The sequence below is a fragment of the Methanothermobacter thermautotrophicus genome, assembly GCF_014889545.1.
GTDB lineage: Archaea > Methanobacteriota > Methanobacteria > Methanobacteriales > Methanothermobacteraceae > Methanothermobacter > Methanothermobacter thermautotrophicus_A.
On sequence record NZ_QKOF01000007.1, the window covers coordinates 230,687 to 286,597 of the forward strand.

Below are 55,911 nucleotides of genomic sequence, written 5' to 3' on the forward strand. Positions count from 1 at the left end.
AGTCGGTGAAAGGATAATGTGACTGGAAGGCCCTGTACCTTGTGTCTGGAGAATGGTAAATGAATGAATCAGGTCTCATTGCAAGGTCAGAGAGGTTCCTTGAGAGTATAAGGGACAGGAAGGTTTCACTGGATGATTTAAAGTCCAGGGAAGGATTCATTGGCCTGTACACCTACCTGAGGGGGAACCTCGAGGAACTTCAGGATCTCAAGGAGGCCATGGAGCTGAGGGGGTTCAAGTACCCCTTCAGATCGATATCAGGGTACAGTAGCCAGTACTCCTCTGAAATCGCCGAGGACGTCCATGACATAAAAAGGCACGCCCAGTACTTCCGGATGAAGGCATCTGCAAAGAAGAACCTCCTTGACAGGGTGAACTCAGCCATCTCATCCCACAGGATAGCCCTTGGAAACCTTGAGGAGTACGCCCTTCTGCGGTGCCCTGACTGCTCAAGGTCCCTACGGCTCTATGAGGTTGAATACCGGGACGTGATGGATGGTGTGATGTGCCCATGCGGTTCGGGGATGATGGAGGTTGAATTCAGTGGATCCACCATCTGCCGGCCCGAAATAATACCCCACCTTCCCCTCTCAGGTGACTACATGGTCAAGATGTCAGAGCTGAGCCTCTGGGCCAGGAAGGCCTTCAAGAAGATAATGAGGCTACTGAAGAATGAGAAGAAGGGGGCTGTGAGATCAGCCACCCTCGTGATAAAGGTCCTTGAGGATGGGCGGTGGATAAGAAGGCGCATAACCATTGACAGTGACGATGACGACTATGAGAGGATGCTGAGGCAGAGGTACGGTCCAAACGTGAGGATAGAACTTATACAGTTCCACAGGAAGAAGTCCAGCATAATAAACGACCGCTACACCAGGACGGCCCTGGCCCTTGGATACGCAGGCCTATCACATGACATAATAATGGATATAAGGGATAGGGTCTACACTGAGAAGCTGCGGGACTATGATGCCGTTAAGAGGTACAGGAGGATACAGTTCGAGGCAAGGACCTATTCGCCTGACCTGAGGCTCTCGGAGGATGAACTGCGTGATGTGAGGATCCAGAGGATGCACACCCTCCTCCATGAGGCCGGCCTCGGGGACGCCAGCGGGAGGCTGAACCGGGAACTCAGGGAGGACCTTGAGGTGATGGAGGAGGTTAAGAGGGAACTCTTCGGGGATGTTCCTGTTAACCTCGTCCTCTGGGACGTTGCACTCTACTACCTTGGCACATCCCTGGACAGGAGGTCGAAGCACTCAGGGCCCTTCCCAAACCTTCGGCCGGTACTTGACAGGAGCCAGGTGAGGACCTTCGATGAGATCAGCAGGGAAGCCGTGGAACTCCTCAACACCTGCTGGGATGGGGGGATGGTCTACATCGATAACCTTGGGGATGTTCTCCTTAAGAAGTTTGAGATAGAGGAGAAGATGAAGGGACTCCACATGAAACCGAACCCCCTCGCCTTCGGTGCCGCTGTGCTCCACATGGAGGGTGGGGTTGACATTGAAACCTGCGCTGAGATCTTCCAGGTAAGGGTGGAGGAGGTTCTTGAGGAGAAAAGGAACATAGAAAACCTTGGTAAACCCTCAACTGACCGTGCGAAGATGTTCCTGAATCTCATAAAAGGTGATTGATCCCATGGCAGAGAAAATTCATGTGAATCAGCCGCTGACTTCAAGGAGGATAATAGAGCTCCTTGAGAAGAACCCTGACCTCAAGGAGATCACCTGCCCAATAAGCCTCTATCACCGGACCTCAGGGAAGTACCTTGATGCCCTTGAGGAACTTGGAGTTAAGGTGAAGCCTGTTAAGAGAATGGGGAGACCGCGGAAGTACACGGATAAGGATGTTAAGCTCGTTCAGAGCCTCCTAATGGAGGGAAAAACTCCCAAACAGATCTCAGGGATTACCAACATACCCCTCAAAACGGTGTACTACCTCAAGGGTGACATTAAACTCAAACGTGGTAAGAAGAGGAAGTATGATAAGAACACCCGCCTCAGGGTCCGTGAGATGGCCAGGAGCGGTGTGCCTGCAAGGAAAATCTCAAAGGACCTCGGGATACCCCTCAGGACCGTATACTATATCCTTAAGAATGGCTGATTAAGGCTGAGGGATGTTCCAACCTGGACGGTAAGTAAAGAGTTTGTGATACTGGAGAACGACTGGTGGAACCAAAAATGTATAAAGCAGATGCGGCTAATGAAAAATAGATTATATTCTGGTCAGATTAATCATGGTGATTTCTATGATTCCAAAACTTACCCTTGAATATTCATCTGTACTGCTCGTGTCACTGATATGCTGCATAATAGCCTTCACATCCACCTACACGGTGATGCCACGCCTCATAAATAAGCTTAAGGAGGCAAACGTTGTCGGTAATGATATACATAAGATCTCGAAGCCCATAGTGGCTGAGATGGGTGGTATCGGGATACTCTTCGGCTTCACCATAGGTATGTTCATTGGCATGTACTGCTTCCCTGAACTCCAGTACGAACTCATGGTCACCCTCCTGGTCATACTGCTCGTCGGTATTGTTGGGATGGTGGACGACCTTGTGAGGCTCTCGTCACGTGAAAAACTCTTCCTCCTCTTCCTTGCAGGTCTTCCAATAATATGGGTCGCCCCTCCAAAGGTGGGTATACTCTACATGATCATGATGCCGGTGGCCGTTTCAATAGCATCAAATCTGACCAACATGCTGGCGGGGCTGAATGGTATCGAATCAGGTCTCGGTTCAATCGCAATGACTGCCCTCACAGCCTCATGTATAATAATGGGCAAATATGATGTCTCAATAATAACCATGGCCATGCTGGGGGCCCTCCTGGCATTCCTCATATACAACAGGTACCCATCAAGGGTCTTCCCGGGTGATGTTGGAACATTGATAATAGGTGCCTGCATAGCATCAGTTGCATTCATAGGGAGGGTTAAGATAATAGCCCTCATAGTCCTTCTGCCGAACATCATGGATGGGATTCTGAAGTTCTACAGTGCAGGTGTTGTTGAGAGGCACAGGCACAGGCCCACAGAAATTTCAGAGGACGGTAAACTCATAGCACCATCAGAGGGTTTCAACTCACTCATAAGGTGGATACTGAGAAGGCCCATGACCGAGAAGAAGGTAGTAATGATAGTGTGGTCCATAGGGATATTCTTCGGCTTCCTGGGGGTCATGCTGGCATTTATACTCCCACTTGACCCCTTCTAATCACGACCTAAAAACTGTATAATGTGTTAAGAAGCTCAAGGGTAACTGACTCCAGGTCCCTCTCATCCAGTTTCTGAAGTATCTCAACTGCAGCCCTGAAACTGGATGCAACACCATCAGCATCATTCCTTATGAAGTCAAGGGTTCCCAGGAGGACCAGTGCTACTGCAAGGCCAAGCTCATTGTTTGTTTTCCTGAAGAGCCCTTCAGCCTTTTTAAGGTATCTCCTTGATTCATCAAAGTCCTCATTCTTAAGGGAATAGAGGCCAAGGAGTAAGAGGAGTGAGGCCTCGGTGGATGTGTCACCTATATCCCTGGCTATCTGGTGGGCCTCCCTTATCTGTGAGATTGAATCCTCATAGGAACCTGAATCATAGAGTTTGAGGGACTGGACACTCTCAACCAGCCTGTCAAGGAGGGGCTCGATTACCTTAACATCAACCTCCGGGGCCCCTGATTCGGACTCCTCCTGGAGCCTGTTGATGCTGGCTATGTCCATGGCTTCCTTGATCTTCTCAACCTCCTTGATCTTCTCCCTGAGATCCGCCCTTAGAGGGGAGTTCACTGATGTGTAGATCCTGAGGGCCTCCTTGAAGTATTCCATGGCAGTCTTAACCTTTCTCTGGCTCAGGTAGACGTCGCCCATTGAGTCAAGTGCGAAGGCCATGAGTTCCTCGTCATTCATCTCGGAGGCCACCTTGTAGGCCCTTTCAAGATAATCAAGGGCCTCCCTTGCATCACCTTCCTCAGCGTAGAATCCGGCTATCCTTATGAGGGTGTCGAATTCCTCCTCGAGAAGATCCTCAAGCTTACGCAGATACTTCTCGAGTGATTCATCCTCATCCTCCCCCTTGAGAAAATCAAAGATTCCAAGAACAGCCAGTATCATCATCATAGCCCCTGAGATTTATAATTAATACTATTTCCATCAAGATTTAAATAACTATCCCGGACGTTAAGGTCCCCGGTTAAATCAGGATATTCCAGGAGAATACCCACTATTTTATAAAATTGATAATCTCAGCCCACGTTAACCCCCTGGTCTGTTATCCTAGGGTGCCTCCATCCCTTCACCGCCCCTGACAGCGGACATCACTGATCCATCCATATGGATGTGCACATCAAAGAGGCCCGGTATTTCATCCTCAATATCCTTCTCAGCAACACCCTCAGTATAGACCACCAGTGCAATGCCCCCAGCCTCCCTCACACGATCATTGTAGGCCTTCAGAACCCTCATGACAAGTTTCGGGGGGTTGAAAGCAAGCAGAATGGATGCTGAGTCAAAGACGGATACCATGGTGCCCTCCTCCAGGTAGAGGCTCCTCGTTGATATTCCAACCTTCACCATGAGGTCAGTTGTGTTCTGGAGGGCCGAGTACCTCACATTTCCTGAGTCCTGGGGTCTACCCCCTGCAAGACCAGTTGGGAGGTCTATAACATGGAGCTTATCTGCGAATGACTGGATGAACCAGTTAAAGGCCATGGTGTTCCTCTGAAGATCCCTGTAACCGTATTCAGCAGCTATGAAGAGGCATGGGTTACCAGCCTGGAGGGCCCTGTAGGTGAACTCGGTTGCAAGTACCGTCTTCCCCGCCTTTGGGGGTCCCGTTAAGAGCATGATGGAGCCTGGCTCAAGTTCTCCGAGAATAGCATCAAGACCAGCTATACCTGTGCTGTAGTTTTCGCTCATGTTATCCCTCATGGAGCACCCTGATGCCTGAATCGTCTATTGTGTAGGGGGCGCTGAACCTGCCTGTTCCCACCATCGCCTCAACTGTAAGTTCGGATCCATCCAGGTGTATTATGTTATCAACAACTGCCTTGAGCATGGTTTCAACCTTCGGATCAGCCGAACCCTCGGTGTAGGTTACCATGGCTGTTCCACCGGCTTCCTTGATCCTCATTATGTAGGCCGTTAGAACACGGACTATCAGCATCTCATCATTGAAGGCCATGAGGGTTGTGAGGGAGTCAAGCACTGACCTGAACATGTTGTAGCGGTTCGTGATGTTCCTGATGGCAACCCCCAGCTTCACCATAATATCTGTGGGGTTGTGGACCGATGATGAGAAGTATGTGCTGCCCTCATCCCTTGAAGGCCCCGATATGCTGGATATGGCGTCTATAACATAGAGCAGTTCCTTCTCCATGTAGGATTCAGGGTCCATACCCAGTACCATCATATTCCTTTTCAGGTCGGATATCCCGTAATCTGCAGATATGTAGAGGCATGGTTCATCCATCTCAGCCCCACCAGCTGTAAATCCATAGGCAAATATGGATTTACCGACCTTTGGTGGCCCGTAAACCAGGGTGACCGTGTTTTCAGGTATGGAGACGCCGCCCATGAGTTCATCGAGGCCCCTTATTCCAGAGGGGATTCTGACAATCATTCAACCACCGTATAGAAGTCCCAGGAGCGTGTCGAGGGCCTCCATTATACCCCACCCCTCAGTCACCGAGGCAGGTACTATGGGGACCTCGGCTCCGAGTTTCATCTTCTCCCTGATCTCCTCAGGTGAGAGGGCTCCCGGGAGGTCCTGCTTGTTCGCAACAACGACCTTGGGTATAGCTTCGGCCCTTGTCTTCCTTATCATCTCCTTGGCCCTTGCGAAGGTCTCGGGTGCGGTTGAATCAACGAGTATGAATGCGCCAACAGCCTCCCTTGAGAGTACGTCAAGTATCATGTCAAATCTCTCCTGGCCCGGGGTGCCGAAGATGTCTGCCATGAAGCCCTTATATTCAAGATGCCCTATATCCATTGCAATTGTGGTGGGGAAAGCTGAGAGGGCCTTCCTGTCGACCGAGACAGACTTCGTGGCTATTGCCCTGACGAAGCTTGATTTACCGGAGTTGTAGGGGCCTGTTACGAGTATCTTGGGCACATAAACCTTCACTCCCCCGGGCTGTACAACAAAGAAGAGAACCATGGTTGATGGGGGCTCTGACCAGGCTGAATTGGCCACCATGAAACCCTGCCCTATTATGACCCTCTCCTCGATTGTTCTGAGATCCACAACACAGTCCATGGTCTCCCTGATTCTATCAATCAGTTCCTGTTCATAGTCCCATTCCGTGAAGAGGTAGACAAGGTTCACTTCAAGTTCGGAGGCCCTCCTGTTCCAGGCTTCAACTATTTCAAGGGTTTCACCGTTGCCAAGGTAGTCTATAATCACCGAGAGGTTGTTTATTACCCCAACACCGCCGGGTATATCATCTATGGCCCTGAGAACAACGTCCTTTATCTCTGAGTAGTCATTAACAGTGTAACGCTGATCTGAGGGCATTCCAAGGAATGGTGAGCTGCCATCTACAAAGAAAACATTGCCATTTTCAATCCGGGACTCTATATCCCAGCCGTATGACCTGAATTCGTATATTATGCTTTCAGGTTCCCCAACATTTGTGAATATGAAACCTGCACTCCCTTCCTCAAGGCGGCCGTTGAGCATCTGGTAACCGAAGGCCTCATAGTCAACACCGGGGGATGCTGAGAACATGATGGATGCGCCCTCCTTTACTCCGCCGCCCAGCAGGTCATCAAGTTTCGGGATGTAGGTCTTCTTCATGTTCACATCTCCCTGAGAATCTCATCCACCTGTGCTGCGCGTGAATCCATCTCAAATAGGAGAAGCCCGAGCTGGGCCTCAGGTTCTGCAAGGGCCGTGAATATGGCCTTCTCACCTGCAGGTTTGAGTATGATTATCCCCTTCTCGGTCCTGACGGTTATCTCAGAAACAGTTCCAGTGTTCATCTGACCTGAAGCGGCCTCTGCAGCGCCCATTATAGTAGAACAGAGGGCTGAGAATATCCTTGCATCAACGTCAGGGGGTGTCCTTGCATTTATGAGGAGCCCCTCCTTTGAAACAATACCCGCAGCCCTTATCTGACCCACCTGCATAAAAGCAGATAGCACATCATCCAGTTTTTCCTTCTTAGTCTTGGTCATCAATACACCCCAGTAAGCCTGTGCCCGGCTATAAGCCGCATGTCCCGGTGAAGATTATTAAAGACTAATTATGTTACTGGCCATTTATATCCCTTTAGATTTTTGTCGCCTCACACCACAACCCGCACCACCTCCAGAGAACACAGACCACCAACATTTACAGAAAACACCCACTACACCCACACCGCCTCTGATGTTGTGAATACATAGTGATCTGAAAAGGCAGGGTTATGGTATGTGTTTGTGAGTTTCTCTGTACCGAATGTCCTTGAGATGGATCTTCTCATGCAGAAGTTAACACGGTCGGAGATGGACTCCTTCAGGGATGGTTTCATGGGTGGACCAGATAGCCATGCCCTTAAACGGAATTTTCTCATCCTGTAGGTGCTGCTGTAGCCATCGTCAATCATTTCGACCCTCACAACCCTCACACTGGATGGCTCAAGTAATTCCGGCTTAGCGGACTGGTACTCCTCAAAGGTGACCCCCGGGTAGACAGCCAGGGTGTCAGCTGTGGCACCCTCAGATGCCCCTGTCCTTGCAGCTGAGTGGGCCTCCATCAGTTCAAGGTGGAACTGTATCTGCCCTGCAAAGATGATCGCCAGTAGCACTGAGATGCCAGCCAGCATCATGTACTCTGCTGCCGCCTGACCCCTGAGGGACCCTGATGCACTCCATCTGAAATCCTGCACCTCAAACCTGATGATGGTGCAGAAGTCCCTGATCCATGAGAGAGCACTCCATCTGAAATCCTGCACCTGAGACCCTCCTCAGCTCACCCCTGATACCATGATAACAGTCCTGTTATTCCTGATGGTGTTCCTGATGGAGTACCTCCTCCCGGGTTCAAGGTGGACCCCTGAGGTCCTTCCATAAGCATCAGCGACAATCACAGGGTAAATGCTGGAGAAACCCCTCTGGCCGTCTGCCCAGCCATAGACACCGCTTGAGTTGATGAACACTCTGTATCCTGCAGTGTGGTTGAGGCGCTCTGGGAGTTCCACAACCACCTCATGACCGGCTCCGCCTGCAGTGGCAAGGTTGACTGCCTCCGCCACATTATCTAGGAGTATCCTCATCTCAAGGAGCTTCTCATCAGAGTATACACCTTCAAGCCTTGCACCGGCAATCGACACCATCACCGATGCAATGAGCACTGTGAAGAAGAGCCATGTTATGGCATCTGCTGTCACAACACCCTCTGAATCCATGAGAATTAATTAATAAATTTTATTATATAAATATTACTAACGCTGGTGTATTATATGTTGATGTGCATAGAGTGTAACATGTACTCACTTGTGGTCTTCACTGGAGGCCCCCACAACCTCCATGAACTTGAGGAGTTCATCGAGGACGCCGGCGGCGTCATAATCCGGAAGGATACATTCAGTGTCCATCGAGGCCAGTACTTCCTTAGAAACGAGGTCAGGGTCCTCTGCATAATCCCCAGCTGCGATGAGGATGCCCTCACTGAAACAGCCCGCAGAATAAAGGGGGAAGTGGAGGGCCTTGATGCTGATGATGAAACCAGGGAGCGGATTGAGTCCCTCCTGAGTGTATACGACCAGCTTGCAGTGGAACCATCATGGACAGCTGAGGACGAAATCGGAGTGGATGAGGGGCTACTCCATGATATGGTGGAGATGAAGCTCCTGGAGGTAAGACGAAGGGATGGTGTAAATCAGTACCGTCTGTCATTGAGCGGCAGAAAATGACATGGAACATACCAGAGCCATGAAGCCCATCAATGACACCATATGATTCACCATACTTTATAGTGGAGGACTTGAAAATGGTAGATGAAATAAAGCAGCTCGTGATAGGTATAAGCAGGGAAGGAGAAATAATTGTGAAGAGCAACCGGGGCCGTATATACCCGGTTAAGTTGTCGGATGACCTTGATTTCAGCTGTGAAGACCTCTTCAAGCACACTGATATGGAACTCTACGCCACCATCAACACCAAAACCCAGCCATGGGAATGCGTATCAATAGAATACTCTATACCATTGAAGCCATGAGCCACTGATCCCTGAATTTTACACACATCATCAATAAATACACCCTACCACAGATAATGCTGTGGAGGATAGCATGAGAGGAGAAGCCTTCATAACAGCAGGAATAATTCTGATAGTGGCAGGTATACTTCTGACCTTCATAGGAGGGGCCATAAACGCTGGCTCCCAGTCAAAGGAGAAGGGTGAGGTGAGGACCGCCGGGGTAGTCATGATAGGCCCCATACCCATAATCTTTGGGAGCGACAGGGAAATGGCAATAACCGGCGTGGTCCTGGCACTGATCCTCATGATTGTGGCATATCTCCTCTTCTACAGATAGGGGTGTAAAATTTGAGGATCATAATGGTGACAGCAGGTAATTACGGTGCAAGGATAGTCAACACAATGGCACTCCACGGCCTCGCCCCACAGATCATGACTGTCTTCGACTACACAGGGGAGAGCAGCGATTTCCTCGATGACCCATCATCCCTTCTCCCGGCCAGGACCCCGGCGGCGGACCTCACAGTTGCAGCTGGACTCATGGGTGACATGAACCTTGTTGCAGCTGAGATAGCGTCTGAATCAGGGTCAGAGGGTATCATTGTGGAATCACATGCCCCTGGCCAGCTCCCTGATGGCCTGAGATCTGAGATCGATTCCATGGTGGAATGTGCCGTCTTCCCGGCACCCTTCTGCTCCCTTGAACCCGTGGGGAACCCCTCCATAGATACCTTCGCATCCAGGTTCGGGAAACCCGAGGTTGAGATGGATGGGAATGAGAGGGTGCTGTCTGTGAGGGTTAAAAGGAGCGCACCCTGCGGTTCAACATTCTATGTTGCAGAGAACATAAGGGGGGTCCCCCTGGAGGATGTTGACGTGGTGGCGGGTGAAAAATTCCACAACTACCCCTGTCTTGCATCCATGGAGGTTGATCCATGTTTCGGGGATACCCATCTCCATGTGGCAGGTTACCTCACCAGGGAGGCCTTCAAGAGGGCCGCGGGGGTGCCGGGTGTCCATGCAGAGGTTGATCCTGAATTCTGCCAGGGAGCCGAATGCGGATTCCTATGCATGGAGGTCTGCCCCCTTGTGAGGTTATCCCGGGGGACAATAGTGGGGGGTGTGACTGCAGAGGTTGATCCCTTCTCCTGTGGTGCCTGTGAGAAGTGCATGAGGGAATGTCCATCAGGGGCCATAAAAATGAGGGGCCCCGTACAGATAAGCAGGGGATGATAATCTGAGTGAAAAGGAAAATTCAGAGACATTTAAGGATGAAAAAACCGGGACCGTCATATTCATGGGCGCAGGGCCAGGAGACCCTGAACTCATAACACTGAAGGCTGTGCGCGCCCTCGAAAGGGCTGATGTTGTAATATATGCAGGGTCACTTGTAAACAGGGATATACTGGAATATGCGCCTGAAGATGCAGAGGTCCACAACAGTGCACACATGGACCTCAGGGAGATAACAGATATAATGGTGGATGCCTGCAGGGCAGGGAAGACCGTTGCAAGGGTTCACACCGGCGACCCATCAATCTATGGGGCCATAAAGGAGCAGATGAGGGTCCTTGAGAGGGAAGGCATACCCTACACCATCATACCCGGTGTGAGTTCTGTCTTTGCAGCCGCCGCCGCACTTAACACTGAGCTGACCCTCCCTGAAATTTCACAGACCGTCATAATAACAAGGCCCGCTGGAAGGACACCTGTACCCCCCGGTGAGGATCTTGAGGAGCTTGCAGTCCATGGCTCAACCATGTGCATATTTCTGGGTGTCCATATGATAGGGGAGGTTGCAGAAAAACTCATGACCCACTATCCCCCTGAAACCCCGGTGGCCGTTGTTAAGAGGGCTTCCTGGCCGGATGAGGAGATTGTGAGGGGCACCCTCTCTGATATAGCTGAAAGGGTGAGGGCTGCGGGTATAGGTAAGACTGCCATGATCATTGTGGGGAGAGTGCTTGAACCAGGGGACTTCAAACCATCCAAACTCTATGATGCCGGTTTCAGCCATGAATACCGGCCCTGACACCTTTTGATGATATCAGAAGGTAACAAGCTTTATGTGTTTCATTTTGCCGCAGGCAAGGAACCTCTCTGCAAGTTCTCTGACCCTCGCAGATTCACCCTCAATTATGAAGAGCTCGAGACAGTTCCCGTCCTTGAGGTGGCTGTGGAGCTGGGTGCCTATTATATCCTCATAGTCATGTTTTATCTGTGTGACCAGGTCCTCAACCCTCCTCGGGTGTATGAGGAATAACACAGCATTTATTTCACCATTGAATTCGCTCAGATTCTTTTTCTCATCGATAAGCATCCTTGCAGCTACCCTTATTACGTCGGAACGCCCTGAAAATCCCAGCTCATCCCGCAGGGCATCTATCTCCTCAAGGAGCTTTTCACTGAGTGAAACACTGACAACAACCATGTAAGACCCTATATTAATAAATATTTATATACTTTATGTTAAAATTTATTAAATTGTATCGGGAATATTAACAATTATTATATTGTACTGTGGACATAGATTAATAAGGTGGTTGGATGGAGAGGTGGAAGATAGGTCTCATCGCATTGATAACCATATTATCAGTGGCCGCCATGTACATCATAACATCAGCCACACCCCCCAGCAGCGGGGGAGATAAACTCACAGTGGCTGTAACCATAATGCCCCAGAAGGAATTCGTTGAGGCCATAGCCGGTGACCGTGCAGAGGTTGTTGTCCTCGTACCGCCAGGTGCAGACCCACACACCTATGAACCAGAACCAGAAACCCTCAGGAAGGTCTCAGAGGCCAGGGCCTACTTCATAGTGGGGTCAGGGGTCGAGTTCGAAAACCACTACCTCAATAAGATAAGGAGCATGAACCCGGGTATGAGGATAATAAACACCTCAAGGGGTATAGAACTAATCCCAAACCAGGAAGAATACCACCATGCAGCTGAAAGCCCCTATGACCCCCATGTATGGACTTCACCACGGAACGCGATGATAATGGTCAACAACACCATGAAGGGCCTCCAGGAAATCGACCCCCATGGAAGCAGATACTACCAGGAAAACGCAGGCCTCTACATTGAAAAGCTGAGGGGCCTTGACTCCAGGATCAGGAAAAGCCTTGAAAACCGGAAAGGAGAGAGCGTCCTGGTTTACCATCCAGCATGGGGTTACTTCTGCAGGGATTACGGGTTAAAGCAGGTGGCGATTGAGAAGGAGGGGAAGGAACCGGGCCCAGGGACACTCTCCATGATAATCAGGGAAGCCCGGAGGGATGGTGTGAGGGTTATACTGGTATCACCCCAGTTCAGCAGGAAGAACGCCGACCTGATTGCCAGGGAGATAGGTGCAGAGGTCGTGGTGGTGGACCCCCTCGGGGGAAACTACACCGCCAACATTGAGGCAATAGCAGAGGCCCTCACAAGATGAAGATTCCCTGAAAGGGAAGCACCCCAAGGGAGGAGATGAAAGATGTTCGCCATTGAAATGGAGGATGTCAGCTACAGCATAAATGGTAGGGAGATACTCAGAGACATAAACTTAAGGGTACCCGTGGGTGAGCTCCTTGCAGTTATCGGACCCAACGGTGGCGGTAAAACAACCCTCCTTAAACTGATAACAGGGCAGATTAAACCGGTCAGAGGAACCGTCAGGGTCCTTGGAATGAGGCCAGAGGATGCAAGGCCAAGGCTCGGATACCTCCCCCAGAGGAGCCACTTTAAAACCGACTTCCCCATTGACGTCCTCCAGACAGTCCTGATTGGAGCCTACAGGAAGTTCGAGGCGCCCACAGATGATGACAGGGAAAAGGCCCTCAGGGCCCTTGAGATGGTCGGGATGCTTGAATACATGGACCGGAAGATAGGTGAACTCTCAGGCGGCGAACTCCAGAGGGTACTCCTTGCACGGGCCCTTGTAAGAGAACCAGACCTCCTTCTACTCGATGAACCAACAGCAAGCGTCGACCCTGCCTTCAGGGGTTCATTCTACAGGATAATCGATGAACTGAGGGGTGAAATGACCATAGTCATAGTATCCCATGACATAGGGACCGTGGCACGGCATGTGGACAGTGTTGCCTGCCTCAACCACAGGCTATTCGTCCATGGAACCATTGAAGAGGCCATCAAATGCATTGATGAGGCCTATGGATGCCCTGTGGATCTAATTGCACACGGGATACCCCACAGAGTCCTTGAGGAACATGGGGATGAATGATCCAGATAAAAGAATCCGGAAGCATGATAATGACCCGGGGGAGTGATTGGCTTGCTTGAATTGCTGCAGTACCAGTTCATGAGGAACGCGGCCGTCGCGGCAGTACTGGTAAGCATAGCCTGCGGTACAGTTGGAAGCTACGTTGTAACAAAGAGGATAGTGTCAATAAGTGGCGGAATATCCCATGCAGCCTTCGGTGGGGTGGGCCTCGGCTACCTGCTCGGCGTGAACCCTGTCACATCAGCCATACCCTTCACAGTGGCTGCAGCCCTCACCATGGGTGCAGTGACACGCAGGACCAGTATAAGTGAGGACACCGCCATAGGGGTGCTCTGGTCCGCCGGGATGGCCCTGGGTATACTCTTCATAAACCTCAGCCCCGGCTATGCACCCGACCTCTTCAGCTACCTCTTCGGTAACATACTCATGGTAAGCACCGGTGACCTCTGGACCATGCTGGTGCTTGACCTGATCATAATATCAAGTGCCCTCCTCTTCAACAGGGAGTTCGTTGCCATCTGCTTTGATGAGGAGTACGCGGAGGTTGTCGGTGTCCCTGTTGACGCCTTCTACCTGTATCTCCTCGTACTTGTTGCCATAAGCGTTGTGGTCCTCATAAAGGCCGCCGGCATAATACTTGTGATGGCCCTGCTCACAGTCCCCGCAGCAGTTGCAAAGGATTTCAGTACAGATATGGCCGATATAATGATGAAGGCATCGGCCATAGGGATAATAACGGCCCTCACAGGCCTCTGGGTCTCCTATGTATTCAACGTCTCATCAGGTGCAGTTATAGTGCTGGTCCTCACACTCCTCTTTGGCGCTGTTCAGTTCCTCAAGAGAAGTTCCTGATTCCCTTTTCGCCTGATTGACCATCGCTGTTTTTTATAGGCCCCTACGTGCCGATTATATCAGCAGACAGAAAGCTACAGATGATTATCCCCCAGAAATGGTGCCAGCCAAAAATACATTAAAGATGTTGCAGAACACTAGAACATGAAGTGCGGATCTGACCTCAGGGATACACTGAAATCAGCAATCGGTGACTACCTCAGCATAACCCTGATAACAGGTAAAACCTACTATGGTGAGGTTAAAAGGGTGGAGACAGACTACCTCAGCCTTGAACTAAAATTAAGGGGTGGTAAAACCACCACAACCGTAATAATACCACTTGCCCATATCGTGACAGTAACCCTCTGATCAAACCATGTGGGCCTCAGAATCACCTGAGAATCCTGACACCATCAGAGGTACCTGCAATGACCATATCTGCAATTCCAGCGAATATACCGTTCTCAACAACACCGGGTATGTTGTTCAGCAGGGACTCCATGGCAGCGGGGTCATCAATAACACCAAAGGACGCGTCAAGGACAAAGTTACCATTATCAGTAACAACCGGGCCATCCTTACCCTCAGAGGACCTTATAGTCACAGATGCCCCCATTGACTCAATTCTGAGCTTAACAGGCCTGCATGCTGCAGGTATGACCTCAACAGGTAGTGGGAAGGCACCCAGCCTCTCAACAAGTTTTGATTCATCCACAATAACTATGAACCTTTCGGCTGAGGAGTCAACTATCTTCTCAAGGGTGTGGGCGGCCCCACCACCCTTTACAAGGTTAAGTTCAGGGTCAACCTCATCTGCACCATCAACGGCCACATCAACGTCATGCTCAGCAAGACTGGTGATGGCTATCCCTGACTCCACTGCAAGGAACATTGACTGGTAGGATGTGGGTACACCCATAACCTCCAGTCCCTCCTCCCTGACACGTCTTCCTAACTCCTCTATGAAGTAATGGGTCGTTGAACCTGTGCCAAGTCCTACAACATCCCCATCACCTATTTCATCAACCGCCCTCAAAGCAGCCATCTTCTTGAGATTCATAGATACCTCCATCTCATTTTTTATCCAGGGGTCTTAAAAGGACCCTTCTCAGTTCATTCCCGGCAGGGCACTCTTTTCCAGGTTTTCCAAGATTTTTTACAATCCTGCACCTGTCACCCTCCCTGACACCCTCAGGAAAGCAGAGGTCCCTCATGTTGCACTCGACGCTGCATTCAGGAAACTCAAAGGAGATCACTGAGCCCTCAAATGCCCTCTTAGAATCTATAAGGGCCTCTAAATCTGCCTTATCAACATCAACCACGCGTACCCTCTCACCGAGGTGTATGGGGCACCTCTGGTACCTGTCCTTGACATCATTTATCCTGTAGACTCGCCCCTCCTCAAGGGGTGCTATGCATGTCGGCTGGAACCTGCAATCCCTGCACTCCTCAGCCGGTCCACAGAAGAGGAACCTTGACCCCTTCCTGGCAAGTTTTTCACCGATAAGAGTTATCAATCATATCACTTCCGTTATCTTTGCAAGCCTTTCGGCGGCTTCACGGGTTAAACCCCGGTCTCCAAGGATGGTGTAGCGTTCCCTCCGGATGGTGTGGGCCATCGTGAGGGCCTCAATTATGTAGTCAGGATCCATACCAAGTTCAGCTGCATTTGTGGGGGCGTTTATACGGGCAAGGGCGTCCCTTATGAACTGCCAGTCCCCACCGTGGAGGTGCATCATCATTATGGTCCCCACACCGCACTGTTCACCGTGTAGGGCAGGTTCAGGTGCTATCATGTCAAGGGCGTGGCTGAACTTGTGCTCAGAGCCACTTGCAGGTCGACTGCTACCTGCTATGCTTATTGCTATGCCGCTGCTTATGAGGGATTTAACCGCCAGCCTTGCGCTCTCCTCAAGACCCTCCTTTATTGCATCAGCAGACTTTATTATCATCTTGGCTGTCATAAGGGAAAGGGCGGCTGCAGATTCACTGTACCTCTCATTCAGGAGTCTGTGGGCTAGTTTCCAGTCCATTATGGCAGTGTAATTTGATATTATATCGGCGCAGCCAGATGCAAGGAGCCTGAATGGTGCCCTGCTTATTATCTCGGTATCAGCTATTACACCTATGGGTGATGACGCCTCAAGGGACGCTGTGCCCTCACCATTCCTTATGGATGCCCTTGGAGATGCTATGCCATCATGGGATGCTGCAGTCGGGACACTTATGAAGTGGAGGCCCTCAAGGGTGGCGGCCATCTTGGCAACATCGATGACCTTTCCTCCGCCAACCCCAAGGACAACGGAGACACCATCAAGGCCGTCCTGCACATCCCTCACAGATGCCATGGTTGCATCCCTGACGGTCACCTGGTCAACCTCAAATCCCTCGGCCTGGAGGCTCTCAATGGCGGCCTCCCCTCCAATTTTGAGGGTCCTTGGTCCGGTCACAACCATGGCCCTGCCCGCAAACCTAAGGTCCCTGCATATCCTCCCTGTCTCCCCGATAACACCCGGACCGGTGTATATCTCCCTTGGTAGCTGAATTTTCCTTGGATCCATGTTAACCCTCTGATGGAGTATATTTTAAGTAGGAGTAATAAAATAATTTTTGATTAGTGTTTATCTCCAGGGAAAAATATACTTTTGCAGAAGCCTATCAAGAAAGACCCTAACTGTTATCATGGTGAAAAAATGACAGAGTTCAGTGAATGGTTCCATAACATTTTAGAGGAAGCCGAGATTATTGATCAGAGGTACCCCGTTAAGGGCATGCATGTCTGGATGCCCCACGGATTCATGATAAGGAAGAACACCCTGAAAATCCTCAGGAGGATACTTGACAGGGACCATGAAGAGGTGCTCTTCCCGCTTCTCGTACCCGAGGACGAACTGGCCAAGGAGGCCATACACGTAAAGGGATTCGAGGATGAGGTCTACTGGGTGACCCACGGCGGCCTCAGTAAACTACAGAGGAAACTGGCCCTCAGGCCCACGAGTGAAACCGTAATGTACCCCATGTTCGCCCTCTGGGTCAGGTCACACACGGACCTCCCCATGAGGTTCTACCAGATAGTCAACACCTTCAGGTATGAAACCAAACATACGAGGCCCCTCATAAGGGTCCGTGAGATAACAACCTTCAAGGAGGCCCATACAATACATGCAACCGCCTCTGAAGCAGAGGAACAGGTTGAGAGGGCCAAGGAGATCTACAGGGAATTCTTTGACTCCCTCGGGATCCCATACCTGATAACAAAGAGGCCGCCCTGGGACAAGTTCCCTGGATCAGACTACACTGTGGCCTTCGACACCCTCATGCCTGATGGTAAGACCCTCCAGATAGGGACCGTCCACAACCTGGGCCAGACCTTCGCAAGGACCTTCGATATAAAATTTGAAACCCCTGAGGGTGACCATGAATACGTCCACCAGACCTGCTATGGACTATCAGACAGGGTCATAGCCTCAGTGATAGCCATCCACGGTGACGAATCAGGCCTATGCCTCCCCCCTGAGGTCGCGGCACACCAGGTGGTCGTGGTGCCCATAATATTCAAGAAGGCAGCCGAGGAGGTTATGGATGCCTGCAGGGAACTAGTATCAAGGCTCCAGGAGGCAGGGTTCAGGGCGCACCTGGATGACCGTGACATAAGGGCCGGTCGAAAGTACTATGAGTGGGAAATGCGCGGAGTGCCCCTAAGGGTTGAGATAGGGCCAAGGGACCTTGAAAATTCCTCTGCAGTGATATCACGCAGGGATACCGGTGAGAAGATGACTGCAGACCTTGAAGGCATTGAGGAAACCCTCAGGGAACTTATGGATGACATCCTGGAGAACCTCAGAAGGAGGGCCTGGGAGAGGATGGAGTCAGAGATCCGGGAGGCTGAGACCCTGGAGGAGGCCTCAGGGATAATGGATGAAAAGAGGGGTATCATATCCTTCATGTGGTGCGGTGATGAGGAATGCGGCATGGAGATTGAGGAGAAGGTCCGCGTGGACATCCTGGGAATACAGGAGGGAGGAAGCGGTACCTGCATAAACTGTGGCAGGGAGGCCCCCTACAGGGCTTACCTGGCAAGAACCTATTAGGGAATCATCCTTCACTGCATATCAGAAGAGATGGGAGATTGAATGAAGGGAAGAATAATCCTGGTCATCGGAACAATATTCATGTTCGCACTCCTCAGCGGAATTATCGGGTACATTACCATTGGCGGCCCAGACCTTGAAAGTGCCTACCATGAGGGTGGCGTGAAGATAACGCAGACGAGCATCGCCGGTGATGTGCCCCACACCGTTGAGGTAAGGAACATGGGTCAGAGACCTGTGAGGGTTAAAACAGGTACCATCCTCCTATCTGAAGCATCAGGGGACCTTGTAACCGCAAGCAGCACTGAGGTAGCCCCAGAGTCATCCTCAGAGGTCTTCGCATACTCCCTTGAACCCGAGAGGAGGACCATGAAAGGCGCCAGCCTTGAACCGGCAGGAACGGTACCATCACTCATGGAGGATGTGCTGTCATCATCAAACCCTGAAGACCCCCAGGACGCCTTCAGGACACAGCTAATGATCTGGGTCCTTTCAAGGGGGGATAAACTCAACATATACCGTGGAGAGGTCTACGCCACGGTGAAGGCAAGGGATATGAGGTTCTACCAGCTCAGGGACAACATAACAACTGTGAAATCAGAACTTGCATCAGAATACGGCCTTACAGAGGAACAGCTAGGTGAGGTGAACATCAACAGTCCACTTCTCAACAGGACCCAGAGTCCCTTCAAGCTTTTCTCCATGCTTGAGGGCCTCAGAAACCGGTTTGGAGCGATACCATGAAGACCTGCGCCATAATACCAGTCTCAAGGTTCACACATGCAAAGACACGGCTCTCCCCAACCCTTTCACCATCAGAGAGGGAGGGACTCCTGAAGGCCATGCTCATGGATGTTTCAGGGGCCCTGGCCAGACACGTGGACAGGGTCCTGGTTATAAGTGCAGATGAGGATGTCCTGGAGTACGCCTACAGCCTTGGACTTAAGATACTTGAGGAGGAGGGTGAGAGGGACCTCAACGGGGCCCTTGAACAGGCCATGGAGTTCTGCTTCCCGGAATTTGACAGGGTGATCATAACACCCTCAGATATACCCCTGATAGGTAAAGCAGATGTCGGCAACCTCCTGGATCAAGCGTCCCGCGCAGATGTTGTTATAGCACCTGCGAAGGGTGGCGGGACGAACACACTGATATTGAGGCCCTCTGCCATGAACCTGAGGTTCGGTGACTGCAGCTTCTTTGAGCACATACGTGAGGCGAGGGATAAGGGACTCAGTATCTCAGTCTATGACTCCTTCTACCTCTCCCTTGACGTCAACACCGCGGAGGACCTGGGTGAGATAATACTACACGGTGAGGGGACCCACACCAGGGAGTACCTCAGGAGGCTCAGCTTCACTGTTAAACCCTCCAGGGGCTCTGACAGGCTGGAGGTTTCAAGGTCGCCCTGAAGGAGGTGAAACCATGATGGCACTCTCAATCGCAGGCTTCGACCCTTCAGGGGGGGCGGGTATGCTTGCAGATATAAAGACCTTCTCTGCCCTGGGAGTCTACGGTGCAGGCGTCATAACCGCCCTGACAGCCCAGAACGTGGGGAGGGTCTCGGGTATAATGCCAGTAGCCCCCGAATTTGTGGAGGAACAGCTTGACCTTGTGATGGAGGACCTCCATGTTGTGCATGCAAAGACAGGAATGCTCTACAGTGCAGAGATAGTCGAGGCCGTTGCAGGTAAGGTGCGTGAATACGGCCTACAGGTTATTGTTGACCCTGTAATGGTGGCTGCATCAGGGGGTGAACTCTCAGAGGGGGACTTTGTGAGGGCCCTGAAGAGGCAGCTCCTCCCTGAGGCCCTCATCGTGACGCCAAATGTTGCTGAGGCAGAGAGACTCTCAGGTGTCTCCATAGGGACCCTCGATGATGCCATAAGGGCTGCCAGGGTCATAGGTGAACTCTGTGACGTCATAATCACCGGGGGCCACCTGGGTGGGAGGAGTGTGATACAGATTGATGGTGATGTGGAGGTACTTGAAGGGGAGCTCCTTGATAGCCGGAACACCCATGGAAGTGGATGCTCATTCTCAGCTGCAACGGCAGCATACCTTGAGAGGGGACTTGAACTGGTGGATGCCCTCAGGATGGCCGACGGCTTTGTGAGGGAAGCCATAAGGCACGGACACCATGGCACCCTCAATCAGTTCTGGATGTGTAACCTTCAGAATAATTTAGCCGCGAGATAAAATCTCCACTCTACTCCTTTAAATACTAAGAGTTAAGCAACTCTATCTCATTACAACAGAGATGCCACTCATTTAACTACTTGAAAGTTAAATGCTGAGGGTATAACAGGAAAAAGAATCTAATTATACCTTTCAGTAGCTGATAGTTAATCCTGGCTGATCCTTACTCTCTACCAAACCCACAGGAGTGGATTAATGGAATATAAAAAATTAAGGCATGTTAGAGGAGTTCATCCCGGAGGTCTATGGTATCCTCAAGTGATGGACCCGTGGATATTATGGTAACCGGGACACCAGTAGCGGATTCTATATCCTCAATGAAGCGCTTAACCTCTGCTGAAAGGTCTGAGTACTCCCTGACACGTTCACATTCAGGGTAAAGCCTGTCAACACAGGTTACAGCTATCTGTGTGGCGCCGTTGATCATGCAGGATTCGCGGGCCATCTCCATGTCAAAGAGACCTATCCTTCTCTTTCTACCTGTGACGGTACCATACTCCTCAAGGCCCATCTCCTCGGCCTCCTCCTGGCTGATCTCTGTTGGGAATGGACCCTCACCCACCCTTGTAATGTAGGATTTGAATACTGCTATGACCTCATCAACCCTTGTGGGTCCGATACCGACATCTGCAGCCGCGGTGCTTGCAGTTGTGTCCTTGCTTGTAACGTAGGGGTAGGTCCCGTAGTAGAGGGAGAGGCCGAAGCCCTGTGATCCCTCAACAAATACGTCCTCGCCCTCATCGAGGGCCTCATTGACCTCGAGGGGGACATCAGTGAGGAAGTCCCCAAGCTCCTCAACTTCCCGGGCGAGTTTCGCGGTCCTCATCACGCGGTCGGCGTTGGCTGGACCGCACCCGGTGCCTGTGCTCCCTATCTTCTTTGAGAGGTAACTGGATGACTGGTCCTGCTCCTTGTGCTTCCCCTCTATTATGGCGCACCTGTAGTCAACCCCTGTCCTGTCAGACACATTGTACTTTGAGAGGTACTCCATCTCATGGAGGAAGACCTCGGGGTCGACCAGGACCCCGGCCCCTATGAGGAGCCTTGCATCCTCATGGAAGAAGCCTGATGGGGTTAACCTGAGCCCGTACTTGTCTCCCCTGAACTCAACGGAGTGGCCCGCATTTGGCCCCACACCGGCCCTTGCGATTATTGATGGTTTGTCATTGTAACAGAGATATGTGATACATTTGCCTTTACCTTCGTCACCCCATCCTCCTCCAACTAAAACGGTGCATGTCATGGTGATTCTCCCTAAAATTTCTGCCTCTCATATATTAAGGGGTATCCAATAAAAGTTTTTCCCAACTTGATGTTCTAAGTTTTAATTCATGCCCTCCATGATTCACCTAAACAACCACCTAAGACTCTTCCAACCATTCTAAGTTTTAATCCATACACTATCCATGAGTCTTTAGCATGGAATGGAGAGTTCATGTAGGGGTTCTGTGATTTGGGAGGTCATGTCTTCTTCCTTATTATACGCTCAAAGAGCATTGGGGTTAGTTTCCTCTGGAGTGCTATCAGTACGTGCTGCTGCAGTGCCTCCTCCATGGTCTGGACGGTTATCCTGTCCTCACCCTTCCTTATTCTCACTGCCTGAGCTATCTGGGCGAGGTCCCTTGCATGGGCGAAGGTTGGCTGCATACCCTCTCCCCCCTCACCTATGGGCCTGTAGACATTTGCAAACCTCTCAAGCACCTCAGGGTCGTATTCCTCCCCCATTGATTCGAGGTTGCGCCTGAAGACCTCGACGATTTCCTCAACAGTCGGTTTTTCCAGCTGCACGTGGAGGGGTGCCCTCCTCAGGTGGGCCTCATCCATTATGGTTATTTCAAGGTTGGTTGAGAAGGCAGGTATGAAGTGGGTGTGGACGACTATGGGTGACCCCTTCACATAGATCATGTCCTTCTTGTTCTCAAGGGGGACTATCAGACGGTTCAGGAGGGCGTTATGGTCCTCCTTCTGTCTCCCGAGGTCGTCGATGAGGAGCACTCCCCCGTTGGCCTTTATGATGGGTGATGTTTCGTAGACGCCCTTGTTGGGGTCGTATCTGCTCTCAAGTTTATCGCTTGTGAGTTCGGAACCTGTGAATACGAATGGTGCGTATATCTTAACCCATCGTGGGTCCTCTGGCTGTTCAGGGCACATCCTGTGGAAGTCAGGGTCATAGAACTGTATGACCTGTTCACTGAACTCAACGTATCTTGGGATGACTATGGGTGGTAGAAGATCCGACATCCTGCTTGTTATGAAGGTCTTACCTGTACCGGGGGGTCCGTAGATGAAGAGCCCCTTACCGCCTATCGCCCCCTCTATCAGGGTCCTCTTTGCGCTTTCATTGCCAACCACATCCTTGAAGGCCTTATCTATAACCTCCTGGGGAATCTTTATGGGGAACCTGCCCTCAAGCTGTCTTCCCATGATCTCAAAGTAGGAGTTATAGCTCACAGGGGCCATGCCGATGTAGGGGTTCTCCTTCATGAGTTTATCGGCCTGTTTCTGGCCCTGTTTCTTGATTGTGTATGTCACGCTCGGGAAGAGGAATCCTCCGCCTGTTGGGGCGCAGAGTTCATCCTTCTCCATGTCCTTGAGGCATGCCTCCAGTATGTCGACATGGAGCCCGGTTATCTCATGGATCCTGTTGACCTGTATGCTTCCGTAGGTTGCTATGATCTTCAGAAGCAGATTTTTTATGAAGTTTGGTGATAGGTCTATCTCATCGAGTGTCTTTGGCTGTTTGAGCAGCTCAAAGAGTTCCTGCATCTTTTCATCATGGTAGTAATCCATTCAACCACTCCTCAAATAAGAATCTGTCTCTTGGATAATATAATAGGTTGGTTAACTTAAGTTTTGGTTCTTTATGCTCATGGAGTGGTGGATACTGGGTACATCAGAAAAAATTAACTGCGTTAAACTTCCATATTACGAAGTTATCCACCACAAGGTTCCCTGGAAGAGTGCTGTGGTCCATGAAGTACTCCGCTACCAAATACAGGAAGGTATTTTAGCGACCGTTAATATAAATAAGTGTGTTGGGTGGTCCAGATGCCCGGAAGGAAGCTAAAAACCCGCATGGACCCTGAAAGGGCCGATGATATCAGAGAAAAACCGAAAAATGTCAGAATCTCGGAACATGCATCATCTAGAAGTAGAGAGGGCCTCAGCGCCCCTGAGTTCATAGTGATCCTCCTCTTCTCTCCACTTGCTGGTCTAATAGGCTTCCTCGTCTGGCACGGTAAAAAACCACGAAAGGCAAGACAGTCCCTCACCATAGCGGCCTTCATGTTCCTGTTCTACATGATAATCTTCCTATTCTAACCAGGACCCCAGAGACACCAGCACACTCTTCTACATGATAATCTTTCTATTCTGGTGGCCCTCTAAAGGAAACTCCTTCCATCTCAAGAAGCCTGATTTTGAGTTTAACACCTCCCTGGTAGCCCCCTGGACTTCCATCACTTCCTATGACCCGGTGACAGGGTATCGCAAGCGGGAAGGGATTCCTTGAAAGCGCGCCTGCAGCGCTTCGTGGACTCCCACCAGCCCTCTCTGCAAGCTCAGAGTAGGTGAGGGTCGAGCCCCTGGGAATGGATGAGACCACATCAAGGACTCGCCGCTGATACTCTGTGCAAACCCCAAAATCAAGGAGTGATAAATCAAAATCGACTTCATATCCATCCAGGAACCTTCTAATTGAATCAAGGAACTGTCTCAGGGGCTCAGAAAGATTATTCCTGGAACCTTCCGGGTGCCTTCTCCCTTCAAGAAAAATTATGGTCCTTACCCGATCACCCAGTACCACGCCGATATCCGCCAGCTGATGCATAACAACATACATACACTTAAATGTTTCATCCTCATGAGTATTAAATGGGGAGTTATATGGATAGGAAGCTTAAAATATTCATAGCCACCATAATAATCATTTCAGCCATATCCCAGTTTTTACCCTTTAAAAATGACATTGTATCACTTATAAACGTTATAACAAACCTTGCAGCCTTCATGGGACTCTCATATGCCTGCATATACTCCAGGAAGGTTTACCCTCACCTGTACCTAACGCTCCTCCTCCTATCGGCTGCCCAGTTCTTCTCATTCCTCGGTGACTTCACCTGGTTCATACTTGAGAGCATATTATCATTGAACCCATTCTCATCAGTTGCAGACATCTTCTACCTCCTCTACTACCCCCTCTTTGCAGCCGGCATATTCACCATACCGGTCAGAAGATACTCTGATCTGAGATCCGCCACAGACCTCCTGATAATCCTCGTGGCCTTGGCATCCGCCGCCTGGGTATTCCTCATTAAACCGACGGTGCTTGGAGCTGGAAACTTCACAGAGGTCCTCGTATCAACACTCTATGTGCTGGGCGATCTCCTCATACTCTTCATGTTAATGGACCTCACCATAAACAAACTGGGACACCTGAAGTCACGGACCCTCTACATCTTCCTTGCAAGCATACTCATACTCCTCACAGCAGACATATCCTTCACATACCAGAGCCTGACCGGGATTTACACTGAAGGAACCCCCCAGGACCTCCTCTGGGCATTCAGTTACATCCTCCTCCTCATTGCAGTGAATGAATTCTTTAAGGAGGACTGGTCAAAGCCTTTATACGTCGAAAAGAGGATTTCAGCAGTCACATACCTGCCATATCTCTTCATAATCTTATTCTACTTTTTAACGGCATACAGCATAATTAAGACCGGCGCTGAAAACTCCATTGCACTATTAGCATCCCTTGGAGTCATCATCACCCTCTTTACCCTGAGACAGCACCTCTCAATCAAGGAGAACATGGCCCTCATCGATGAGGTTGAGAATGAAAGGAGAAGGGCCGAGAACTACCTTAACGTGGCTGGATCCCTCATAATGGTCCTCGATGAGAAGGACCGTGTTAAACTCATAAACAGGAGGGGCCTTGAAATCCTTGACTGTGAAGAAGGTGAAGTTACAGGAAAGAACTGGTTCATGAAATTTGTGCCCCCAGAGGATCGCGGGTGGCGTGAAAAACTGTACCATGAAAAAATCAGATCCGGCGAGAAGGGCTATCATCTTACCGGAGAGATACTAACATGCAGAGGTGATAGGAGAACAGTCTCATGGCACGTTGTATTCCTCAAGGAGGACGGGAAATTCATGGGCAGCATAATCTCCGGGGATGACGTCACAGAACTCCAGAGGGCCGCCCGGGCCCTTGAGATGAGTGAGATGAGATACAGGGAGATATTTGAACTCGCCCCTAGCCCGATAATATCGGTTGGTGATGATCTGATCATAAGGGACTGTAACCGGAGGGCTGAATCCGTTCTGGGCTACCGGAAAGGGGAGCTGCATGGAAGGAACCTGATGGACCTCATACACCCTGATGATGCAGGAGGGGAGCTTGAAGGGGAAAGAAGACTCCTGAAATCAAATGGAGATGTCATATACGCCGATATAGGGGTCGCCCGAGTTGGGGATGAACGTATAATCATAATCGAGGACCAGACAGAGATACGCAGATCACTCCATGAGAAGGAACTCCTCCTGCGGGAGATACACCCCAGGGTCAAGAACAACCTCCAGATAATATCGAGTCTCCTGAGCATACAGGAGCGCCAGCTGGATTCAGAGGAACTTGCAGAGGTCCTGAGGGAGAGCCGTGAGCGTATAAGGTCCATAGCCCTTGTCCATGAGCACCTATACCGCTCAACCAACCTCAGAACAATAAGGATCAGGGATTACATCAACAACATCCTATCAAAGCTGGGTCAGGGGCAGACACGAGGAGTTGATGTAAGGATAAGCTCAGATATAGAGGACCTTGAATTCAACCTTGAGACCAGTCTCCCCATTGGTCTCATGGTCAACGAGCTTGTGAGTAACTCCCTCAAACACTCAGGGGCAGATAACATAACCGTTACCCTCAGATCCCTCAACGGAAACTTTGAACTTACAGTATCAGATGATGGGATGGGCCTCAAATCACCGGAGGTCCTTGAGGAATCAGGGAGCATGGGATGGTACCTTATAAGGGCCCTGGCAGAACAGCTCGATGGTGAACTGGAACTGGAAACAGATGGTGGTCTGTCGGTAACTCTAAGGTTCAGGGAACTCGGTTACACAGAAAGGTACTGATGATGGGATAGATATGGAGTTAAGAATAACAGATAGTGTGCCTACTGCATCGCCAGGAATCTCCAGCCATGATACCCTCCGGATGATAAGGGACAGGATAGATGAATATGACAGCATAGACTATGTTTACATCCTTGAGGATGATATTCTGGAAGGCGTAGTATCAATCCGTGAGATCCTATCACATCATGGAAGAGTCGGTGACTTCATGGGTCGCGAGATAATATGCTTCAACCCGGAAGATGACCCATTTGATATACCCTACATGGCACTTTCACATGGAATTAAAGCCATTCCGGTTGTTGACGCTGAGGGCAGATTCAGGGGCGTGGTGACCCATGATGAAATCATGAGGATACTGAAGGTTGAGGCTGACAGGGACATGCTGCACTTCGGTGGGATCTTCCACCGGGTGGTTGATGAGAAGAGGAGCCCCGGAAACATGGTGAAGTCAAGGATCCCATGGCTCATCATAGGAGTCATCGGTGGTACCGTCACCGCCTCAATGATAGGAAGATTTGAGGACCTCCTATCCGGGTTCATAGCCCTCGCATCATTCATACCCGTGATGGTCTACATGAGCGACGCCGTGGGGACCCAGTCAGAGGCCCTCATAATAAGGAGGATAGCTGTTGACCCCTCAATGAATCACCTGCAGTACATAAGGAGTGAGTTCATGGTTGCAGCTGCAATAGGCGCCCTGGCATCTGCCTTCGCCGGTCTAATGGCGGGGGCGACCCGAATGAACCCTTCCCTTGGACTGATAGTCTTCATATCCATGTTCTTCAGCATAATATCGGCGGTTCTAATATCCACGGTCTCACCCCTCATCTTCAGGAGGATGGGGTATGACCCGGCGGTTGCAACAGGACCACTGGCAACCATACTGAGTGACTTCACAACCACACTCATATACCTTATGGTTGCCTCATCGCTCCTTTGAAGACATCCACCCTATGATTTCCACAGCCCAGAAAATATAAGGAGATAAACACATGGACCCTGAAGAGAAGATTGAGGAACTTGAGAACCAGCTAGCTGAGAGGGACAGGAAGATCCGGGAACTTGAACTGAAGCTCGCCGATTGTATGGGACGGGTCGATGAGCTCAGATCCGAAAAATCCGGGCTACAGGAGGAGGTTAACAGGCTGCAGGTTTTGAAGCTTGACCTGAAGCTCAGGGACTTCCAGGAACTGGAGGATGAGAATAACCGCCTGAAGCACCGGGTAGAGATAACCAAGGGCCTCCTCGACGAGGCAAGGGAGAAGCTCGAGATACTTGAAGATGTGGTGGAGGGGTTCCTGAACCAGAGCCTGCCCGAAAGGATCACCGGAAAGAAACCCGATGCACTCATACACTACAGAGATAGGTTCAGGGATAGCAGGTTCAACGATTTATAATATTTTAAACTGATCTCTTTAATTATCTCCTTTTCATGTTTCCATCAAAAAATGTATATCCATCACCTGACATATTATTATCACAGAATATGTTAGGAGTGATCATATGGAACCATATGGTAAGGGGGACGGTCGTGTAAGGTGGGTGACGCCTGAATGGCTGATGGAGAACATGGAGGATGTTGCCATAATAGACTGCCAGCCAAACATCCACGACTACATCCTCGAACACATACCCGGAGCAGTGTACCTCAACGAGGGCCTCTTCAGGGAGCCCCATGGCATGGCACCAGCGATGTACATCCCCGAGGGGGCAGTCGAGCTGATATTCCAGCAGGCAGGGATCGAGAATAAACCCACAGTGGTATACACAGGTACCGGCGGGGTTAAGGGCTGGGGTGATGGTCTCGAGCAGACCATGGTGGCCTACAGCCTTGCAAGGTTTGGCCATGAAAACATCCTTGTACTCAACGGCGGACTCGCAGAGTGGAAAAGGGCCGGTGGAGAATTAACAAAGGTATTCCCAGAGGTTGAGGAATCCAGCTTCTCTGCAGTGACACAGGAGGACTTCTACATAGAGTACCCTGAATTCAAAAGGATAAAGGACGATGAAGACGTTCTGGTGCTCGATGCAAGACCGGCAGAGGTCTATGAGGGACAGGGGCCCTGGATAAAACCGGGACACATACCTGGCGCAGTCAACCTGCCATGGGCTGGCCTCATGGACCCTGAAAACAGGACCCTGCTGAGGACAGAGGATGAGATACTTGAAGCTGTAAATGCGGTGGGCGCAACACCTGACAGGAAGATAATCTGCAGCTGCGGCACCGGCAGGGAGGCCACAAACGAGTTCCTCCTCTTCAAGTGGTACCTTGGATACCCTGATGTTAAAATATATGAGGGATCATTCACCGAGTGGACCCAGATAGAGGACAACCCCACAGTCACAGGTCCAGACCCGCGCTGATGACCCCTCAGTTTATTTATTTTTAAGATTCAGGAATTGCCTCCCTACCCAAACTCTGTTTTAAGCTCCGATCCTGCAAATAAGAGCACAGCGGTGGCTGCAGCCACGTTCAGAATCATGAGGAATATACCACCAGCAATACTGCCCTGTACAGGGAAGAGGAAGTATGAGAGGTTCCCTGTTGTGTGGATTATCATGGTGGCCAGTATACTTCCTGTGGAGTTGTAGACCCAGGTGTATATCACCGAGGCAGAGATTATAAGGATCATGAAGCTCCAGAAGGGGACCTGGGACTGGATGCTGCCCCCAATGAAGAAGAGGGGTATGTGCCAGAGCCCCCATATGAACCCTATTATCAGGGCTGCGTAAATCGGGGAGTACCTCCTCTGAAGGCGTGGCAGGGCATAGCCCCTCCACCCGAATTCCTCCTGGAGGGGCCCCCCCAGGAAGAATATGTAGAGGAACACCATTACGACCAGGAGAGGCTGGGAGGTCCAGTAGAGGTATGGCTGGGGGTCACCCCAGAGGACGCCCAGATATAGTGCCAGTGCAGTTATCAATGGGAAGAGGAGGAGGATGACCGGCCACCAGAGCCTGTGAAAGTCGTACTTAACACCCCTTCTGAGGAGTGCCACAAGTTCATCCCGGCCACCATACCTGTAGGTCAGAAGAACCGCTGCAAGTGTTGGCCCGAAGGCTGCAGGGTTGTAGGGGCTCATAAGAAAAGCCTCGATGGGCTGGGGAAAACTGAAGCCCGCAGAGATCATAGCTACAGGTATCCAGAGTATCCACGAGAATATAAATGCCACCATGAAAAAGTCTGATGTGCGATCATTCTCCATCATAACCACCAGAATCTTGCATCAGTGCGACTTAAGGGTGTTCCATGAAGTCACCCGGATCCTCAAGGGACAGGATGTACCTCATCTCACCCTCCATCACAATACACATGATAGGTTTCAGTGAGACTGCATTTATACCCTTTTCTATGAGTAGGAACCTAACCCTGAAGACTGGTATTAAAAACCTGCCCCCGGCATCCATAGCTGCGGCGGGACATGTACCCTCAATTATCCTCATAAACACCCACCAGCATCATATCAGTCATGAGAAACCCCTGAGGCCTGAGAGGAATTCCCTGAAGGTTCTCCTCCTGAGGAGCAGGAGAAATGTTAGAACTGGCTTCAGTGGCTTAACCTGAGTTCAGGGGCTCCATTCACATCCTCACATGAAAAGTCAGGTCTGGCCACTATTTCAACACCCCTCAACCCTGCGGTCGATGCTGAAATGGCCCAGAGGTAACCTGACCTCTGCAGTCCCTGCAACGTCATCCGAGCCAACATCAACACTGAGGTCCAGTCTCTGAAGGTTAATGGAATATAATGCTCTCTCTGCAAGATCCACAATATCCCTCTGGCCATTAGAGCCCTGCCAGATAGGTCGATTAGACGTTTAAACTCAAATTTATCCCCCTTCCCTTCAGCAGCGCCTTTAAATTTATTTCTGAATATCCCAAACCTCCAGAGGATAATCTGAAGTTCGAGGTCCATCTCCCTACCCTTCTTAGTGCCTGTGATGATCATGGTGTAGGGTGAAATGAAAAGGATAAGCAGAACCAGGAGAATCACTAAAGGGATGATGATCATGAACCTGTTATTCTTCCCTGCTTCGGCCCCTCCCCTATCTGAGATCTCCCTTATTATATCCGTGACTGTGGATCCAAGTTCCTGTATGACCCTTCCCTGCCTGACCTGAGGTCTATGAACCTTACACCATCCGGTCCCTCAACACCCTTAAGGAGAACTATGATTGCTATGGGTTCAACTCCAGCCCCGGCGGCTGCACCACTTCCAGCTCCCGTATCTGAGGTTGAAGCCCTTCCTTCACCCATACCCGCCCCCAATCCAACCCCCCCATCTTCATAGGGGGTATGAGTATCTTGTCCTCACTTTCAATGACCTCACCCCACAAGGTTCTTCACATCAAGGAGTTTGCGAAGCTCCTCAACGGTTGTTTTAATCGGCTCTTCAATTTTCATTTAAACCACATTAATATTTGGGATCGTTCAGTATATGCACTTTGCCGTTAAACATCCAAAAACATTTAAATGAAAGGACTCATATCCTCTATTAGATCTGGAGGCGGTAACATGAATTTAAAACTGTTTTCTTTAATTGCGGTGCTTCTTATTGCAGGCGTCGCTGGAGTCTACATCCTAAATGGAAATGGCAATGCAGATGGTAACACCAGCCAGGAAAATCTGGGAACCCATAAAACAGGAACCCATAAACCAGGTTCAGCCAGGATTGTCGCAACTCAAGAAGGACCTGAAACTGCAAAACCCGGCACAAATATCACACTGAAGTGTAAACTGAAAAACGATGGTGAGGGTCCCGCTAAAAATGTTAAGGTTCTTTCACAGGACTTCGAAAGGAGCTTCTCTGTTATAGGACCCGGTGAAGAGGTGGAATTCCAGGTTCAGCTTTACATACCCACAGAAGAGGTCAAGAGGGAATTCGGAGATGACGCAACCCTTGCAAACCCCTACTTTATAGGGGGCTTCGCTGTAACCTACAGGGATATGACCGGAAAACACAGCACAAACGCAAATAACCTGGAAATACCTCTGAAAACCTAGACAAAACACCGATTGTGCTAAAAATTTGAGGGGGATCTTCAGATCCCTCAATATCTGATTTAAATTATCATTCTGACCTTTTAACAGGGATCTGAACCTCTGTGAGGAGCTCAGACTCATCAACTTCCATTGGGCTGTTGAGGTAAACCTCTGTCACCGGCCCCGTGATCTCATAGCCATTCTCCATCGCATATTCCATGAGGGCGTGTATAACCGACCCCACCTCAGTGTATGGTCCCTCATGTAACGCTGCAATTACCCTGTGGGATGGTAAATTCTTTATCTTAACCCTTTCATCAGGTTCGGCCTCGCCTGCAATGGAAACACCTATCTCATAGAGGAGTTCCTCCTCAGCAACCTCATCGGGGTTGTTGTAGTATGTACCGTACACACGGCCTGTCATCTGGAGGCCCTTCTTAATCACCCATCCTGCAACCTCTGAAATGTACTCAGGTATACGTTCATAGCTTCCCCTGCACTCAATGTAGGCCACACGAACCCCTTCAACCATCTTCTCAGTTATCTCCATAAAAACCTCCCCACTAATTCTATCAACCTCAGGTGATAAAAATTTATCTAAATCACATTCTAACAAGGATCACACCAGCAACAACCATGATCAAGCCGGCGAGCCTGGTTGCATTTATGGTCTCATCCAGGAGGAGGGCCGCCACCATCACAGTGAAGATGGGGAAGGCTGCAACCACTGGGACAACAACAGAGGCATCCCCTGATTTGAGGGCATAGTAGTAGAATAGCTGCCCCAGGAGGGCCGCTGATATCCCGTCAAGGGCCAGGAAGAACCATCCCCTTGTACCTGCCTCTGAAAGCGCCTCGGCGCCCCCATTGAACATGACCCATATGAGCATGATCATGGTTATCACTGAACTTCTTATGGTGAGGGCAACACCGGGGTTAACCCCCTCAAGACCTATCTTGCTGAAGATTGGAGCAAGACCAAACATCAGAGCTGCAAGTAGCGCGAAGAGAAGGTAGTTCAAAACATCACCTCACCCTGATAATATTGAAGTCAGACCACTAAAAACCTACAACCCACCGGCCACTAAAACCTTATTTAAGTACGAAAAGAAATATAGACAGAATTAATCTGTGTGGTAAAATGATACTCATCGTCGGCGGAGCAGGATACATCGGCTCACATGTCAATAAATTTCTATCAGAGAGGGGATACGAGACCCTCATCCTCGATAACCTCACAAGGGGCCACAGGGACTTTGTTAAGTGGGGTGAATTCATAGAGGGTGATCTGGGTGATAGGAGACTCCTTGACAGGGTCCTTGAAACCCATGAGGTGGATGCAGTCATGCACTTTGCAGCATTCACTGATGTCGGTGAATCTGTCCTGAAACCCGGGATGTACTACCATAACAACGTCATAAACACCATAAACCTCCTGGATTCCATGGTGGATCATGGCGTAGGGAACTTCATATTCTCATCCACATGTGCAGTCTACGGGAACCCCATGGAGATACCAATAAGCGAGGAACACCCCCTCAACCCCATAAGCCCCTACGGCAGATCAAAGCTCATGGTTGAGGAGATACTGGGGGACTACAGGGAGGCCTATGACCTCAACTATGTCTCGCTCCGCTACTTCAATGCAGCCGGAGCAGACCCTGAAGGGGAGGTGGGGGAACTCCATAACCCCGAAACACACCTCATACCCATCGTCCTGGATGCTGCCATGGGCCTGAGGGATGAGGTGCGGATATTCGGTACAGACTACCAGACCCCTGACGGGACATGCATAAGGGACTACATCCATGTCATGGACCTGGCAGATGCCCACTGGAGGGCCCTCAGATACCTGGAGGGTGGAGAAGGCGGAGTTTTCAACCTTGGAAACGGGAACGGCTTCTCAGTCAGGGAGGTTATAGAGACCTGCAGGGAGGTCACAGGTGCCAGTATAATGGCTGTTGAGGATGATCGAAGACCCGGTGATCCGCCTGAACTCGTGGGTAGCGCCGAAAGGGCTAGAAGGATCCTTGGCTGGAGGCCGGAATTCACAGAACTTGAGGATATAATAGAAACTGCGTGGAAATGGCATTCAAGAATAAAAGAGGGAATATCATGATAACCGTCACAGGAGATATAACGGTTGACTGGATACAGTGGCCCTTTCGGGGAGACTCCGATGTCTCAGAGTTCAACTGGAAGGAACACCTCGGATTCAAGAGGAAGGCCCTTGAGGGCGGTGCACTCCTCACAGCAAGGATGCTGAAAAGCCTCACAGAGGTTAACCACCCATCACTGAGGGATAAGCCCCAGAACACTGACCCCTCAGAGTTCATACACTCATTCGCGGAGCTCAGACCCACAGGCGATGGTTATCACGTCAAGAAGTTCATGGGTTACACCGGCCCGGAGACTGGTCTTCCATCAATGCCCTTCAAGTTCAGGGAACGTGAATCCAGTATCATGGTAATTGATGATGCCGGGAACGGCTTCAGGGAGATGGAGGAGAAGTGGCCGTCCCAGCTTATGGATGGAGACCCCACCATCGTGCTCAAGATGTCCTCACCACTATTCAGGGGCAGCCTCTGGGAGCACCTCCTGGAGGAACATGGAAGGAACCTCATACTCATAATAACCGCTGATGACCTCAGGGAGCACGGTGCCAGCATAACAAGGAGGCTATCATGGGAGAGGACCGCAGAGGACTTCATGTGGCAGATGGAGAACAACAGATCACTCGAAGATCTCAGGGACCTCAACGTGGTGGTCCGCATAGGCCTCGAGGGCGCCATACATTACAACAGTGGGGATGCCAGGCTGTTCTACCACCCACAGCTCTTTGAGGGTAACCTTACAGAGAGGGCGCCTGGGAAAATGCAGGGATGTGGCTCTGCATTCACTGCAGGATTCACCGCGGCCCTTTCAGAGGGTAATGGGATGGATGAATGCATAAGGAGGGGTATGGCAGCCGCTGCCAGACTCCTTGAAATGGGCTTCTCATCCAAGCCCGACTACCCCGTGTCTGAGATATTCCGGAGTCCAGGTGAGGATGTGGGGGCTGTTGAAATACCCAAGCACCCCCGTGGGCTCTGGACAATCGCCAGTTCACCCCCCATATTTGACATAGAGGCTGTTTCAAGGTACATTGTGATAAACGGTTACAGTAGAAGGAAATGTCCTCTGCCCGTTGCCCACTTCGGTAAACTCATAACAGCAGACAGGAGAGAGATTGAGGGTTATCAGAGCATAAGGAACCTGATGATGGAGTACATGAAAAATGATAATCCTGAGAGGCCCCTGTGCATCGGGGTGTTCGGGCCCCCCGGTGCCGGCAAATCCTTCGCGGTGAGCCAGCTTGCTGCAAGTGTCGACCCTGAGAGAATAAAGCCACTCAACTTCAACATATCCCAGTTCAGGTGCGAGGATGATCTTATAGACGCATTTCACCAGATAAGAGACGCTGTACTTGAGGGTATGGTCCCCCAGGCGTTCTTCGATGAATTTGACTCCCCACTCGGCGAGAAAAAACTGGGCTGGATTAAGTACTTCCTTGCACCCATGCAGGACGGAGAGTTCAGGGAGGGTGACAGTATGCACCCCCTGGGCAAATCCATCCTGGTATTTGCAGGGGGTACGAGCAGCACCTTCCAGGAGTTTGAGTCACAGGACCCTGAGGTCCTGAGGGAGGCCAAGGTCAGGGACTTCATAAGCCGCCTCAGGGGATACGTGAACATAATAGGTCCAGACCCACAGCACAGACGCGATAAGTTTTTCATGCTACGCAGGGCAATACTCCTGAGATCCATGTTTGAGAGGAAGGCACCCCACCTCTTTGATACCGGCAGACGCCTCAGAATCGATGAGGGAGTGCTCAATGCATTCCTCATGATACCAGAATACAGACATGGTGTGAGGTCAATGGAGGCCATAGTTGATATGAGCATCCTCCAGGACGTCAGGAAGTTTGAAAAGGCATCGCTTCCCCCTGCAGTTCAGCTTGACCTCCACGTGGACGGTGAGCTATTCCACAGGATGGCAATGGATTAGGTGAGGTGCGGAGAGTATACCTCATGATGGTCAGCTTCGACGAAAGAGTCCATTAATGGATCAGGTGATATATTGGAGAGAAGAAGAATTCTAAGACCCGAGGACTACATTGACAGGCTAAAATATCTTAACAGGGTTGCTGATGAGTACGCCGAATCAGGTGATCTGAAGAAGACCGCTGACACCCTCTTCAGAATCGGGAGGGAGTACCACAGGATCAACAGGACTGATCTAGCCATTGAGAGTTACAGAAACGCCCTTGATCTCTACAGGGAGCTGGATGACCCCCGCGAGGCCGAAGCATCACTCTGCATGGGGAGGGCCTGTGAGGGTGAGGGTAAGCTGAAGAGGGCTGGATGGTTCTACAACCTTGCAGCATCAGGTTTCCGCAGAACAGGTGATCTTAAAAGGGAATCAGAAGCTATCCTGTACAGTGCAAGGATCCTTGAGAGGCTGGGAAAACACGATGAGGCCCTTGAGGCCTACAGGAGGTACAATGAGATCTGCCTGAGGCACAATGAAAAGATAAAGGTCCTTGTCGCATATTCGAAGATGAAGGAACTGGAGGAGGAACTCAGGGAAGAAATTTTGAGGTACAACACATCTGTGCTGCTCCTTTACCTCGCAATTCTCATCATCGCAGAGTATTCGACGACATTCATAAGCATGAAGCTGGGCCTCGTGATTCATGCCGGCCTGCTCTTTGCCCTCTTCATCCACTCTGCCATCTCAAAGAAGAAGATGAAGGTCCTCCTTGCTGCCATGATGATGCTGCCCCTAATAAGGATTGTTGGACTCTCAATGCCCCTTGCTGTTATCAAACACCTTTACTGGTATGTTATAATAGCCATCCCCCTATTCGCTGCATCCGCTGCCCTCATGCGGACACAGAACCTTGGAAGGGACGATGTTGGACTGAACCTTAAAAATCTGAAGTGGCAGCTGGCTGTTGCACTTACCGGTTTTCCCATGGGTTACACCGAGTACCAGATACTCAGACCCGAAGCACTCATACCATCACCCTCAGCTTCAAATCTGCTCTTGGGCTTTCTGGTCATGCTGATAGGGACCGGGCTGGCAGAGGAACTCCTCTTCAGGGGGATACTGCAGAGAAATGCTGAGGATGTTATGGGAAAACTTCCGGGTCTCCTGTATGCTTCATTCCTTTTCACAGCCCTCCACATTGGCTGGAAGTCCGGTTACGACCTTATATTTGTTTTCAGTGTCGCCATAATCTATGGTCTGGCGTTCCAGAGAACAAGGAGCATTTCTGGTATAACCATATCCCACGGGTTATCAAATTCCATCCTCTTCCTGGTAATGCCCTTCCTCTAATTTTTCATTGAACTTCAATAAAAAAGGAATTCATTGAATGATGAAATTAAATGTATCCATTTATGAGATCCCTCATATATTCAATGAGCTCAGACCTTATTTCATCATCCTTCATCGCAAATTCCAGGGATGTTTTAAGCCAGTCCACCCTGTTACCAATATCATAGGTCTTTCCCCTGAAAAGGCAGCCATAGGCCTCTTCAAGGCACCTCATGGCATCTGTGAGCTGTATCTCACCACCAAATCCTGGTGGAACCTCCCTTATGTGGTCGAATATTTCACTCTCAAGGACGTACCTGCCCATTATGGCAAGGTTTGAAGGCGCCTCATTTACAGGTGGCTTCTCAACCATATCCCTTATGCTGTAGATTCCCTCTGAGACCTCCTTGCCATCTATGATACCGTATCGCTCCACCTTATCCCTGGGGACCTCCTCCACCGCAATTGCAGATGCCCCGTACCTATCATAGATATCCATTAACTGGCGCGTGCATGGGACCCCTGATGAGGTTATGGTATCCCCCAGTAGAACAGCGAAGGCGTCCTCTCCGTCTATGTGTTTCCTTGCACAGTATATTGCATCCCCGAGGCCCTTCTGTTCCTTCTGCCTCACGAAGTAGATGTCGGCAAGGTCTGAGATGGCCTCAACCTCGTCAAGGTAATCCATCTTGTTGTTCTTCCTCAGGAAGTATTCGAGTTCAAAGGAACGGTCAAAGTGGTCCTCGATTGACCTCTTACCCTTACCTGTTATTATCAGTATATCATCTATGCCTGAGGCCACTGCCTCCTCAACAACGTACTGTATTGTTGGTTTGTCAAAGACCGGTAACATCTCCTTGGGCTGTGCCTTGGTTGCAGGCAGAAAACGGGTCCCAAGGCCAGCTGCTGGTATAACTGCCTTCATGAAAAACCTCCATTAATTTAAAAAAATAAAAAAAGTTTTAACCACCCGCTGCGAGAGTACATAGAACTGGAGGTGCTAGCTGTGTTATGGTAACCGTCCCATCTGCATTCACGGTTATAAGAAGCTCAACGTAAACTGATCTTATACCCTTGAGGAACTCAGCGCCCCTGGTGGGGTCCTGTGTAATGTTGATCTGGTTTGAAGTTATGGCAGATGCAGGGTAAAATGCGTGTGATGCCGTGAGAAGGTATGCATTTGCCTCTTCATCGATTTTATCCTGGCTGCCTCCATGTACAGTCATGTTGATGGTTGCGTTCCCTGTTTTGTTGGCATGTGGATCAATCCACATCTTCAGTGTAAAGGTTGTTCCAGCCGGTAATGATCCATTGTAGCCGAGTTCCTTTGAGAGGTCCACTGTAACCCTCCCATTTGGCTGTTCCCATGAATCCATGTATATGTTCGTGAGTGACCCATCAGCCTTTGATACGTTCTCTATAACCGCAACCGCATGCACCTGATGGTCAGCAGCATGGTTGTCCAATGCAAGAAGTGTTGCACCTGCTGCAGGGGGTGTGACTGTCTGTTTTCCCATCATGAGGGCCGCTACCCCTACTATGATGATTATAACCACTATGGCCAGTATTAAAGCATTTCTGTTCATCCTTTACCCCCTTCAGACAATTGTCAGGACCCTGTATATCACTATCGCTGCAAACACTATCAGTAGTGGTAGAATTGCCACGTTGGAACCGGATACCAGCGCCTTCAATGTTTCGTTTCCTGTTTCATCGGAGCTGAGCACCTCCTTCACAGCCAGGAAACCAATAAGTGCAATCACTGCTATTATGCTGTATGTCATGACATCTGCAGTTGTCACCGTGGTGGTAGTTGTTGTTGTGACTGTCGAAATCATTTCTAACCTCCAGTTATTTCTTTAATATTTATGACTAATAAAGTTTTCTATACATTTAATAACAGCACTTAACATATTCATGGAATCTCAAGGCCAAATTTTTCTGAGACCAGCTTCAGGAAGAGATCCCTTCCCATGCCCTGAATCCTGATTGTCTTCTGACGGCTCTTCTGCCCCGACACTATCTCAACATCCCTTCCAAATGTCTCTGAGAATTCCCTTATTATCTCCCTGTTTGCCTTCCCCTTCTGGGGTGGTGAACGGATCTTAACCTCAATCCTCTTCCTCCATTCATTGTAGGATGAGACCCCAAATTTTCCCGATGCAGGTGATACCTCAATGTTCACAAGGAGGTCCTCACCCACCTCCCTAAGACAGTCCATAGTGATCACCCTCAGGTCATTAAGTCAATAATAACTGAGAATTCAGCTTTCAGCCTATCAGTATATCCCTTCATCTGCATAAATATGATGGCACCAGTAGGGTCCGTTTCATGGCAGATCTCTGAACTACCGCAAACTTTAAATAGTAAAATGTAGATACTTTGTTTCACTCCCCGATCAGCACTGATTTTTCCCATGCAGGGGTGGTCGAGCGGTCAAAGGCGCTAGGTTGAGGGCCTAGTGGGGGAGTCCCTTCGCGGGTTCGAATCCCGTCCCCTGCACTTCCATTTCCATCATTATAAGGCTCATTAAGCAATAAGGGACCTCAAAAATTTTTTAATAAACACAGAGTCCTGAAGGCTCTTCTAGGGTCCATTAAAGACCTAGCCTGACTTCTTTAAATCCATGGAATCTCAGGTTCTCAATGGCCTCAGAAAAGGGCAGATGGTCAAAATTAATATTCGACTATTATCTCAACAGTGAGTTCCCTGCCCTCCCTCAGATCCTTTATGAGATTCTCATCAAGGTCACATGCAGCCTTATCAGCCTGTATCATCAGTGTCCTGCTGCAGATGTAATCACTCTTCCTGCACACTATGTCCGCCGGATGGTCAAGGGTAAGTTCAGGGTGTCCGTAACCCCTTATCTCATCATAACCATTCTCTGTCCGCAGTATCACCCTGACCCGTGATGATTCCCCTGCTATGGCCCTCTTCATCTCATCGGGGAGTGTTGATATGGAATCAGATGATGAAACACCTATTATGCAGTCTGCTGTTTCACCTATCTCCGGGTCCACAGTGACCTCAAAGGTTGTCCTGTGGCCTGCTGTGACATTGGGATGTCCCCTTGCCCTCAGAGTATATCTCAACACTCCCATGGGATCACCATGTAAAGTTTAGGTTTCTGCAGGGCCCAGAAAAAAGAGTTCAACTGGCAAAATCTACTCTGCCTTCGTACCTCCCCAGAGGGCTACAAGCCCGATAATTATTTTAAGGGCAGCGTGCCATGCCGGGTCCTTGAGAGCCGGATAAGGGATCCCAAGGTAACCCAGTATACCCATCAGTACCAGTATTATACCAATTATGTAAAGCAACCATTTTGCCACTGCCATGGTATCACCCCCACTGGTAATGGTACCCTGCAGAAACCAGAATTAATATTAAATTGTGATGGATATAAATTTTACTAAAAGTTTCTTGCTATGATAATAACGACGTAAATTATTAATTAAAATGAGATATATTCGAATGAATTAATAAATATTAAGATAAAAGTTATATATAAAGATGTAGATGTCCATTAATGATGGATGGAGAGAGGAAAATTCAGGTTATGAGAAGCACCTGCAGATCCATTAAACTCCATGGAATGATACCATGAAGGGAACCTACTGCCTCATAATAAAGTGCAGAGGAACTGAAAGGAGGATTGGAAGTCTTGGAACCATAAGCTTCCCTCCAGGATTCTATGTATACGTTGGTTCAGGATTCAGCTCCCTCGAGGCAAGAATAAAAAGACACCTCAGCTCTGAGAAAAAGAGGAGGTGGCATATAGACCACTTCCTTGAAGATGCGGAGGTTGAATGTGTCCTCTACACAACAGACGAAAGAAGACTAGAATGTGAAGTTTCAGAGAAGCTCCATGGAGACAGATCCATTGATAAATTCGGCTGTTCAGACTGCAGGTGCACCTCCCACCTGCACCACTTTAAAGATAAAAATGAAGCCCTTGAAACTGTGGAGAGAGCCTTCAGGGAACTGGGAGCTGAGGTCCATGAATGGAAGATCTGACTATCCCCTCAGGAGTTTAACCCCCGCACCCATCATCAGGGCCCCGAAGATTAACTTTAGGACTGCATGCCATGGGGGCTCCGTTCCAAGGGCACTTGATGGGTAAAGTGCCCATACAGCCATAATCACTATCAACAATCCAGCTGCCAGATGGAAGGCTCCAAGCTGCTCAAACCTCTCCATAACCATATCCTCCATCAAGAACCCATGAAAGACCAACCTAAGATCAAGGATGAATCTCAGGAAGCACCTTCAGTACCCTCAACCCTAAATTTTCTGAAGAATTCCTCAAACTCCTCCTGATCCATTGGCTCGGGTACCGTGAATTCTGTGTTCCTGTAGATATCCTCCGCAAGCTTTCTGTAAACAGAGGCCTGTTCAGACTCAGGGAACCGTTCTATGACAGTCCTGGCCTCAAGTTCACTCTCCTGGACAAGTTGGCTTCTGGGGACAGCACCAATCATCCTTGAACCTATCCTTGATGCGAATTCAGATACGATTTCAACCTCATCCCTGATGCCCCTGCAGTTACATATGACGCCTCCAAGTTTACCCTTGAGCTTCCTTATGCCCCTTGCAATGTTGTTGGCTGCGTAAAGGGACATGTACTCCCCTGACGTGACTATGTAGACCTCATCTGCAAAGTCCTCCCTCAGGGGAACTGCGAAGCCGCCGCAAACAACGTCACCAAGGACATCATAGATTATGACATCAATGTCCTCCCTGAATACTCCCAGTCTCTCAAGGAGGTTCATTGCAACGATAACTCCCCTCCCTGCACACCCGACACCGGGTTCAGGGCCACCTGATTCAACGCACCTTACACCACCAAATCCTTTGTGTATTACCTCAGAAACTTCGGGGTTCCTCTTCTCCTTCAGGACATCCAGAACTGCAGGGAGCCTCTCACCGTAGAGGGTCCTTGTGGTATCTGCCTTGGGGTCGCAGCCTATCACAAGGACACTGTGGTCCGATGAGTATGCTGCGGCCATGTTTGAGACGATGGTGGATTTACCTATACCGCCCTTACCATAGATGGCTATCCTCTTCATTGAGACACCACTGAGCGATCACTTCACAAAGGCCCCTATTATGTCGCCCCTTGTTATGATCCCCACCAGTCTGCCATCCTCATCAACAACCGGGAGCCTCTTGATGTCATGCCTCTCCATGAGCTCAGCCGCATCTGAGACCGAGGCGTCCGGGGGCACGGTTACAACCTTAGGTGTCATTATCTCCTCCACAAGCATGACCGCCGCCTTCCTTATACCCCTCGCTATCTCATCATACTCGTGCTTCATGCGCAGGGGGAGCTCAAGGAGGTCCAGTGGGGAGGGCATGAGGAGGTTAAGGCTGGGGGAGTGGACCTCTATGAGCCTCATTATATCCCCCTCACTGATAATACCCACAAGGTTCCCGTCATCGTCCACAACCGGGGCACCGCTTATCCTGTTCTCCCTGAGTATCCTTGCTGCATCATGGATCCTGCTGTTTTTCCTAACGGTTATAACATGGCTCTGCATTGCATCCTTTACCCTTATCATCTGTTCACCCATCTTTAATATGTGGGACATCACTTTTAAAAATAACAGTCTCTTTCAATCTATGAAGATGACAGATAAGGGGATGAAACATGGAAATGAACCGGAGGTGGATGTTAAAAAGCAGTTTCTCAGGAATCAACCCTCTTAACCCTTCTGTAGACAAGATCCCCTGGACGGACCCTCTCCTCAACAAGCAGACCAACATCCCCACCTTCAGCCATCTCCACAGATTCCCCATCTATCTGGAGTGACTCGACACGCTGTATGAGGGCCCCTGTGGTTTTTCCCTGTATTATAATTTCATCACCCACCTCCAGGGGCCTCCAAAGCCGTATCCTTGCTGCACCGGCCTTCCTGTAGTAATTAACTACCTCCCCAATGTCCTCCTTTATGTATTCAGATATGTTTCCACTGCTACCTGTCTCAGGTTCATTGAAGTAGAACCCTGTGCTGAAGCCCCTGTTGAAGACCTTTCGAAGTTCCCTTAGCCAGCGCTCCTCAAATCTCCACTCGCCCCTCAGGTATCTGTCCAGGGCCTCCCTGTAGACGCCTGTCACCGTTGCAACATAATCTGCGGGGCGGCCGCGGCCCTCAATTTTAAGTGCATGGACACCTGCATCAACAAGTTCGGGTATGTGCTCAATCATGCAGAGGTCAGCTGGACTCAGGAGGTAGCTCCTTATAGCCTCTGAAGCTGACACCTCAAGGTGGAACTCACCGTCATCAGACACCAGCTTCCACCTCTTCCTGCAGGGCTGCAGGCAGTCTCCACAGTTTGCACTCCTGCCATAGAGGTGGGAACTGAGGTAGCACCTCCCTGATATGGCGGTGCAGAGGGCCCCGTGAACAAAGACCTCAACCTCAACAGGTGAAGCTGAGGCGATCCCTGCAATCTCCCTGAGGGAGAGTTCCCTTGAGAGTATGGCCCTCGATACACCCATATCCCTGAGTATGGTGAGTGTCCTGGTGTTTGTAATGTTTGCCTGTACACTTACATGGACATCCAGCCCGCACTCAGCTGCAAGGTCCACGGCTGCAAGGTCAGAGGCTATAACAGCATCAACACCTGCGGAGTGGAGTTCCGGGAAGATCACCCTGAGCCTCTCAACATCATCATCCCTGAGGGCCGTGTTGGTGCAGACATACAGCCTGGAGCCGTGGTCGTGGGCCCTCTCCACAGCCTCTCTCACCTCATTTATTGTGAAATTATCTGCCCTGGCCCTCATGTTGCAGCCCTCCAGTCCAATGTAGACGGCGTCCGCCCCTGACCTGAGGGCTGCCATGAGGGATGAAAAGTCTCCGGCAGGTGATAGGAGTTCAGGCATCTCAATCACTTAAAAACAATGATTTTTTTAGATCCAGAAAATCTGCATCATGTCCACATCACCTGGAGCAGGACCTCATGGCCTCGTATTCACTTATATCTGAGGGGAGGGGTGTGGGGTAGTCTCCGTCGAGGCATCCCGTGCAAAGGAAGCCCTTCTTTATGCCTATACACTCGACCAGGGACTCGATGCTCAGGTAGCCCAGGGAATCAACACCTATTATCCTCCTTATCTCCTCAACGTTCCTGCTGGATGCTATGAGCTCCTTCCTCGTTGCCATTGCTATGCCATAATAGCATGGAGACTTTATGGGCGGACAACCAATCCTCAGATGTATCTCCTCTGCCCCGGCATCCCTTATGATGTCAATGAGTGCCCTCGAGGTTGTACCCCTCACTATACTGTCATCGATGAGTACTATGCGTTTACCCTCAAGTTCAGACCTTATGGGGTTCATCTTGAGCTTAACCGCTGTTTCACGTTCCTCCTGGGTTGGCATTATGAATGTGCGACCCACGTACCTGTTCTTTATGAGGCCCTCACCGTAGGGTATCCCTGAGGCCCGTGAGTACCCTATGGCCGCCGGGATGGATGAGTCCGGCACGGGTACAACCACGTCTGCATTGGCTGGGTGCTCCCTGTAGAGGGCCTCCCCAATATTGAGGCGGACCCTGTATACGTTTCGGCCGTCGATTACACTGTCTGGCCTTGCAAAGTAGACGTACTCGAACATGCAGTGGGCCCTCCGGGTGTTGGGGGCGTTTGCAACCCAGTAGGATTTGCCCCTGTTGAGGTGGAGTATCTCCCCTGGCTGGACGTCCCTGACATGCTCGGCACCTATAACATCAAAGGCCACGGTCTCCGAGGCCACGATCTGGGTGCTGCCCTTCCTTGCAAAGGCCAGTGGCTTTATACCCACAGGGTCCCTGACAACGTACAGGTCCTGGTTCAGGAGCACCACCAGGGAGTATGATCCCACCAGCTGCTCTGAAACCTTCTTTATGGCGTATATCATGTTGGGTTTCTCATCGTATTCCCTGCTGAGGAGGTGGCAGATGACCTCTGAGTCCGTCGTTGAGACAAAGCTGTGACCCTCCTCCTCGAGTTCCTCCCGGAGTTCCATGGAGTTTATGATGTCCCCATTGTGGGCTATTGCAATTTTGCCTCCCTGAAATTCGCTCCAGAATGGCTGAGAATTCTCAATCCTTGATTCGCCGGTGGTTGAGTAGCGCACGTGTCCTATTCCAACGTTACCCTCCAGTTCCTTGAGCTTATCAGGGTTGAAGACGTCGCATACGAGTCCCATTCCCCTGTGTGTCAGTACCTCGCTGCCATTAAATGTTGAGATCCCTGCAGACTCCTGTCCCCTGTGCTGCAGCGCGTACAGTGCATAGTATATCTGGGAGGCCACGCTGGTATCCTTATCCTGTGAGTAAATCCCTACAATACCACATTTATCTCTCACTTTAGATTCTCCCAACAAGAAGGTTTATCCAGGTTAGGACGATTCTTCATCTTTTTCAGTGAATACCAGGGCCGATTTTATTATCCGGAGCCACTCAACCGCATCGTCCCTTGATGGCGCCGCTATTGAGCCCTGCCCAAGGATTATGCCCTCGGGTTTAATGTGATCTGTTACAAAATAAATCCTCTCAAGGTCATCGGGTTCCTCTCCGAAGGTTTCCCTCCAGAGGTCCGTGATTGAGAAGGTCTCGAGAAGTTCCTTATCTTCAAGTTCAGAAAAACGAGTTTCGAGTTTGGAGTATTCTTCCTCCAGGAGGCGGAATTTCTCCTCAAGCTGATTCAGTTCCCCCCTGAGGGATTCAATCCTTTCATTTCCTGCCTCGACTTCATCCTGCAGCCGGGTGTTCTCATCCCTCAGTGCAGTGTTCTCGGCGATTGCCTCATCCAGCTTCTTTTGACACTCCCCAAGCCTCTCCTTCATATCACTGAGGCTCCTTATGCCTGTGAGTGTCTGGAGTCCGGCCCTTATGATGGCGTTTTCTATTTCCTCCCTTATGAGGTCAGGGTCAAGGTATTCCACGTCATGACCGTAGGGGAGTTTCATCCGTTCAATGTGCCCAACATGACCCCTGAGTGCTTCCCGGAACTTATCTGCAAGTTCCCGCCCTGTCTGGTCAACATCAGTTGCTATCAGGACTATGTCAGCACCCTCAACGGCCCTGAGGGCGATCTCGAGGCTTGTTGTTGGGACTATGGATGATATTGTTATATGGTATTTGGCGCCGAGGGACACCCTCTGAAGCGCCCTCGAGACGCTTTCAACATCGGAGGCTCCCTCAACAATTATCCGCACATCAACAGGGCCTTTATTATCCATTTATTTCAACCTTTGGCCTGTAATTTTTTTGTTCTGCCAGCTGTAGCGCCTTATTCTGCGGGATTTGCCGAATCCGCATGCAGCGCAGACCTTCTTACGTACATGGTACGAGTTTTTACCGCATCTCCTGCATCTTATATGGAGATTCTTGTTACGCTTACCAAATGATGGAGTACCTTTCATGTTCTAATCCTCCTTAAAATCAGTTAATCTGTAAAGTTGATCCACTCTTCCCTTACATTAAATCCATGGGATGTTATCTCCACGTATAAGGACGGTTCCATCTACGGGGATATGTACACTATGTTATCTCCACGTATAAGGACGGTCCCAAGCCTTCTTGTGACCTCTCCGTCCTCCAGCTCCTCTGCATCGTTCAGCACGAGGTTCATGTGGAGGTCGAAGCTCTTTAGAACTCCCCTGAACTCCCTGTCACCCTTGAGTTTTATGATCACAGGGGAATTCAGTGAATTGCCAAGGGCATCGAGTGGTCTCTGTACGTTAACTCTCTGTGAACTCACATCTATCACCTATCCTAGATTAAAATTTAGCCGGATTATATTTAAATCTAACTAACAAGCTGAAAATCTTCAAATCAGATACTCCATTTTTCTATTTTACTAGTATATAAGTTTTCTTACACCGCGGTGCCCCTTCAGATCCATGCCAGCGCCCCGACCTGATGCCAACCTCATGCTCATATGTGCACGTAAAATAGTTTAGAAATGAGCTACAGATATAGCTGTGGAAGAGTTTAAGATGATTGATAAAAGCAATAGATATGCTACAGATTATTTCACATGTATAAATGAACAGGGTGTGACTGTGAAGATCAGGAAGAGGTACCATATAAAGAAGAAGAAGCTTAAGGAGATCAGGGAGGAGATTGGAGACTACTCCCCCCTGATACCTGAAAAGGCCACGGTTGAAATCATTGAAACAGATGATAACAATATCATACTTGTCAACGGGGAGCCCCTCCTCATGTTCATTGATGACAGGGTTGTGCCGACCCTCAGGGGTGCCCTGAAGATGGAAATAGAGAGGGGATATGTTGTCGTTGACATGGGTGCCGTCAGGTTCCTTGCAAACGGGGCCGACGTCATGAGCCCGGGTATAGTTGACGCCGACCCTGAGATATCCAGGAACGACACGGTGGTTGTGGTGGATGAGAGAAACCGAAGACCCCTTGCAGTGGGCATAAGCCTTATAAGTGGACCTGAGATGGTTGAAAATGATTCAGGAAAGGCTGTCAGGACCATCCACCACATCGGAGACGCCATCTGGGAACTGGAGGTCTAGTGTTGGTTGAGCTGAACCTTGATGCCGGGAACATAATCTCAGAGGATGTCCACAGGGTGGGGATACTGGCACTGGGGTCACACCTCGAGAACCATGGCCCGGCACTCCCCATCGACACCGATGCAAAGATAGCATCCTACGTGGCCCTTGAGGCAGCCCTCAGGACCGGTGCAAGGTTCCTGGGTGTTCTATATGCTGCGACAGAGTTTCCCTACGTTAAACACGGCATACACATGGCCCGGGATGAACTTGTTGAGAGGGAACTTAAACCCGTCCTGAGGAAGGCCAGAAGGCTTCTAAACCTTGATGCCGCTGTCATTGTAAACGGTCACGGAGGAAACAACCTGGAGGACTGCATGGAGGACCTTGGAGATGAACTGGGCCTTGAAATCGCCTGGAACAACAGGATAGTTGAGATTGAGGGGCCGCACGCAGGTAGCGGTGAACTGTCCGCAGGCATCATACTCGGTATCGCGGATCTGAGGCGCCTTGATGAATGCAGACCCGAACTCTACCCTGAAATTGGAATGATAGGCCTGAGAGAGGCCCGTGAAGCCAACAGGGAAATAGATAGGGCTGCCAGGATATGTGAAAGGGAGGGTGTGAACCCTGACCCTGTTCTGGGCCAGAGGATACTTGATGATGCAATTGAAAGTGTCATGGCTGATGTTAAAGATCTCCTGGAGATTATAGTGGAAATCTAGCCTTAAAGATGATTAGTTTAAGCAGAACAGCCCTTAAGGTCCTTGAGGAGAGGTACCTTCTCAGGGGTGAGGGTGGTGAGGTCGTAGAGACACCGGAGGAGATGTTCAGGAGGGTCGCAAGGGCCGTTGCATCTGCAGATGAGGCCTACGGTGATGACCCCTTAGTTGCAGAGGATGCCTTCTACACTACCATGAGTAACCTGGAGTTCCTCCCCAATTCACCGACCCTCATGAATGCGGGCACCCCCATAAATCAGCTCTCAGCCTGCTTTGTACTCCCGGTTGAGGACTCCATTGAAAGCATTTTCAGCTCCCTCAGGGATATGGCCATCATCCACAAATCCGGTGGGGGGGTTGGATTCTCATTTTCAAGGTTAAGACCCAGAGGGGACATCGTCGCATCCACCATGGGTGTTGCCTCAGGCCCCGTATCCTTCATGAGGATATTTGATGTTGCAGTTGATGTCATAAAGCAGGGCGGGCGGAGGAGGGGCGCCAATATGGGTGTCCTCCATGTGAGCCACCCGGATATATTCAGCTTCATAGACGCCAAGTCAAGGGAGGGCCCCCTGAGGAACTTCAACCTCTCAGTCGCCGTACCCGATAATTTCATGGAGGACCACCGTGTTGAACTCGTAAACCCCAGGAACGGTGACGTGGTTGACTCGGTAGAATCCACGGCGATACTTAAGAGGATCGTGGAAGCAGCCTGGAGGTCAGGGGACCCGGGAATCCTCTTTGAGGACCGTATAAACCGCTACAACCCCACACCACGGCTTGGGAGGATAGAGGCAACCAACCCCTGCGTATCCGGTGACACCGTTGTAATGACCTCCTGGGGCCCGCGTACCGTGGCTGAACTGGAGGGTAGACCCTTCACCGCACTCATTAATGGTTCAGGGTACCCCTGCCCCTCTGGTTTCTTCAGGACCGGTGAAAGGGATGTTTATGATCTCAGAACAGGGGAGGGCCACAGTTTAAGGCTTACCAGTGATCACAGGGTCCTTGTGATGGATGGTGGTCTGGAATGGCGTCCGGCAGGGGAACTTGAAAGGGGAGACCTCCTTGTGATGGATCAGGGCACAGGCTACAGTGCCACTGCAACCTTCAGGGGCCTCAGGTGGGCCGGCCGCAGTGAGGTCTACGATGCCAGTGTGTACGGTGCAAATGCATTCACAGCCAATGGATTCATAGTCCACAACTGTGGAGAGCAGCCACTCCTCCCCTATGAGTCATGCAACCTTGGATCAGTTAACCTCAACCTCATGGCATCCCCCTCCGGGATTAACTGGGAGAGGCTCCGGAGAACCGTCCATGTGGCTGTGCACTTCCTTGACAATGTGATAGACGTTAACAGCTACCCCCTCCGTAGTGTGGAGGAGATGACACTGAGAACCCGTAAGATAGGGCTTGGTGTCATGGGCTTTGCTGATATGCTGATAAAGCTTGGCATACCCTACAATTCAGGGGCCGCCCTGGAGGTGGCCGGCAAGTTGATGGCGTTCATATCATCTGAGGCAAGGAGGGCCTCCATGGAGCTTGCCAGGGAGAGGGGATCATTCCCTGAATTCAGGGGTAGCATGTGGGATACCATGGGATTTGAGGGTATGAGGAACGCCACATTAACCACCATAGCCCCGACGGGTTCTCTGAGTATAATAGCAGGTACCAGCAGCGGAATCGAGCCCCTCTTTGCTGTGTCATTCACAAGGAACATCCTCGGGAGGAGTTTCCGTGAGATGCACCCCCTATTTAAGCTGATGGCTGGAAGGCTTGACAGGAGATCCATTGAGGTCATAGAATCAAGGGGTAGCCTGAGGGGTGTCCCTGGAGTTCCTGAGGGGATAAGGAGACTCTTTGTTACAGCCCATGAAATAGACCCTGTATTCCATGTTAAGATGCAGGCCGCCTTCCAGAGTTACGTGGACAATGCTGTATCAAAAACAGTGAATCTGCCGCCTAATTCATCACCTAGTGACGTTGAAATGGTTTTCAGGGCCGCCCATGAGCTTGGCTGCAAGGGTGTCACGGTTTACAGGTACGGCAGTAAGGTGGATGAGGTCCTGAGGTTTCCTGAATATGCGGGTTCATGCCGTGATATGACCTGTCCAAACTGATGAAGAATGGAGGATTATATTAAGGTGATAAAATGGACACCAGAAAACCTTCAAATCCTCCAGTAACACAGTTGAACTATCTAACTTATAAAGGTTGATGCTTCGAACGATATAACTACAGATGCCAGTTTTTCTAGCTTGCATCGAAAATTTTGAATTATTGAATCGTTGAAATTAGGAAGCCAATCCCCATAAACTCAATTACCCGCGGCATTAGTTTACTCTCAATTTACTTTCTGATTCTGCTTCTGTAGATGTATACAACAAAATCCCGGTTTTCGTAGACCTTTTTAAGGTAAGGGTAGTTGAGGCTGGATATGTCCTTGACTGATGGGTTATATAAAGGAGGTTTCCAGAGACATCAAAGGTGAAGTTCCCTGTCCCTTTGAGCCTTTTGTCAAATACAAGGTATTTCACGCCACCTCTGAGAGCTCTTTAGATGAGGGTATCCCCCTACTCATACAGAAATGAATTAACAGGTCTGTCGGTATAGGATATCACAAAAACTGAGGTGTAGTAGTCTGAAAATGAAATTGTCCCATTTCCATCCTGCCTTTCAAACCATTCTGCAAGTTCAAATTCTGATTCAGGTGATGGAGCGATATTTATTCCCATATGGAGTTATTGCACCATATCAGTAACCCTTGCGCCGGATAAGTTGTTGAAGCCCTGAATGATAGCAATTATAAATATTAGTACCATGAAAGCCCTGGCCAAATTTTTATCCATTCCTTTGAGTGTTTTAGAGACTGAAATCAGGCCATTGGAGGCCAGGATACTCACAGGGATCATTATATAGATCAGAAGCCTGTATGTTATAACATTGATTCCAAGGTAATATGTCTTTGATAGCAGGAGCACCGCAAAGACCCAGAAAAGGACCGCCCTCTCTTCAAGATTGAATCTCTTAATGGATATGATCCCAGGAATAGATATTATTACAGCAAGATACACCCAGCGCACCAGGGAACTTGATGATACTGAGCCTACTGATGCCTGCAACCTGTGCTCACGCCACCGTTGCCCGTGTTCTTGAGGTAGATGGCAGGTAACCAACAGATCGCAGCGATTAAAAAGGCTGTTATGAGGAATATATGTATCCCAAAAGGACCTTCCGTACAACAGCAGGGTCTCTATCAAGATAAAGGTCCGTGATAAGTATCCCCAGGGTTACGATGGTGACTGTGAATCCAGGGCAAAAACTTGCAGCTGGATGTATAAGTGCAACCAAACCCATGAAAAGGCCGGATAAAATAGCGAAAGGACTTTTATTATATTTAAAAAACTCATAATAGAAGTAAATACTCAAAGGGAAGAATATCAGGGCCATGTTCTCAGGTGATGGGAGTCCAGCCTCGCTGCAATTCCGCTGATGACCGGAGAATGCCCGCTGCAATACCAGTCATTTTATTTTTGTAAAATTTTAAGGCAACGAAGGTAACTGATAGAGTTACCAGGGCAGATAAAACGGGTTGCATAAATTTAGCTGCTTCAAAGAGTCACGTTCTTAAAAGTTAAAGATACTAAAAAGGACTGTTATATGAAAAATAGGTGGATAATTAATGATATTAGCCTTAGGAGCATTATAAAGAGGATCATGAAGGGTTAAACCATGTGACATGTAAATCTTTGCAAGGTGTATATGGTAAAAAATGTCCCAACCGAAAGGCCACTGATACCTAGGGGTTAAGGAAAGAGCAAGCAGAAACACCATCAGTGATGGTATGAACATCAAAAACCGGTTATCCGACTTATCCATGATTATTATATCCTGATATCAGTCAACCGTGAGAACTTGAGTTAATAAATATTCTCTCCGACGGTTTGATTTAAGTTTTTCCATGATAAATCCCAGAGATGCTGATTAACCTGTGATGGGAAGAAGCTATGGGAAAAAATTCAACTCAACTTATTCCAGATGAGACTCAGATTCTTCTACCTGCCTCAATAGACTTTATAATTCTAGAACATTCCCCTGCAGCTTTTTTTCGCTTAAATGCGCTGGCGATCCTCCCTATGGACTCAAGGGTCCTGATGGTGGTATCAAGCCAGCTGAAGATATCCCCCGGGTAGGCATGAATCTGGTATCTGGATAGAAGGCTTCTGCTTATCTCCACCGGATCCCTGCCACTGATACGCTCTGCTATAACATGTTCGGATAGTCTACGCTGGATGCACCCACAGAATGGTCTGTCCCTGCATTCACAGGATAGGAAATCCATCTGCAGGTTAAGAACAGCCTCCTGAAGTTTACTGTCAAGCTTCACAAGGTTATCTCCATCTGAGAGTATATCAAGGGTTGAATCCGCCATCAGATTCATTGAGAACCTTGACCCGGCCGCCCTGCTGAAGGCACGGTGCAACCTCCCTGATAGATATGCTCCCTCAAAGGGTTCCAGCTCCAGTGCAATGTCAAGGGGCCCCCTGGAAGACCCCTTAAGGTTGCCCCTTATGTACTCGGCATCGGCCACCCCTATGAATGACTTTGAGACCGCCATACCGTATCTGGTGGCGCGGAGGCCCCCATCCCTCACTATCATACCATGGGATTCAAGGATTTCAAGTGCTCCCTCCGGGTCCAGGGGCCATGAAGGGTCAGGAGCGATCTCAGATTCTGAACTGACAGCACCGGAGGTTATGTCTGCCAGGAGGTTCTCAAGGACATCCTCCTCTGTGTAATTCACATCCACCGGGTCAGGGCCGCTTTCAAGGAGTTTGAGTGCCATGGCCTCCTCTGACTCACCATCAAATTCCATCCCAATCTCTGCAAGGACATATACGACGCCGCGGTCATGGTAGGATGGTCTGCCGGCCCTTCCAAGCATCTGTGCAAATTCGTTGGGCATGAGCCACCTGTTTCCCATGAGAAGTGTTTCAAAGACGACCTGTGATGCTGGAAAATCCACCCCAGCGGCGAGGGCGGCAGTTGTGACTATTGCTGCGAGTTCCTGGGATGCGAAGGCCCTTTCTATGCGCTGCCTTTCCCTGTAGGATAAACCTGCATGGTAAGCTGCGGCCCTCACACCCCTGCGTGTCAGGTAATCTGCAATGAGCCTCGTCTTTCTGCGGGAATTTGTGAAGATTATTGTCTGGCCGCGAAAGCCCTTCTCTGATTCTGTGGAGAATTCCCTCTCAGCAAGCCTTAGTATGAGGTTCTTCTTGTCCTCCTCACCCCTAGAGAATACTAGGTGCCTCTCAAGGGGGACCGGTCTCCTTTCATACTCAACCAGTTTAAGGCCGAACTCGGAGGCAACCTCCCGTGTGTTCTTCACGGTTGCAGAGAGTGCTATTATCTGGGCCTCCGGGAAGAGCCTCCTTATGCGCTTTATCATCCCCTTGAGCCTTGAACCCCTCTCCTCATCCTCAAGGGTGTGGATCTCATCAATGACAACCACGCCAGCATCCCCCAGGATGTCTGACCTCCCTGCCCTCAGGATGTAGTCCATACCCTCATAGGTTCCCACCACTATGTCAGCCTTGCTCACATCTGTCTCCGGGATTCTGAGTTCATCCCTTGCCTTTATACGGCTCATACCCACCTTTATGGCTGTTTCGAGTTTGAGGGGTGAGTATCTCCTTCTGAAGTCCCGGTACTTCTGGTTGGCCAGGGCTACCAGGGGTGTGAGGTATATGAATTTTTCACCCCCCATTGCCCTGGGTATGCCTGCAAGTTCCGCTATGAGGGTCTTTCCGCTTGCAGTTGCAGATACTACCATGATGTCCTCGCCGTCAAGGAGCCCCGCATCCACTGCAAGGACCTGTACAGGCCTCAGCACAGTGTTACCCTCCCTTTTAAGCATCCTCTTAAATTTTTCAGGGATTGCAAGTTTATCAACCGGCACGCGGGGGGTCCTGTCTGAGCCGGATGTCACGGTATCATAGCGGGTCAGTTCATGGTTCTCAAGGGGATCGAAGCGGGGGGACATCATCTCCAGTATCTTATCAAGGCTTACACCGCGCCGGATAAGTCTCCTGAAGTTCCTGAATGTTGATCTGTCCATACCTGCAAATTTAAGCTCCCTCTTTATGAGCTCGTCAACGCATCTTGAACATATTACCTGGCCGGCGTGCACCGTCGAGGACCTTGAACTTACAATTGTGAGGTAGCCCTCATGGAGGCAGTGCTGGCATACCCTTGCATACCGGTACCTGATGCCATAGGATGAGAGAAGATCCTCAATCTCCGGGTCACGTCCTGTTAGAATAACTGCCTGCTTCTTCAATAATTTAAGGGCCTCCGATGGTTTCCTGACGGTTTCGCGTTCATCCCTTTCAACAGTGAAGCGTGATATCTTGGGCCCGGAATCTGTGCTCCTGATTTTGATTCTGCCCCAGTAACCCGGTTTTCTGCGCGTGTTGAGGACCTTCTTTGGGTTTCCTGCGGGTATAAAATCAACTGACCTTTTCCTTCTGTTTAAAACTATCATTATATCTCTCAAAAAATTAAAAAAATCAGGGCTGCTCCTTCTTCTTGAGGAGCTCAACCGCCATTTCCCTTAATTTGAACTTCTGAACCTTTCCACTTGCAGTGAGGGGGAACTCGTCCACAAAGAAGACGTGCTTCGGAACCTTGTATCTTGCTATTCTCTGGATGGCATAGTCCCTCACGTCCTCCTCCAGGATGTCTGCGCCCTCCTCTCTTATGACGAAGGCTCCGACTATCTCCCCGTACTTCTCATCGGGTATGCCCACCACCTGCACGTCCTTTATTCCAGGCATGGTGTGGAGGAACTCCTCTATCTCCCGGGGGTAGATGTTCTCCCCTCCCCTTATGATCATGTCCTTTATTCTTCCTACGATGGAGTAGTAGCCGTCCTCATCCATAACCGCGAGGTCACCACTGTGGAGCCAGCCATCCTCATCGATGGCCTCCTTAGTCATCTCGGGCATCTTGTAGTACCCCTTCATGACGTTGTAGCCGCGGCAGCATATCTCACCTGGTTCTCCGGGTCCAAGTTCCTCTCCTGTTTCAGGGTCGACGATCTTGACCTCAATGTGGGGTAGGGGTGTTCCCACTGTCTCAACGCGCTTCTCTATGGGGTCGTCCACACTTGTCTGTGTGAATACCGGTGATGCCTCTGTGAGGCCGTAGGCTATGGTGACCTCCTTCATGTTCATGTCATTGATGACGCGTTTCATGGCCTCTATGGGGCAGGGAGACCCTGCCATGATACCTGTGCGGAGGGATGAGAGGTCGAACATGTCAAACATGGGGTGGGTGAACTCTGCTATGAACATGGTTGGAACCCCGTAGAGTGCGGTGCACCTCTCCTTTTCAACCGCTGCAAGGACGAGGAGCGGATCGAAGAGCTCTATCATCACCAGTGCGCCCCCGTGGGTGAGGATCGCGAGGACCCCGAGGACTATGCCGAAGCAGTGGAAGAGGGGTACCGGGAGGCATAGTCTGTCCTCCTCTGTGAATCTCTGTCTCTCCCCGATGTAGTAGCCATTGTTGAGAATGTTCCGGTGGGTCAGCATGACACCCTTGGGGAACCCCGTGGTTCCTGAGGTGTACTGCATGTTGATGACATCGGTGTTTTTGAGGGTTGACATCACAGA

The 55,911-nt window shown here is 50.0% G+C and carries 67 protein-coding genes and 1 tRNA gene (2 of these 68 only partly in view); 31 read left to right on the forward strand and 37 right to left on the reverse strand.

Annotation, left to right across the window (positions count from 1 at the left end; translation table 11 throughout):
* From metG to DNK57_RS08500, 4 genes are all read left to right on the forward strand, one after another.
* A protein-coding gene (metG, locus tag DNK57_RS08485) for a methionine--tRNA ligase (RefSeq protein ID WP_192962525.1) crosses the window boundary here: on the forward strand, positions 1–22 show its end. It extends 1,934 nt beyond the left edge of the window; the window shows 22 of its 1,956 coding nt (coding positions 1,935–1,956); its start codon lies beyond the left edge, outside the window; its stop codon occupies positions 20–22.
* A gap of 37 nt (positions 23–59) precedes the next feature.
* Positions 60–1,637, forward strand: coding sequence for a DUF530 domain-containing protein (locus tag DNK57_RS08490; protein ID WP_192962526.1), 1,578 nt, complete (start codon positions 60–62; stop codon positions 1,635–1,637).
* Positions 1,638–1,641: 4 nt separating this feature from the next.
* Positions 1,642–2,106 (forward strand): DUF1699 family protein, encoded by a 465-nt coding sequence (locus tag DNK57_RS08495; protein WP_192962527.1) that lies wholly within the window; start codon positions 1,642–1,644, stop codon positions 2,104–2,106.
* 139 nt (positions 2,107–2,245) lie between these two features.
* Complete coding sequence (locus DNK57_RS08500; protein WP_394354497.1) at positions 2,246–3,223, forward strand: MraY family glycosyltransferase; 978 nt, start codon at positions 2,246–2,248, stop codon at positions 3,221–3,223.
* 7 nt (positions 3,224–3,230) lie between these two features.
* Here DNK57_RS08500 and DNK57_RS08505 read toward each other — a convergent pair whose 3' ends face one another.
* The 7 genes from DNK57_RS08505 to DNK57_RS08535 all read right to left on the reverse strand — a co-directional run bounded on the left by DNK57_RS08505 (position 3,231) and on the right by DNK57_RS08535 (position 8,386).
* The gene (locus DNK57_RS08505) at positions 3,231–4,115 is read right to left on the reverse strand and encodes a tetratricopeptide repeat protein (RefSeq protein ID WP_226891233.1); all 885 of its coding nucleotides are present in this window, start codon (positions 4,113–4,115) and stop codon (positions 3,231–3,233) included.
* A gap of 159 nt (positions 4,116–4,274) precedes the next feature.
* A complete protein-coding gene (locus tag DNK57_RS08510; protein ID WP_226891234.1) occupies positions 4,275–4,916 on the reverse strand; it encodes an RAD55 family ATPase in 642 nt (213 codons plus the stop codon).
* Between the two features lies 1 nt (position 4,917).
* Positions 4,918–5,619: an RAD55 family ATPase gene (locus DNK57_RS08515; protein ID WP_192962530.1), complete on the reverse strand. Its 702-nt coding sequence runs from the start codon at positions 5,617–5,619 to the stop codon at positions 4,918–4,920.
* A complete protein-coding gene (locus DNK57_RS08520; RefSeq protein WP_192962531.1) occupies positions 5,620–6,795 on the reverse strand; it encodes an ATPase domain-containing protein in 1,176 nt (391 codons plus the stop codon).
* 2 nt (positions 6,796–6,797) lie between these two features.
* A complete protein-coding gene (locus tag DNK57_RS08525; protein ID WP_048060853.1) occupies positions 6,798–7,175 on the reverse strand; it encodes a roadblock/LC7 domain-containing protein in 378 nt (125 codons plus the stop codon).
* Between the two features lie 173 nt (positions 7,176–7,348).
* Positions 7,349–7,933, reverse strand: a complete 585-nt coding sequence (locus tag DNK57_RS08530) for a hypothetical protein (protein WP_226891235.1) — start codon at positions 7,931–7,933, stop codon at positions 7,349–7,351.
* Between the two features lie 12 nt (positions 7,934–7,945).
* Entirely contained in the window at positions 7,946–8,386 is a 441-nt protein-coding gene (locus tag DNK57_RS08535) for a hypothetical protein (protein WP_192962532.1), read from the reverse strand.
* Between the two features lie 54 nt (positions 8,387–8,440).
* On the opposite strand from DNK57_RS08535, the gene DNK57_RS08540 reads away from it, so the two are divergent.
* From DNK57_RS08540 to cobM, 5 genes are all read left to right on the forward strand, one after another.
* The gene (locus tag DNK57_RS08540) at positions 8,441–8,893 is read left to right on the forward strand and encodes a methyl-coenzyme M reductase family protein (protein WP_226891236.1); all 453 of its coding nucleotides are present in this window, start codon (positions 8,441–8,443) and stop codon (positions 8,891–8,893) included.
* Between the two features lie 77 nt (positions 8,894–8,970).
* Entirely contained in the window at positions 8,971–9,198 is a 228-nt protein-coding gene (locus DNK57_RS08545; protein WP_192962534.1) for a hypothetical protein, read from the forward strand.
* A 73-nt stretch (positions 9,199–9,271) separates the two neighbouring features.
* On the forward strand, positions 9,272–9,517 hold the full coding sequence (locus tag DNK57_RS08550; RefSeq protein WP_192962535.1) for a TIGR00304 family membrane protein: 246 nt from the start codon (positions 9,272–9,274) through the stop codon (positions 9,515–9,517).
* Positions 9,518–9,528: 11 nt separating this feature from the next.
* A complete protein-coding gene (locus tag DNK57_RS08555; protein WP_226891237.1) occupies positions 9,529–10,413 on the forward strand; it encodes a DUF166 domain-containing protein in 885 nt (294 codons plus the stop codon).
* Between the two features lie 64 nt (positions 10,414–10,477).
* Positions 10,478–11,212: a precorrin-4 C(11)-methyltransferase gene (cobM, locus tag DNK57_RS08560; protein WP_192962536.1), complete on the forward strand. Its 735-nt coding sequence runs from the start codon at positions 10,478–10,480 to the stop codon at positions 11,210–11,212.
* A 15-nt stretch (positions 11,213–11,227) separates the two neighbouring features.
* On the opposite strand, the gene DNK57_RS08565 is transcribed toward cobM, so the two are convergent.
* On the reverse strand, positions 11,228–11,611 hold the full coding sequence (locus tag DNK57_RS08565; RefSeq protein ID WP_192962537.1) for a CopG family ribbon-helix-helix protein: 384 nt from the start codon (positions 11,609–11,611) through the stop codon (positions 11,228–11,230).
* A gap of 116 nt (positions 11,612–11,727) precedes the next feature.
* Here DNK57_RS08565 and DNK57_RS08570 point away from each other — a divergent pair, with 116 nt between their 5' ends.
* The 4 genes from DNK57_RS08570 to DNK57_RS08585 all read left to right on the forward strand — a co-directional run bounded on the left by DNK57_RS08570 (position 11,728) and on the right by DNK57_RS08585 (position 14,604).
* The gene (locus tag DNK57_RS08570; RefSeq protein WP_192962538.1) at positions 11,728–12,612 is read left to right on the forward strand and encodes a metal ABC transporter solute-binding protein, Zn/Mn family; all 885 of its coding nucleotides are present in this window, start codon (positions 11,728–11,730) and stop codon (positions 12,610–12,612) included.
* 42 nt (positions 12,613–12,654) lie between these two features.
* On the forward strand, positions 12,655–13,401 hold the full coding sequence (locus tag DNK57_RS08575; RefSeq protein WP_192962539.1) for a metal ABC transporter ATP-binding protein: 747 nt from the start codon (positions 12,655–12,657) through the stop codon (positions 13,399–13,401).
* Between the two features lie 42 nt (positions 13,402–13,443).
* Complete coding sequence (locus DNK57_RS08580; RefSeq protein ID WP_320056896.1) at positions 13,444–14,253, forward strand: metal ABC transporter permease; 810 nt, start codon at positions 13,444–13,446, stop codon at positions 14,251–14,253.
* 144 nt (positions 14,254–14,397) lie between these two features.
* The gene (locus DNK57_RS08585) at positions 14,398–14,604 is read left to right on the forward strand and encodes a hypothetical protein (protein ID WP_192962541.1); all 207 of its coding nucleotides are present in this window, start codon (positions 14,398–14,400) and stop codon (positions 14,602–14,604) included.
* 22 nt (positions 14,605–14,626) lie between these two features.
* On the opposite strand, the gene rpiA is transcribed toward DNK57_RS08585, so the two are convergent.
* From rpiA to DNK57_RS08600, 3 genes are read right to left on the reverse strand one after another with little or no spacing between them, the layout of a single operon-like run.
* The gene (gene rpiA / locus DNK57_RS08590; RefSeq protein WP_192962542.1) at positions 14,627–15,295 is read right to left on the reverse strand and encodes a ribose-5-phosphate isomerase RpiA; all 669 of its coding nucleotides are present in this window, start codon (positions 15,293–15,295) and stop codon (positions 14,627–14,629) included.
* A 13-nt stretch (positions 15,296–15,308) separates the two neighbouring features.
* Positions 15,309–15,752 carry a UPF0179 family protein gene (locus DNK57_RS08595; RefSeq protein ID WP_192962543.1) on the reverse strand — a complete coding sequence of 148 codons (444 nt, stop codon included), beginning with the start codon at positions 15,750–15,752 and terminating at the stop codon, positions 15,309–15,311.
* Positions 15,753–16,796, reverse strand: coding sequence for an NAD(P)-dependent glycerol-1-phosphate dehydrogenase (locus DNK57_RS08600; protein WP_192962544.1), 1,044 nt, complete (start codon positions 16,794–16,796; stop codon positions 15,753–15,755).
* 132 nt (positions 16,797–16,928) lie between these two features.
* Between DNK57_RS08600 and proS the strand changes: the two genes are divergently transcribed.
* The 4 genes from proS to thiD are packed head-to-tail and all read left to right on the forward strand — an operon-like array spanning position 16,929 to position 20,525.
* A complete protein-coding gene (proS, locus tag DNK57_RS08605; protein WP_192962545.1) occupies positions 16,929–18,326 on the forward strand; it encodes a proline--tRNA ligase in 1,398 nt (465 codons plus the stop codon).
* Positions 18,327–18,368: 42 nt separating this feature from the next.
* On the forward strand, positions 18,369–19,070 hold the full coding sequence (locus DNK57_RS08610; RefSeq protein WP_192962546.1) for a hypothetical protein: 702 nt from the start codon (positions 18,369–18,371) through the stop codon (positions 19,068–19,070).
* Positions 19,067–19,738 carry a 2-phospho-L-lactate guanylyltransferase gene (gene cofC, locus DNK57_RS08615; RefSeq protein ID WP_192962547.1) on the forward strand — a complete coding sequence of 224 codons (672 nt, stop codon included), beginning with the start codon at positions 19,067–19,069 and terminating at the stop codon, positions 19,736–19,738. The genes DNK57_RS08610 and cofC overlap by 4 nt, the downstream gene beginning before the upstream one ends.
* 13 nt (positions 19,739–19,751) lie before the next feature.
* Positions 19,752–20,525 carry a bifunctional hydroxymethylpyrimidine kinase/phosphomethylpyrimidine kinase gene (gene thiD / locus DNK57_RS08620; RefSeq protein WP_192962548.1) on the forward strand — a complete coding sequence of 258 codons (774 nt, stop codon included), beginning with the start codon at positions 19,752–19,754 and terminating at the stop codon, positions 20,523–20,525.
* A gap of 220 nt (positions 20,526–20,745) precedes the next feature.
* Here thiD and DNK57_RS08625 read toward each other — a convergent pair whose 3' ends face one another.
* Positions 20,746–21,768, reverse strand: a complete 1,023-nt coding sequence (locus DNK57_RS08625; protein WP_192962549.1) for an adenylosuccinate synthetase — start codon at positions 21,766–21,768, stop codon at positions 20,746–20,748.
* Positions 21,769–21,986: 218 nt separating this feature from the next.
* A complete protein-coding gene (locus DNK57_RS08630; RefSeq protein ID WP_192962550.1) occupies positions 21,987–23,315 on the reverse strand; it encodes an ATP-binding protein in 1,329 nt (442 codons plus the stop codon).
* Between the two features lie 258 nt (positions 23,316–23,573).
* On the opposite strand from DNK57_RS08630, the gene DNK57_RS08635 reads away from it, so the two are divergent.
* Positions 23,574–23,846 carry a hypothetical protein gene (locus tag DNK57_RS08635; protein WP_192962551.1) on the forward strand — a complete coding sequence of 91 codons (273 nt, stop codon included), beginning with the start codon at positions 23,574–23,576 and terminating at the stop codon, positions 23,844–23,846.
* A gap of 46 nt (positions 23,847–23,892) precedes the next feature.
* Here the strand turns inward: DNK57_RS08635 and DNK57_RS08640 are convergent, their stop codons facing one another.
* On the reverse strand, positions 23,893–24,366 hold the full coding sequence (locus DNK57_RS08640; protein WP_192962552.1) for a methylated-DNA--[protein]-cysteine S-methyltransferase: 474 nt from the start codon (positions 24,364–24,366) through the stop codon (positions 23,893–23,895).
* 44 nt (positions 24,367–24,410) lie between these two features.
* Here DNK57_RS08640 and DNK57_RS08645 point away from each other — a divergent pair, with 44 nt between their 5' ends.
* The 4 genes from DNK57_RS08645 to DNK57_RS08660 all read left to right on the forward strand — a co-directional run bounded on the left by DNK57_RS08645 (position 24,411) and on the right by DNK57_RS08660 (position 29,027).
* Positions 24,411–26,660 carry a histidine kinase dimerization/phosphoacceptor domain -containing protein gene (locus DNK57_RS08645; protein WP_192962553.1) on the forward strand — a complete coding sequence of 750 codons (2,250 nt, stop codon included), beginning with the start codon at positions 24,411–24,413 and terminating at the stop codon, positions 26,658–26,660.
* Between the two features lie 13 nt (positions 26,661–26,673).
* Positions 26,674–27,603, forward strand: a complete 930-nt coding sequence (locus DNK57_RS08650; protein WP_192962554.1) for a magnesium transporter — start codon at positions 26,674–26,676, stop codon at positions 27,601–27,603.
* A gap of 52 nt (positions 27,604–27,655) precedes the next feature.
* Complete coding sequence (locus tag DNK57_RS08655; protein WP_192962555.1) at positions 27,656–28,060, forward strand: hypothetical protein; 405 nt, start codon at positions 27,656–27,658, stop codon at positions 28,058–28,060.
* Positions 28,061–28,166: 106 nt separating this feature from the next.
* A complete protein-coding gene (locus DNK57_RS08660; RefSeq protein WP_192962556.1) occupies positions 28,167–29,027 on the forward strand; it encodes a sulfurtransferase in 861 nt (286 codons plus the stop codon).
* 44 nt (positions 29,028–29,071) lie between these two features.
* On the opposite strand, the gene DNK57_RS08665 is transcribed toward DNK57_RS08660, so the two are convergent.
* The 4 genes from DNK57_RS08665 to DNK57_RS08680 form a co-directional block, all read right to left on the reverse strand.
* Positions 29,072–29,869: a type II CAAX endopeptidase family protein gene (locus tag DNK57_RS08665; RefSeq protein ID WP_192962557.1), complete on the reverse strand. Its 798-nt coding sequence runs from the start codon at positions 29,867–29,869 to the stop codon at positions 29,072–29,074.
* A gap of 31 nt (positions 29,870–29,900) precedes the next feature.
* On the reverse strand, positions 29,901–30,107 hold the full coding sequence (locus tag DNK57_RS08670) for a hypothetical protein (RefSeq protein WP_226891238.1): 207 nt from the start codon (positions 30,105–30,107) through the stop codon (positions 29,901–29,903).
* A gap of 104 nt (positions 30,108–30,211) precedes the next feature.
* Positions 30,212–30,655 (reverse strand): hypothetical protein, encoded by a 444-nt coding sequence (locus DNK57_RS08675; RefSeq protein WP_192962559.1) that lies wholly within the window; start codon positions 30,653–30,655, stop codon positions 30,212–30,214.
* Between the two features lie 71 nt (positions 30,656–30,726).
* A complete protein-coding gene (locus tag DNK57_RS08680) occupies positions 30,727–30,930 on the reverse strand; it encodes a spore germination protein GerW family protein (protein WP_192962560.1) in 204 nt (67 codons plus the stop codon).
* Positions 30,931–31,206: 276 nt separating this feature from the next.
* Between DNK57_RS08680 and DNK57_RS08685 the strand changes: the two genes are divergently transcribed.
* Positions 31,207–31,665 carry a COG1361 family protein gene (locus tag DNK57_RS08685; RefSeq protein WP_320056897.1) on the forward strand — a complete coding sequence of 153 codons (459 nt, stop codon included), beginning with the start codon at positions 31,207–31,209 and terminating at the stop codon, positions 31,663–31,665.
* A 67-nt stretch (positions 31,666–31,732) separates the two neighbouring features.
* Here DNK57_RS08685 and DNK57_RS08690 read toward each other — a convergent pair whose 3' ends face one another.
* Complete coding sequence (locus tag DNK57_RS08690; RefSeq protein ID WP_192962562.1) at positions 31,733–32,194, reverse strand: AraC family transcriptional regulator; 462 nt, start codon at positions 32,192–32,194, stop codon at positions 31,733–31,735.
* Positions 32,195–32,246: 52 nt separating this feature from the next.
* A complete protein-coding gene (locus DNK57_RS08695) occupies positions 32,247–32,666 on the reverse strand; it encodes an EamA family transporter (RefSeq protein ID WP_192962563.1) in 420 nt (139 codons plus the stop codon).
* Between the two features lie 119 nt (positions 32,667–32,785).
* Here DNK57_RS08695 and galE point away from each other — a divergent pair, with 119 nt between their 5' ends.
* The 3 genes from galE (at position 32,786) to DNK57_RS08710 (ending at position 37,026) form a co-directional block, all read left to right on the forward strand.
* Positions 32,786–33,763 (forward strand): UDP-glucose 4-epimerase GalE, encoded by a 978-nt coding sequence (gene galE, locus DNK57_RS08700; protein WP_192962564.1) that lies wholly within the window; start codon positions 32,786–32,788, stop codon positions 33,761–33,763.
* Positions 33,760–35,691 (forward strand): hypothetical protein, encoded by a 1,932-nt coding sequence (locus tag DNK57_RS08705; protein ID WP_192962565.1) that lies wholly within the window; start codon positions 33,760–33,762, stop codon positions 35,689–35,691. Before galE ends, DNK57_RS08705 begins: the two co-directional genes overlap by 4 nt.
* Before the next feature lie 72 nt (positions 35,692–35,763).
* Entirely contained in the window at positions 35,764–37,026 is a 1,263-nt protein-coding gene (locus DNK57_RS08710; RefSeq protein WP_192962566.1) for a CPBP family intramembrane glutamic endopeptidase, read from the forward strand.
* A 46-nt stretch (positions 37,027–37,072) separates the two neighbouring features.
* Here the strand turns inward: DNK57_RS08710 and galU are convergent, their stop codons facing one another.
* The 4 genes from galU to DNK57_RS08730 form a co-directional block, all read right to left on the reverse strand.
* Positions 37,073–37,930 (reverse strand): UTP--glucose-1-phosphate uridylyltransferase GalU, encoded by an 858-nt coding sequence (gene galU, locus DNK57_RS08715; protein WP_192962567.1) that lies wholly within the window; start codon positions 37,928–37,930, stop codon positions 37,073–37,075.
* A 37-nt stretch (positions 37,931–37,967) separates the two neighbouring features.
* Positions 37,968–38,591 (reverse strand): hypothetical protein, encoded by a 624-nt coding sequence (locus DNK57_RS08720; RefSeq protein WP_192962569.1) that lies wholly within the window; start codon positions 38,589–38,591, stop codon positions 37,968–37,970.
* A 12-nt stretch (positions 38,592–38,603) separates the two neighbouring features.
* Positions 38,604–38,843: a hypothetical protein gene (locus DNK57_RS08725; RefSeq protein WP_048060862.1), complete on the reverse strand. Its 240-nt coding sequence runs from the start codon at positions 38,841–38,843 to the stop codon at positions 38,604–38,606.
* 77 nt (positions 38,844–38,920) lie between these two features.
* Positions 38,921–39,226 (reverse strand): DUF167 domain-containing protein, encoded by a 306-nt coding sequence (locus tag DNK57_RS08730; protein WP_192962570.1) that lies wholly within the window; start codon positions 39,224–39,226, stop codon positions 38,921–38,923.
* A 197-nt stretch (positions 39,227–39,423) separates the two neighbouring features.
* Here DNK57_RS08730 and DNK57_RS08735 point away from each other — a divergent pair.
* Positions 39,424–39,507: transfer RNA gene (locus tag DNK57_RS08735), tRNA-Leu, on the forward strand.
* Positions 39,508–39,680: 173 nt separating this feature from the next.
* On the opposite strand, the gene DNK57_RS08740 is transcribed toward DNK57_RS08735, so the two are convergent.
* Both DNK57_RS08740 and DNK57_RS08745 read right to left on the reverse strand, forming a co-directional pair.
* The gene (locus tag DNK57_RS08740) at positions 39,681–40,097 is read right to left on the reverse strand and encodes a DUF371 domain-containing protein (RefSeq protein WP_192962619.1); all 417 of its coding nucleotides are present in this window, start codon (positions 40,095–40,097) and stop codon (positions 39,681–39,683) included.
* Positions 40,098–40,169: 72 nt separating this feature from the next.
* Entirely contained in the window at positions 40,170–40,340 is a 171-nt protein-coding gene (locus DNK57_RS08745) for a hypothetical protein (RefSeq protein ID WP_010876278.1), read from the reverse strand.
* 265 nt (positions 40,341–40,605) lie between these two features.
* On the opposite strand from DNK57_RS08745, the gene DNK57_RS08750 reads away from it, so the two are divergent.
* On the forward strand, positions 40,606–41,019 hold the full coding sequence (locus DNK57_RS08750) for a GIY-YIG nuclease family protein (RefSeq protein WP_192962571.1): 414 nt from the start codon (positions 40,606–40,608) through the stop codon (positions 41,017–41,019).
* Here DNK57_RS08750 and DNK57_RS08755 read toward each other — a convergent pair whose 3' ends face one another.
* From DNK57_RS08755 to DNK57_RS08790, 8 genes are all read right to left on the reverse strand, one after another.
* Entirely contained in the window at positions 41,020–41,202 is a 183-nt protein-coding gene (locus DNK57_RS08755) for a hypothetical protein (protein ID WP_192962572.1), read from the reverse strand.
* Between the two features lie 56 nt (positions 41,203–41,258).
* Entirely contained in the window at positions 41,259–42,071 is an 813-nt protein-coding gene (gene cfbC, locus DNK57_RS08760; protein ID WP_192962573.1) for a Ni-sirohydrochlorin a,c-diamide reductive cyclase ATP-dependent reductase subunit, read from the reverse strand.
* 18 nt (positions 42,072–42,089) lie between these two features.
* Entirely contained in the window at positions 42,090–42,563 is a 474-nt protein-coding gene (locus tag DNK57_RS08765) for a CBS domain-containing protein (RefSeq protein WP_192962574.1), read from the reverse strand.
* A gap of 128 nt (positions 42,564–42,691) precedes the next feature.
* Positions 42,692–43,888 carry a peptidase U32 family protein gene (locus tag DNK57_RS08770; RefSeq protein ID WP_192962575.1) on the reverse strand — a complete coding sequence of 399 codons (1,197 nt, stop codon included), beginning with the start codon at positions 43,886–43,888 and terminating at the stop codon, positions 42,692–42,694.
* Positions 43,889–43,946: 58 nt separating this feature from the next.
* On the reverse strand, positions 43,947–45,353 hold the full coding sequence (gene purF, locus DNK57_RS08775) for an amidophosphoribosyltransferase (protein WP_192962576.1): 1,407 nt from the start codon (positions 45,351–45,353) through the stop codon (positions 43,947–43,949).
* A gap of 33 nt (positions 45,354–45,386) precedes the next feature.
* Positions 45,387–46,229, reverse strand: coding sequence for a toprim domain-containing protein (locus DNK57_RS08780; RefSeq protein WP_192962577.1), 843 nt, complete (start codon positions 46,227–46,229; stop codon positions 45,387–45,389).
* Positions 46,230–46,412: a 50S ribosomal protein L37e gene (locus DNK57_RS08785; RefSeq protein WP_013295845.1), complete on the reverse strand. Its 183-nt coding sequence runs from the start codon at positions 46,410–46,412 to the stop codon at positions 46,230–46,232.
* 101 nt (positions 46,413–46,513) lie between these two features.
* Complete coding sequence (locus DNK57_RS08790; protein WP_013295846.1) at positions 46,514–46,750, reverse strand: LSm family protein; 237 nt, start codon at positions 46,748–46,750, stop codon at positions 46,514–46,516.
* A 298-nt stretch (positions 46,751–47,048) separates the two neighbouring features.
* On the opposite strand from DNK57_RS08790, the gene DNK57_RS08795 reads away from it, so the two are divergent.
* From DNK57_RS08795 to DNK57_RS08805, 3 genes are read left to right on the forward strand one after another with little or no spacing between them, the layout of a single operon-like run.
* Positions 47,049–47,531 (forward strand): DUF1947 domain-containing protein, encoded by a 483-nt coding sequence (locus tag DNK57_RS08795; RefSeq protein WP_192962620.1) that lies wholly within the window; start codon positions 47,049–47,051, stop codon positions 47,529–47,531.
* A gap of 2 nt (positions 47,532–47,533) precedes the next feature.
* The gene (arfB, locus tag DNK57_RS08800) at positions 47,534–48,235 is read left to right on the forward strand and encodes a 2-amino-5-formylamino-6-ribosylaminopyrimidin-4(3H)-one 5'-monophosphate deformylase (protein ID WP_192962621.1); all 702 of its coding nucleotides are present in this window, start codon (positions 47,534–47,536) and stop codon (positions 48,233–48,235) included.
* 8 nt (positions 48,236–48,243) lie between these two features.
* Positions 48,244–50,352, forward strand: coding sequence for a ribonucleotide reductase N-terminal alpha domain-containing protein (locus tag DNK57_RS08805; RefSeq protein WP_192962578.1), 2,109 nt, complete (start codon positions 48,244–48,246; stop codon positions 50,350–50,352).
* A 621-nt stretch (positions 50,353–50,973) separates the two neighbouring features.
* On the opposite strand, the gene DNK57_RS09210 is transcribed toward DNK57_RS08805, so the two are convergent.
* The 3 genes from DNK57_RS09210 to DNK57_RS08830 form a co-directional block, all read right to left on the reverse strand.
* On the reverse strand, positions 50,974–51,306 hold the full coding sequence (locus DNK57_RS09210; RefSeq protein WP_226891241.1) for a hypothetical protein: 333 nt from the start codon (positions 51,304–51,306) through the stop codon (positions 50,974–50,976).
* Positions 51,307–52,277: 971 nt separating this feature from the next.
* A complete protein-coding gene (locus DNK57_RS08825; RefSeq protein ID WP_192962582.1) occupies positions 52,278–54,779 on the reverse strand; it encodes a DUF5814 domain-containing protein in 2,502 nt (833 codons plus the stop codon).
* Between the two features lie 25 nt (positions 54,780–54,804).
* Positions 54,805–55,911 carry the 3' portion of an AMP-binding protein gene (locus DNK57_RS08830; RefSeq protein ID WP_192962583.1) on the reverse strand. Its footprint extends 540 nt past the window's final position, so only the last 1,107 of its 1,647 coding nucleotides appear in the window; its start codon lies off the right edge, out of view — the gene reads right to left on this strand; it ends in the stop codon at positions 54,805–54,807.

Coding starts and splice junctions, on each gene's coding strand:
- DNK57_RS08490 (WP_192962526.1), top strand. CDS start 60: ATGAATGAATCAGGTCTCATTGCAAGGTCAGAGAGGTTCCTTGAGAGT.
- DNK57_RS08495 (WP_192962527.1), top strand. CDS start 1,642: ATGGCAGAGAAAATTCATGTGAATCAGCCGCTGACTTCAAGGAGGATA.
- DNK57_RS08505 (WP_226891233.1), bottom strand. CDS start 4,115: ATGATGATACTGGCTGTTCTTGGAATCTTTGATTTTCTCAAGGGGGAG.
- DNK57_RS08510 (WP_226891234.1), bottom strand. CDS start 4,916: ATGAGCGAAAACTACAGCACAGGTATAGCTGGTCTTGATGCTATTCTC.
- DNK57_RS08515 (WP_192962530.1), bottom strand. CDS start 5,619: ATGATTGTCAGAATCCCCTCTGGAATAAGGGGCCTCGATGAACTCATG.
- DNK57_RS08520 (WP_192962531.1), bottom strand. CDS start 6,795: ATGAAGAAGACCTACATCCCGAAACTTGATGACCTGCTGGGCGGCGGA.
- DNK57_RS08525 (WP_048060853.1), bottom strand. CDS start 7,175: ATGACCAAGACTAAGAAGGAAAAACTGGATGATGTGCTATCTGCTTTT.
- DNK57_RS08535 (WP_192962532.1), bottom strand. CDS start 8,386: ATGGATTCAGAGGGTGTTGTGACAGCAGATGCCATAACATGGCTCTTC.
- DNK57_RS08540 (WP_226891236.1), top strand. CDS start 8,441: ATGTTGATGTGCATAGAGTGTAACATGTACTCACTTGTGGTCTTCACT.
- DNK57_RS08545 (WP_192962534.1), top strand. CDS start 8,971: ATGGTAGATGAAATAAAGCAGCTCGTGATAGGTATAAGCAGGGAAGGA.
- DNK57_RS08550 (WP_192962535.1), top strand. CDS start 9,272: ATGAGAGGAGAAGCCTTCATAACAGCAGGAATAATTCTGATAGTGGCA.
- cobM (WP_192962536.1), top strand. CDS start 10,478: ATGGGCGCAGGGCCAGGAGACCCTGAACTCATAACACTGAAGGCTGTG.
- DNK57_RS08565 (WP_192962537.1), bottom strand. CDS start 11,611: ATGGTTGTTGTCAGTGTTTCACTCAGTGAAAAGCTCCTTGAGGAGATA.
- DNK57_RS08570 (WP_192962538.1), top strand. CDS start 11,728: ATGGAGAGGTGGAAGATAGGTCTCATCGCATTGATAACCATATTATCA.
- DNK57_RS08575 (WP_192962539.1), top strand. CDS start 12,655: ATGTTCGCCATTGAAATGGAGGATGTCAGCTACAGCATAAATGGTAGG.
- DNK57_RS08585 (WP_192962541.1), top strand. CDS start 14,398: ATGAAGTGCGGATCTGACCTCAGGGATACACTGAAATCAGCAATCGGT.
- rpiA (WP_192962542.1), bottom strand. CDS start 15,295: ATGAATCTCAAGAAGATGGCTGCTTTGAGGGCGGTTGATGAAATAGGT.
- DNK57_RS08600 (WP_192962544.1), bottom strand. CDS start 16,796: ATGGATCCAAGGAAAATTCAGCTACCAAGGGAGATATACACCGGTCCG.
- proS (WP_192962545.1), top strand. CDS start 16,929: ATGACAGAGTTCAGTGAATGGTTCCATAACATTTTAGAGGAAGCCGAG.
- DNK57_RS08610 (WP_192962546.1), top strand. CDS start 18,369: ATGAAGGGAAGAATAATCCTGGTCATCGGAACAATATTCATGTTCGCA.
- cofC (WP_192962547.1), top strand. CDS start 19,067: ATGAAGACCTGCGCCATAATACCAGTCTCAAGGTTCACACATGCAAAG.
- thiD (WP_192962548.1), top strand. CDS start 19,752: ATGATGGCACTCTCAATCGCAGGCTTCGACCCTTCAGGGGGGGCGGGT.
- DNK57_RS08625 (WP_192962549.1), bottom strand. CDS start 21,768: ATGACATGCACCGTTTTAGTTGGAGGAGGATGGGGTGACGAAGGTAAA.
- DNK57_RS08630 (WP_192962550.1), bottom strand. CDS start 23,315: ATGGATTACTACCATGATGAAAAGATGCAGGAACTCTTTGAGCTGCTC.
- DNK57_RS08635 (WP_192962551.1), top strand. CDS start 23,574: ATGCCCGGAAGGAAGCTAAAAACCCGCATGGACCCTGAAAGGGCCGAT.
- DNK57_RS08640 (WP_192962552.1), bottom strand. CDS start 24,366: ATGTATGTTGTTATGCATCAGCTGGCGGATATCGGCGTGGTACTGGGT.
- DNK57_RS08645 (WP_192962553.1), top strand. CDS start 24,411: ATGGATAGGAAGCTTAAAATATTCATAGCCACCATAATAATCATTTCA.
- DNK57_RS08650 (WP_192962554.1), top strand. CDS start 26,674: ATGGAGTTAAGAATAACAGATAGTGTGCCTACTGCATCGCCAGGAATC.
- DNK57_RS08655 (WP_192962555.1), top strand. CDS start 27,656: ATGGACCCTGAAGAGAAGATTGAGGAACTTGAGAACCAGCTAGCTGAG.
- DNK57_RS08660 (WP_192962556.1), top strand. CDS start 28,167: ATGGAACCATATGGTAAGGGGGACGGTCGTGTAAGGTGGGTGACGCCT.
- DNK57_RS08665 (WP_192962557.1), bottom strand. CDS start 29,869: ATGGAGAATGATCGCACATCAGACTTTTTCATGGTGGCATTTATATTC.
- DNK57_RS08670 (WP_226891238.1), bottom strand. CDS start 30,107: ATGAGGATAATTGAGGGTACATGTCCCGCCGCAGCTATGGATGCCGGG.
- DNK57_RS08690 (WP_192962562.1), bottom strand. CDS start 32,194: ATGGAGATAACTGAGAAGATGGTTGAAGGGGTTCGTGTGGCCTACATT.
- galE (WP_192962564.1), top strand. CDS start 32,786: ATGATACTCATCGTCGGCGGAGCAGGATACATCGGCTCACATGTCAAT.
- DNK57_RS08705 (WP_192962565.1), top strand. CDS start 33,760: ATGATAACCGTCACAGGAGATATAACGGTTGACTGGATACAGTGGCCC.
- galU (WP_192962567.1), bottom strand. CDS start 37,930: ATGAAGGCAGTTATACCAGCAGCTGGCCTTGGGACCCGTTTTCTGCCT.
- DNK57_RS08720 (WP_192962569.1), bottom strand. CDS start 38,591: ATGAACAGAAATGCTTTAATACTGGCCATAGTGGTTATAATCATCATA.
- DNK57_RS08725 (WP_048060862.1), bottom strand. CDS start 38,843: ATGATTTCGACAGTCACAACAACAACTACCACCACGGTGACAACTGCA.
- DNK57_RS08730 (WP_192962570.1), bottom strand. CDS start 39,226: ATGGACTGTCTTAGGGAGGTGGGTGAGGACCTCCTTGTGAACATTGAG.
- DNK57_RS08745 (WP_010876278.1), bottom strand. CDS start 40,340: ATGGCAGTGGCAAAATGGTTGCTTTACATAATTGGTATAATACTGGTA.
- DNK57_RS08750 (WP_192962571.1), top strand. CDS start 40,606: ATGAAGGGAACCTACTGCCTCATAATAAAGTGCAGAGGAACTGAAAGG.
- DNK57_RS08755 (WP_192962572.1), bottom strand. CDS start 41,202: ATGGAGAGGTTTGAGCAGCTTGGAGCCTTCCATCTGGCAGCTGGATTG.
- cfbC (WP_192962573.1), bottom strand. CDS start 42,071: ATGAAGAGGATAGCCATCTATGGTAAGGGCGGTATAGGTAAATCCACC.
- DNK57_RS08765 (WP_192962574.1), bottom strand. CDS start 42,563: ATGATAAGGGTAAAGGATGCAATGCAGAGCCATGTTATAACCGTTAGG.
- DNK57_RS08770 (WP_192962575.1), bottom strand. CDS start 43,888: ATGCCTGAACTCCTATCACCTGCCGGAGACTTTTCATCCCTCATGGCA.
- DNK57_RS08780 (WP_192962577.1), bottom strand. CDS start 46,229: ATGGATAATAAAGGCCCTGTTGATGTGCGGATAATTGTTGAGGGAGCC.
- DNK57_RS08785 (WP_013295845.1), bottom strand. CDS start 46,412: ATGAAAGGTACTCCATCATTTGGTAAGCGTAACAAGAATCTCCATATA.
- DNK57_RS08805 (WP_192962578.1), top strand. CDS start 48,244: ATGATTAGTTTAAGCAGAACAGCCCTTAAGGTCCTTGAGGAGAGGTAC.
- DNK57_RS08825 (WP_192962582.1), bottom strand. CDS start 54,779: ATGATAGTTTTAAACAGAAGGAAAAGGTCAGTTGATTTTATACCCGCA.